At 65.1% G+C, this 55,998-nt stretch carries 56 protein-coding genes (1 of these 56 cut by a window edge); 35 read left to right on the forward strand and 21 right to left on the reverse strand.

From position 1 onward, the window contains the following. Window positions 1-119: 119 nt before the first annotated feature. Entirely contained in the window at window positions 120-806 is a 687-nt protein-coding gene (locus FVP60_RS09835; RefSeq protein WP_147826116.1) for a response regulator, read from the reverse strand. Next, a complete protein-coding gene (locus FVP60_RS09840) occupies window positions 803-2,092 on the reverse strand; it encodes a sensor histidine kinase (protein ID WP_147826117.1) in 1,290 nt (429 codons plus the stop codon). The genes FVP60_RS09835 and FVP60_RS09840 overlap by 4 nt, the downstream gene beginning before the upstream one ends. A gap of 22 nt (window positions 2,093-2,114) precedes the next feature. Here FVP60_RS09840 and FVP60_RS09845 point away from each other — a divergent pair, with 22 nt between their 5' ends. Beyond that, complete coding sequence (locus FVP60_RS09845) at window positions 2,115-2,306, forward strand: hypothetical protein (protein WP_147826118.1); 192 nt, start codon at window positions 2,115-2,117, stop codon at window positions 2,304-2,306. Window positions 2,307-2,374: 68 nt separating this feature from the next. Beyond that, window positions 2,375-2,806: a VOC family protein gene (locus tag FVP60_RS09850; protein WP_147826119.1), complete on the forward strand. Its 432-nt coding sequence runs from the start codon at window positions 2,375-2,377 to the stop codon at window positions 2,804-2,806. A 3-nt stretch (window positions 2,807-2,809) separates the two neighbouring features. Here the strand turns inward: FVP60_RS09850 and FVP60_RS09855 are convergent, their stop codons facing one another. Both FVP60_RS09855 and FVP60_RS09860 read right to left on the reverse strand, forming a co-directional pair. Then, window positions 2,810-3,652 carry an exodeoxyribonuclease III gene (locus FVP60_RS09855; RefSeq protein WP_147826120.1) on the reverse strand — a complete coding sequence of 281 codons (843 nt, stop codon included), beginning with the start codon at window positions 3,650-3,652 and terminating at the stop codon, window positions 2,810-2,812. 628 nt (window positions 3,653-4,280) lie between these two features. Further along, the gene (locus FVP60_RS09860) at window positions 4,281-4,814 is read right to left on the reverse strand and encodes a YbhB/YbcL family Raf kinase inhibitor-like protein (protein ID WP_147826121.1); all 534 of its coding nucleotides are present in this window, start codon (window positions 4,812-4,814) and stop codon (window positions 4,281-4,283) included. Window positions 4,815-4,896: 82 nt separating this feature from the next. Here FVP60_RS09860 and pyrE point away from each other — a divergent pair, with 82 nt between their 5' ends. Beyond that, the gene (pyrE, locus tag FVP60_RS09865; RefSeq protein WP_147826122.1) at window positions 4,897-5,475 is read left to right on the forward strand and encodes an orotate phosphoribosyltransferase; all 579 of its coding nucleotides are present in this window, start codon (window positions 4,897-4,899) and stop codon (window positions 5,473-5,475) included. A 264-nt stretch (window positions 5,476-5,739) separates the two neighbouring features. On the opposite strand, the gene FVP60_RS09870 is transcribed toward pyrE, so the two are convergent. Continuing rightward, on the reverse strand, window positions 5,740-6,306 hold the full coding sequence (locus FVP60_RS09870) for a YdeI/OmpD-associated family protein (RefSeq protein WP_147826123.1): 567 nt from the start codon (window positions 6,304-6,306) through the stop codon (window positions 5,740-5,742). Window positions 6,307-6,422: 116 nt separating this feature from the next. Between FVP60_RS09870 and FVP60_RS09875 the strand changes: the two genes are divergently transcribed. Together FVP60_RS09875 and FVP60_RS09880 are read left to right on the forward strand one after the other, a co-directional pair. Further along, window positions 6,423-7,409, forward strand: coding sequence for an SDR family NAD(P)-dependent oxidoreductase (locus tag FVP60_RS09875; protein WP_147826124.1), 987 nt, complete (start codon window positions 6,423-6,425; stop codon window positions 7,407-7,409). Window positions 7,410-7,468: 59 nt separating this feature from the next. Beyond that, window positions 7,469-8,404, forward strand: coding sequence for a nucleoside hydrolase (locus FVP60_RS09880; protein WP_147826125.1), 936 nt, complete (start codon window positions 7,469-7,471; stop codon window positions 8,402-8,404). 102 nt (window positions 8,405-8,506) lie between these two features. Here FVP60_RS09880 and FVP60_RS09885 read toward each other — a convergent pair whose 3' ends face one another. Continuing rightward, window positions 8,507-9,139, reverse strand: a complete 633-nt coding sequence (locus FVP60_RS09885; protein WP_147826126.1) for a metal-dependent transcriptional regulator — start codon at window positions 9,137-9,139, stop codon at window positions 8,507-8,509. Window positions 9,140-9,741: 602 nt separating this feature from the next. On the opposite strand from FVP60_RS09885, the gene FVP60_RS09890 reads away from it, so the two are divergent. Then, complete coding sequence (locus FVP60_RS09890) at window positions 9,742-10,146, forward strand: four-helix bundle copper-binding protein (RefSeq protein WP_246132573.1); 405 nt, start codon at window positions 9,742-9,744, stop codon at window positions 10,144-10,146. A 123-nt stretch (window positions 10,147-10,269) separates the two neighbouring features. Here FVP60_RS09890 and FVP60_RS09895 read toward each other — a convergent pair whose 3' ends face one another. Next, the gene (locus FVP60_RS09895) at window positions 10,270-10,593 is read right to left on the reverse strand and encodes a hypothetical protein (protein WP_147826127.1); all 324 of its coding nucleotides are present in this window, start codon (window positions 10,591-10,593) and stop codon (window positions 10,270-10,272) included. Between the two features lie 184 nt (window positions 10,594-10,777). Here FVP60_RS09895 and FVP60_RS09900 point away from each other — a divergent pair, with 184 nt between their 5' ends. After that, the gene (locus FVP60_RS09900) at window positions 10,778-11,398 is read left to right on the forward strand and encodes a TrmH family RNA methyltransferase (protein ID WP_147826128.1); all 621 of its coding nucleotides are present in this window, start codon (window positions 10,778-10,780) and stop codon (window positions 11,396-11,398) included. A gap of 50 nt (window positions 11,399-11,448) precedes the next feature. On the opposite strand, the gene FVP60_RS09905 is transcribed toward FVP60_RS09900, so the two are convergent. Both FVP60_RS09905 and FVP60_RS09910 read right to left on the reverse strand, forming a co-directional pair. Further along, window positions 11,449-11,934 carry a hypothetical protein gene (locus FVP60_RS09905; protein WP_147826129.1) on the reverse strand — a complete coding sequence of 162 codons (486 nt, stop codon included), beginning with the start codon at window positions 11,932-11,934 and terminating at the stop codon, window positions 11,449-11,451. A gap of 59 nt (window positions 11,935-11,993) precedes the next feature. Further along, window positions 11,994-13,316 (reverse strand): MATE family efflux transporter, encoded by a 1,323-nt coding sequence (locus tag FVP60_RS09910; RefSeq protein WP_147826130.1) that lies wholly within the window; start codon window positions 13,314-13,316, stop codon window positions 11,994-11,996. A 78-nt stretch (window positions 13,317-13,394) separates the two neighbouring features. Here FVP60_RS09910 and FVP60_RS09915 point away from each other — a divergent pair, with 78 nt between their 5' ends. Beyond that, on the forward strand, window positions 13,395-15,359 hold the full coding sequence (locus FVP60_RS09915) for a M13 family metallopeptidase (protein WP_147826131.1): 1,965 nt from the start codon (window positions 13,395-13,397) through the stop codon (window positions 15,357-15,359). Window position 15,360: 1 nt separating this feature from the next. After that, window positions 15,361-16,287, forward strand: coding sequence for a serine hydrolase (locus tag FVP60_RS09920; RefSeq protein ID WP_147826132.1), 927 nt, complete (start codon window positions 15,361-15,363; stop codon window positions 16,285-16,287). Between the two features lie 58 nt (window positions 16,288-16,345). Here FVP60_RS09920 and FVP60_RS09925 read toward each other — a convergent pair whose 3' ends face one another. Then, a complete protein-coding gene (locus FVP60_RS09925) occupies window positions 16,346-17,374 on the reverse strand; it encodes a LacI family DNA-binding transcriptional regulator (protein ID WP_147826133.1) in 1,029 nt (342 codons plus the stop codon). A gap of 206 nt (window positions 17,375-17,580) precedes the next feature. On the opposite strand from FVP60_RS09925, the gene FVP60_RS09930 reads away from it, so the two are divergent. The 3 genes from FVP60_RS09930 to FVP60_RS09940 all read left to right on the forward strand — a co-directional run bounded on the left by FVP60_RS09930 (window position 17,581) and on the right by FVP60_RS09940 (window position 21,357). Continuing rightward, window positions 17,581-18,909, forward strand: coding sequence for a glycoside hydrolase family 35 protein (locus tag FVP60_RS09930; RefSeq protein ID WP_147826134.1), 1,329 nt, complete (start codon window positions 17,581-17,583; stop codon window positions 18,907-18,909). Window positions 18,910-19,486: 577 nt separating this feature from the next. Beyond that, complete coding sequence (locus FVP60_RS09935) at window positions 19,487-19,861, forward strand: hypothetical protein (protein WP_147826135.1); 375 nt, start codon at window positions 19,487-19,489, stop codon at window positions 19,859-19,861. 110 nt (window positions 19,862-19,971) lie between these two features. Continuing rightward, window positions 19,972-21,357 carry a glycine--tRNA ligase gene (locus FVP60_RS09940; protein ID WP_147826136.1) on the forward strand — a complete coding sequence of 462 codons (1,386 nt, stop codon included), beginning with the start codon at window positions 19,972-19,974 and terminating at the stop codon, window positions 21,355-21,357. A gap of 67 nt (window positions 21,358-21,424) precedes the next feature. Here the strand turns inward: FVP60_RS09940 and FVP60_RS09945 are convergent, their stop codons facing one another. After that, on the reverse strand, window positions 21,425-21,913 hold the full coding sequence (locus FVP60_RS09945) for a hypothetical protein (RefSeq protein WP_147826137.1): 489 nt from the start codon (window positions 21,911-21,913) through the stop codon (window positions 21,425-21,427). A 153-nt stretch (window positions 21,914-22,066) separates the two neighbouring features. On the opposite strand from FVP60_RS09945, the gene FVP60_RS09950 reads away from it, so the two are divergent. From FVP60_RS09950 to FVP60_RS09970, 5 genes are all read left to right on the forward strand, one after another. Continuing rightward, on the forward strand, window positions 22,067-22,825 hold the full coding sequence (locus FVP60_RS09950) for a hypothetical protein (RefSeq protein WP_147826138.1): 759 nt from the start codon (window positions 22,067-22,069) through the stop codon (window positions 22,823-22,825). Window positions 22,826-22,872: 47 nt separating this feature from the next. Then, window positions 22,873-23,487 carry a hypothetical protein gene (locus FVP60_RS09955; protein WP_147826139.1) on the forward strand — a complete coding sequence of 205 codons (615 nt, stop codon included), beginning with the start codon at window positions 22,873-22,875 and terminating at the stop codon, window positions 23,485-23,487. Window positions 23,488-23,591: 104 nt separating this feature from the next. Beyond that, window positions 23,592-24,209 carry a copper resistance CopC family protein gene (locus tag FVP60_RS09960; protein ID WP_147826140.1) on the forward strand — a complete coding sequence of 206 codons (618 nt, stop codon included), beginning with the start codon at window positions 23,592-23,594 and terminating at the stop codon, window positions 24,207-24,209. 31 nt (window positions 24,210-24,240) lie between these two features. Beyond that, window positions 24,241-24,819: a copper chaperone PCu(A)C gene (locus FVP60_RS09965; RefSeq protein WP_147826141.1), complete on the forward strand. Its 579-nt coding sequence runs from the start codon at window positions 24,241-24,243 to the stop codon at window positions 24,817-24,819. Beyond that, entirely contained in the window at window positions 24,819-26,039 is a 1,221-nt protein-coding gene (locus FVP60_RS09970; protein ID WP_147826142.1) for a Dyp-type peroxidase, read from the forward strand. Before FVP60_RS09965 ends, FVP60_RS09970 begins: the two co-directional genes overlap by 1 nt. 60 nt (window positions 26,040-26,099) lie before the next feature. Here the strand turns inward: FVP60_RS09970 and FVP60_RS09975 are convergent, their stop codons facing one another. Beyond that, window positions 26,100-27,368: a BaiN/RdsA family NAD(P)/FAD-dependent oxidoreductase gene (locus FVP60_RS09975; RefSeq protein WP_147826143.1), complete on the reverse strand. Its 1,269-nt coding sequence runs from the start codon at window positions 27,366-27,368 to the stop codon at window positions 26,100-26,102. Window positions 27,369-27,656: 288 nt separating this feature from the next. On the opposite strand from FVP60_RS09975, the gene FVP60_RS09980 reads away from it, so the two are divergent. The 4 genes from FVP60_RS09980 (at window position 27,657) to FVP60_RS09995 (ending at window position 31,716) form a co-directional block, all read left to right on the forward strand. Then, entirely contained in the window at window positions 27,657-28,946 is a 1,290-nt protein-coding gene (locus tag FVP60_RS09980) for a M18 family aminopeptidase (RefSeq protein WP_147826144.1), read from the forward strand. 227 nt (window positions 28,947-29,173) lie between these two features. Continuing rightward, window positions 29,174-30,616: a purine-cytosine permease family protein gene (locus FVP60_RS09985; RefSeq protein WP_147826268.1), complete on the forward strand. Its 1,443-nt coding sequence runs from the start codon at window positions 29,174-29,176 to the stop codon at window positions 30,614-30,616. Beyond that, a complete protein-coding gene (locus FVP60_RS09990) occupies window positions 30,613-31,179 on the forward strand; it encodes a cysteine hydrolase family protein (protein ID WP_147826145.1) in 567 nt (188 codons plus the stop codon). Before FVP60_RS09985 ends, FVP60_RS09990 begins: the two co-directional genes overlap by 4 nt. Before the next feature lie 9 nt (window positions 31,180-31,188). Further along, on the forward strand, window positions 31,189-31,716 hold the full coding sequence (locus FVP60_RS09995; RefSeq protein ID WP_147826146.1) for a hypothetical protein: 528 nt from the start codon (window positions 31,189-31,191) through the stop codon (window positions 31,714-31,716). A gap of 24 nt (window positions 31,717-31,740) precedes the next feature. On the opposite strand, the gene FVP60_RS10000 is transcribed toward FVP60_RS09995, so the two are convergent. After that, complete coding sequence (locus tag FVP60_RS10000) at window positions 31,741-32,163, reverse strand: DUF1801 domain-containing protein (protein WP_147826147.1); 423 nt, start codon at window positions 32,161-32,163, stop codon at window positions 31,741-31,743. After that, window positions 32,160-32,735, reverse strand: a complete 576-nt coding sequence (locus FVP60_RS10005) for an HhH-GPD-type base excision DNA repair protein (RefSeq protein WP_147826269.1) — start codon at window positions 32,733-32,735, stop codon at window positions 32,160-32,162. The genes FVP60_RS10000 and FVP60_RS10005 overlap by 4 nt, the downstream gene beginning before the upstream one ends. An 817-nt stretch (window positions 32,736-33,552) precedes the next feature. Here FVP60_RS10005 and FVP60_RS10010 point away from each other — a divergent pair. From FVP60_RS10010 to FVP60_RS10050, 9 genes are all read left to right on the forward strand, one after another. Beyond that, window positions 33,553-36,264, forward strand: coding sequence for an FtsX-like permease family protein (locus tag FVP60_RS10010; RefSeq protein WP_147826148.1), 2,712 nt, complete (start codon window positions 33,553-33,555; stop codon window positions 36,262-36,264). Then, complete coding sequence (locus tag FVP60_RS10015) at window positions 36,261-38,999, forward strand: ABC transporter permease (protein WP_147826149.1); 2,739 nt, start codon at window positions 36,261-36,263, stop codon at window positions 38,997-38,999. The genes FVP60_RS10010 and FVP60_RS10015 overlap by 4 nt, the downstream gene beginning before the upstream one ends. Beyond that, the gene (locus FVP60_RS10020; protein ID WP_246132556.1) at window positions 38,996-39,946 is read left to right on the forward strand and encodes an ABC transporter ATP-binding protein; all 951 of its coding nucleotides are present in this window, start codon (window positions 38,996-38,998) and stop codon (window positions 39,944-39,946) included. The genes FVP60_RS10015 and FVP60_RS10020 overlap by 4 nt, the downstream gene beginning before the upstream one ends. Next, window positions 39,943-40,803, forward strand: coding sequence for an ABC transporter ATP-binding protein (locus tag FVP60_RS10025; protein ID WP_147826150.1), 861 nt, complete (start codon window positions 39,943-39,945; stop codon window positions 40,801-40,803). The genes FVP60_RS10020 and FVP60_RS10025 overlap by 4 nt, the downstream gene beginning before the upstream one ends. Before the next feature lie 50 nt (window positions 40,804-40,853). Beyond that, window positions 40,854-42,269, forward strand: a complete 1,416-nt coding sequence (locus FVP60_RS10030; RefSeq protein ID WP_147826151.1) for a protoporphyrinogen/coproporphyrinogen oxidase — start codon at window positions 40,854-40,856, stop codon at window positions 42,267-42,269. A gap of 76 nt (window positions 42,270-42,345) precedes the next feature. After that, complete coding sequence (locus FVP60_RS10035; protein WP_147826152.1) at window positions 42,346-42,783, forward strand: hypothetical protein; 438 nt, start codon at window positions 42,346-42,348, stop codon at window positions 42,781-42,783. Window positions 42,784-42,785: 2 nt separating this feature from the next. After that, entirely contained in the window at window positions 42,786-43,196 is a 411-nt protein-coding gene (locus tag FVP60_RS10040; RefSeq protein WP_147826153.1) for a phage holin family protein, read from the forward strand. Continuing rightward, the gene (locus tag FVP60_RS10045) at window positions 43,186-43,446 is read left to right on the forward strand and encodes a DUF3618 domain-containing protein (protein ID WP_147826154.1); all 261 of its coding nucleotides are present in this window, start codon (window positions 43,186-43,188) and stop codon (window positions 43,444-43,446) included. Before FVP60_RS10040 ends, FVP60_RS10045 begins: the two co-directional genes overlap by 11 nt. A gap of 197 nt (window positions 43,447-43,643) precedes the next feature. Beyond that, window positions 43,644-44,444: a uroporphyrinogen-III synthase gene (locus FVP60_RS10050; RefSeq protein ID WP_147826155.1), complete on the forward strand. Its 801-nt coding sequence runs from the start codon at window positions 43,644-43,646 to the stop codon at window positions 44,442-44,444. A 1-nt stretch (window position 44,445) separates the two neighbouring features. Here FVP60_RS10050 and FVP60_RS10055 read toward each other — a convergent pair whose 3' ends face one another. Beyond that, a complete protein-coding gene (locus FVP60_RS10055; protein WP_147826156.1) occupies window positions 44,446-45,126 on the reverse strand; it encodes a hypothetical protein in 681 nt (226 codons plus the stop codon). A gap of 104 nt (window positions 45,127-45,230) precedes the next feature. Between FVP60_RS10055 and FVP60_RS10060 the strand changes: the two genes are divergently transcribed. Beyond that, the gene (locus FVP60_RS10060; protein WP_147826157.1) at window positions 45,231-45,671 is read left to right on the forward strand and encodes a hypothetical protein; all 441 of its coding nucleotides are present in this window, start codon (window positions 45,231-45,233) and stop codon (window positions 45,669-45,671) included. A 54-nt stretch (window positions 45,672-45,725) separates the two neighbouring features. Here FVP60_RS10060 and FVP60_RS10065 read toward each other — a convergent pair whose 3' ends face one another. Both FVP60_RS10065 and FVP60_RS13155 read right to left on the reverse strand, forming a co-directional pair. Further along, complete coding sequence (locus FVP60_RS10065) at window positions 45,726-46,541, reverse strand: ABC transporter permease (RefSeq protein ID WP_147826158.1); 816 nt, start codon at window positions 46,539-46,541, stop codon at window positions 45,726-45,728. Next, complete coding sequence (locus FVP60_RS13155; RefSeq protein ID WP_222705919.1) at window positions 46,538-49,306, reverse strand: ATP-binding cassette domain-containing protein; 2,769 nt, start codon at window positions 49,304-49,306, stop codon at window positions 46,538-46,540. The genes FVP60_RS10065 and FVP60_RS13155 overlap by 4 nt, the downstream gene beginning before the upstream one ends. A gap of 109 nt (window positions 49,307-49,415) precedes the next feature. Here FVP60_RS13155 and FVP60_RS10075 point away from each other — a divergent pair, with 109 nt between their 5' ends. After that, window positions 49,416-50,498 carry an enoyl-CoA hydratase/isomerase family protein gene (locus FVP60_RS10075; protein WP_246132557.1) on the forward strand — a complete coding sequence of 361 codons (1,083 nt, stop codon included), beginning with the start codon at window positions 49,416-49,418 and terminating at the stop codon, window positions 50,496-50,498. 5 nt (window positions 50,499-50,503) lie between these two features. After that, window positions 50,504-51,433: a J domain-containing protein gene (locus FVP60_RS10080; protein WP_147826160.1), complete on the forward strand. Its 930-nt coding sequence runs from the start codon at window positions 50,504-50,506 to the stop codon at window positions 51,431-51,433. A gap of 80 nt (window positions 51,434-51,513) precedes the next feature. Here the strand turns inward: FVP60_RS10080 and FVP60_RS10085 are convergent, their stop codons facing one another. Beyond that, on the reverse strand, window positions 51,514-52,206 hold the full coding sequence (locus tag FVP60_RS10085; RefSeq protein ID WP_147826161.1) for a FadR/GntR family transcriptional regulator: 693 nt from the start codon (window positions 52,204-52,206) through the stop codon (window positions 51,514-51,516). 135 nt (window positions 52,207-52,341) lie between these two features. On the opposite strand from FVP60_RS10085, the gene FVP60_RS10090 reads away from it, so the two are divergent. Both FVP60_RS10090 and FVP60_RS10095 read left to right on the forward strand, forming a co-directional pair. Further along, on the forward strand, window positions 52,342-52,905 hold the full coding sequence (locus FVP60_RS10090; protein ID WP_147826162.1) for a nucleosidase: 564 nt from the start codon (window positions 52,342-52,344) through the stop codon (window positions 52,903-52,905). Window positions 52,906-53,205: 300 nt separating this feature from the next. Further along, window positions 53,206-54,606 carry a CoA transferase gene (locus FVP60_RS10095; RefSeq protein WP_187240636.1) on the forward strand — a complete coding sequence of 467 codons (1,401 nt, stop codon included), beginning with the start codon at window positions 53,206-53,208 and terminating at the stop codon, window positions 54,604-54,606. Window positions 54,607-54,669: 63 nt separating this feature from the next. On the opposite strand, the gene FVP60_RS10100 is transcribed toward FVP60_RS10095, so the two are convergent. From FVP60_RS10100 to FVP60_RS10110, 3 genes are all read right to left on the reverse strand, one after another. After that, on the reverse strand, window positions 54,670-54,873 hold the full coding sequence (locus FVP60_RS10100) for a cold-shock protein (protein ID WP_147826164.1): 204 nt from the start codon (window positions 54,871-54,873) through the stop codon (window positions 54,670-54,672). A 42-nt stretch (window positions 54,874-54,915) separates the two neighbouring features. Next, on the reverse strand, window positions 54,916-55,182 hold the full coding sequence (locus FVP60_RS10105; RefSeq protein WP_147826165.1) for a hypothetical protein: 267 nt from the start codon (window positions 55,180-55,182) through the stop codon (window positions 54,916-54,918). Window positions 55,183-55,682: 500 nt separating this feature from the next. Further along, window positions 55,683-55,998, reverse strand: partial view of a hypothetical protein gene (locus FVP60_RS10110; RefSeq protein ID WP_147826166.1) — the 3' portion only. The gene runs 155 nt beyond the window's last position; 316 of the gene's 471 nt are visible here — the last part of the coding sequence; the start codon falls outside the window, past its right edge; it ends in the stop codon at window positions 55,683-55,685.

Raw genomic sequence — 55,998 nt, forward strand, 5'->3', positions numbered from 1 at the left:
GCGCGCGGTTCCCCCAAAACCCCCGCGTCCGGGGGGGGCCCCCCCCACCCCGGGGGCGCCCCCCCACTCATTTTCTGACGCACCGTCTGTGGTGCCGTGGTTGTGGAACCAGTGATGCGCTAGGCCAGGCCGTTGCGGTGTGCGAAGACGACCGCCGCAACCCGGTCGCGGGCGCCGAGCTTGGCGAGCACGTTGGAGACGTGCGATTTCACGGTGGCCTCGCCGATGAAGAGCGCGCTTGCGATCTCGGCATTGGAGAGCGCTTGAGCCAACAGGCGCAGCACCTCCTGCTCGCGCTCGGTGAGGTCAACGGCAATGTGTGGCGCGGGCGCGGAAGCCGCGTTGTGCGCCTCGGCCGATGGCGCGGATTCGTGCGCGTGCGCCTCGGCGGCAAACCGCTCAATCACGCGTTTGGTGACTTCTGGCGCCAGGAGGGCGTCTCCCGCGGCGGCCACCCGCACGGCCGAGATCAACTCGTCGGCGCCGGCATTTTTCAGCAAGAATCCGCTCGCCCCGGCCTCCAGCGCTTGAAACACATAGTCGTCGCGGTCAAACGTTGTCACGACCACAATTGCAGAGCGAACGGCGGGGTCGGCCACGATCTGGCGGGTGGCTTCGAGGCCATCCATGTCGGGCATTTGCACGTCCATGCAGATGACATCGGGGTGCACGTCGCGGGCAACGGTGATGGCTTCTCGCCCGGTGGAGGCTTCGGCTACGACCTCGATGTCATCGGTCGAGGCGAGAATCATCCGAAAGCCCGCGCGCATCACGGCATGATCGTCAACCAGCATCACCCGAATCATGCGCTCGCCTCCGCGAGATCAGCGTCGGTCGGCGCCGCCGGGGCCAGCGGCACCTGAACGCGCACCAGCAAACCGCCGCGTGCGCGCGGGATCATCTCAATGGTTCCGCCCGATGCTGCCGCGCGCTCGCGCATGCCCAACTGGCCAAGCCCTGGCCGAACCTGCAGCATGGACCGCCCCGTGTTAGTCACCTCAAGCTCGACGAAGTAGGGGTCGTAGCGCAGTCGAACATCGGCCGTCGCGTCGGCCCCGCCGTGGCGGCGAGCGTTGGTGAGGCTCTCCTGGGCAATGCGGTACAGGTTCGCCTGCACCACATTGGGCACGACGCGTTCGTCGCCCAGCACCGTGAAGGCGGTGGGCATTCCGGCCTCGTTGACGTGATCGATCAGATCGCGCAACCCCTCAAGTCGAAGCGTCGACGCAAAGCCCGCGTCGGCGCCATCGTCGGGAGTGCGCAGGGTCTCAAGCAGGAGGCGAAGCTCGGCGATCGCAGTGCGGGCCGAGGTTTCGATGGTGGTCAGCGCCTCGGCGGTGGCCTGCGGGTTCTTCGTCATCATGAGGCGCGCGGCCGAGGCTTGCACGCCCATCGCCGAAACGTGGTGCGCCACCACATCGTGCAGTTCGCGGGCGATCGCCACGCGGTCAAGCGCGACGGCCTGCGCGGCGGTACGTTCGCGTTCCGCCTCCAGTTCGCGCGTGCGTTGGCGAAGCCTTTCGTGCTCGATGGCGGCGTGCCAGGCGCGGTCGCCCATAAACCACGCGCCACCGAAGAACCCAATGTTGATCAGCACGTTGAGCAGCATCCACGCCACGTACGGCGAGAACAACCCGACGCGCGACAGGCCGTCTTCGATCTCGACGTCGGCGGTGGCCGAGATGTACATGTTGATGAACAGCCAGAGCATCATCAGCGAGGTGATGATCGTGCGGCTCCAAAACGCCCGGCGACGATCATTCACCCAGGCGCCGACGGTGAACAGTGCGATAAACATCGCGATATTACCGACATGCACTTCAGGAACCTGAAAGGTCACGCCCACGAAGTAGGTGGCGCACACGATGGCTGCCACGGCGATCGGATATCGGCGCCGAAACGCGAGCGCGCCACACACGACCGTTGTGGTGAGCAGGGCCCATTCGATGCCGACCTGCGTTTCGCCGTAGAAGCTGACGACGCTCATGAGCCCCGAGCTGATCACGCCAGCAACAAAGAGTCCGAGCGCGATCCACAGATCGGCGCGGTAGTTCTGCTCGGTCGGGGCCGGGCGGGCAACAACATCAGCCATGCTCCCACCGTAGGCGGATGTTGTGAATCGCGCCTCCGCCACACGACGGAGATTTGTCGCGCCCGGAACCATGGGGTTTCGTGGGTCGCGCTGGGTTGCGCTGCGCGAGTGGGTTGCGCTGGGCGGGCGGGTTGCGCTGATTGCGTGGTCACGTATCGCGCTCCGCAGCGGTAACGCTCCCACCTGCGCCGACGAAGTCGCGCCAAGCTCTTGACGGTGCCCCCAGGGTTCGGCAGTATTCACTGCGGGTCCGCGGGGATTCGCTTCTCAGAGAGGCACGCCATGACCATGATTTTCGTCAACCTGCCCACGTCAGATCTTGACCGCAGCAAGGAGTTCTACACGGCCCTCGGGTGCGAGATCAACCCGCTGTTCACCGACGAAAACGCGGCCTCTGTGGTGTGGAGCGAAAACGTGCACTTCATGGTGCTCACCCGCGAATACTTCGCGACCTTCACCACCAAGACTGTCGTTGACCCTCGCGACAGCGCCCAGGTGCTGATCGCCCTCACGCGCGACTCCCGCGAGCACGTCGACGAGACGCTTGCCGCTGGCCTCGCAGCCGGTGGTTCCGAGCCCCGCGAACCGCAAGACTACGGCTTCATGTACTCCCGCTCCTTGGAAGACCTCGACGGCAACATTCTCGAGTTCTTGTATATGGAGCCGGGTGCGGCAGAGGCCGGACCGGAGGCGTACCTCGCTGACGTCGAGTAGGGGTTAGCCGAAAATCATCGGCACATCGTCGTCGTCGACCGGGTCAAGGTCGAGATCGACGACCACGGGTACGTGGTCGCTGGGGATCTCGCCCTTGCGCTCGTCGCGCGCGATGAAAGCACCGGAGACGGCATCGGCGAATGCCGAAGAGCCGAGGATGAAGTCGATGCGCAGGCCCTCGTTGCGCGGAAAACGCAGCTGCTTGTAGTCCCAATAGGTGTAGCCGGTGGGAACCAGCGGGCGAACCACATCGGTCAGCCCGGCCGACTGCAGCGCGCCGAACGCCGCGCGCTCGGCGGGGGAGACGTGCGTGGAGACGCCCTCGACAATCGTGGGGTCGCCGTTGTCTTCGTCAAGCGGCGCAACATTGAAGTCGCCGACGAGGGCGAGTTTGAGCTCGGGGTTAGCGGCAAGCTCGGTCTCGGTGTAGCGGGCCAGCGCGTCGAGCCAGTGCAGCTTGTAGGTCATGTGCGGGTCATCGAGCGCGCGCCCATTGGGGGTGTAGAGGCTCCACACCCGCACGCCGTTGATGGTCGCGCCGATCGCTCGCGCTTCAAGCGGCGCATCGGGGCCGTCGTAACCCTTCTGAAATCCGGGCATGCCGGCAAACGAAAGCTCGACGTCTTCGATCGGCTCGCGGCTCGCGATGGCGACACCGTTCCACTGGTTGAGGCCGTGAGCGACCACGTGATAGCCGGCCGCCTCAAACTCCGCGTAGGGAAACTGCTCGGGCTTGCACTTGATCTCTTGCATGGCGAGCACGTCGATGTTCTCGCGCACGGCAAATTCCACGGTGCGCACCACGCGCGCGCGAATCGAGTTGACGTTCCAAGTGGCAAGTCGCATGCCACCAGCCTACGATCCCGCACCGACACCCAGCGACAGGGGTGAGGTTCCACTACGCACGGCATGCCGACGTGTGTTTGTGCGTGCCCGCGTTCCCACATGTCGGAGGGTTCGTGGCGACACGCCGGTCGATCACGCCGGGAGCCGGGTGCGGCGAGCATCCTTCCGACATTTGGGACGCGCCCGCGCGCGGAACCAGGGGGGCGGAACCCAGGGTGCGGGTTCGCGGAACGAGGGGCGACGCCCGCAGGTTCCGCGCGTTCCGCGAGCCGCTGATTCCGCAGCTGGCCGCTCGCGACGGGGTTGCGGTTCCGCAGCCGAGGACGAGGGAATGAAAGTGGCGGTTGAAGCTGAGGGCCGCGGGGGCTGGCCAGGGCATGCCGATGTGTGTTTGTGTCGGCATGCGTTCCCAAATGTCGGAGGGTTCGTGGCGACACGCCGGTCGATCACGCTGAGGGCTGGCCGCGGCGAGCATCCTTCCGACATTTGGGACAGACGCGAGCCCGGAACCAGGGGCGCGCACGGAACCAGGAGCTTGCGCCCGGAATCACGGTGCGGGTTCTCGGAACCAATCGCGGCACCCGCAGGCTTCGCGCGTTCCGCGAGCCGCCACCCCGCAGGCGGCCCGCTACGGGGTGGCGGTTCCGATGAGCACGCCGCGGGCGAGCGAATGAAAGTGACGGTTGAAGCCGAGGATCGCGGGGGTTGAGCCGGGCGCGAGATCGAGCGTTTCGACGTCGAGCGCGTCGATCACGAAGAAGTAGCGGTGCGTGCCGGTACCTGCGGGCGGGGCGGAGCCGGAGTACTGCTCAACGCGGGCCTCGTTCGGCAGCGTGATCGCGCCAGGGGGCAACAGGTCGGAGCCAGGGTCGCCAGCGCCTTCGAGGAGGGAGGTGGTAGACGCCGGAATATTGAAGACCGCCCAGTGCCAGTAGCCGGATCCGGTGGGCGCGTCCGGGTCGAACACCGACAGCGCGAACGATTTGGTGCCTTCGGGCGCGCCAGACCACGATAGCTGCGGTGATACATCGGCGCCGCCGCGCTCAGCGCTCCAGGCGGTGAGGGGCAGGGCGGAACCATCGGCAAAGTTCGCGCTGGTGAGCGTCATCGGGGCAAATTCGCGCAGTTCGGCAAGCGCGGCGTACGGATCGTATGACAGCATGAGCAACCTCCTTGTGGCTTGTGTCCAGGCTAGCCGCACCGGGCCGCAGGGGCAGGGTGCGCACCCCGCATAGAATCGAAGCATGACCGCGTTTTCGTCGCCTGCCCTCGAAGCTGACCGCCAGATGCTCATTGAGCTGATCAAGAGTGAGGCCGTGTTTCACGGTGACTTCACGCTGTCGAGCGGGAAGAAGGCGTCGTATTACGTCGACATGCGCCGCCTCACGCTCGATCACCGGGCGGCCCCAGCCATCGGACGCCTGACGGCAGAGCTTGCCAGCGAGTTTGATGGCGTCGTTGCTGTCGGCGGGCTGACGCTGGGCGCGGACCCCATCGCCAACGCTGCGATGCACGCAGCCGCTGGGTCCGACCGCCCGCTCGACGCTTTCGTCGTGCGCAAGGAGCCGAAGGATCACGGCCGCGGACGCCAGATCGAGGGCGCAGAAGTTGAAGGCAAGCGCGTCATCGTCGTGGAAGACACCTCCACCACAGGGCAGTCGGCGCTGAAGGCCGTTGAGGTATTGCGCGCCGCCGGCGCTGAGGTTGTTGCCGTCATCGTGATTGTCGACCGCAAGACCGGCGCCCAGGCTGCGATTGAAGCCGCTGGCCTGGAGTGGCGAGCCGCGATTGACCTCGACGACCTGGGTCTCGCGCCTCAGTAACACCCAGCGGCGCGCCTCGCGGAACCACGGAGCGGCTCAGTCGCGCGCCGCATAAGCCTCAAAATAGGCGCCGCCGACCGGCGCTAAGCCAAATAGTCGCCACCGACCGGCGCTCAGCGTAAGCGCCGCAGCCTCCGCTCGTCGTCGCTTATTCGTTGTTGTCGTCTTTCTCGTTTTTGCGGTTGCGGAAGTACTGCCACGCGAACACGACAAGGGTGGACGCGACGATGATGGTCGATATCAAAAACAGGATGTCGCGTTCACTCATGGGCGTTTTCCTTCGGCAGCAGTTTGAACGATGGTGGCGATGCGTTTGGTCACGGTCTGCGCAGATACCGCCATCGCGATCTGCGTGAGCTGATACTTGCGCACGCTTGCCGGATAAGAATCCCACGTTTTCTGGGCCGCGTCATTCGCCTCTAGCGCCGCCTGGAGCTCGGGCGGAACAACGCCCGCCTCGGGGCCGTCAAGAATGCTCCACCAGCCGGAGGCTTGAGCGTCATCAATCACGCGTTGCCCGGCGGGCATCATGAGACCCTCGTCAATGAGCCGCGCGACGCGCACCTTGTTGGTGGCCGCCCACGGGCTACGGTTGCGGCGCGGCGAATACCACTGCATGCGCCGCTCATCGTCGAGCGGACGGTTGGTCGCGTCGATCCACCCGAAGCACAGCGCCTCTTCGACGAGATCGTCATAGCTCGGGCGCGGCCGATCGTCACGCCATACCACGATCCACGCGCCGTCGGAGGTGGCGTGATTTTGCTGCAACCACGCGCGCCACTGCGCTCGCGACTCTACGTGAACCTGCTCCGCATCGGCCATCCGTCCCATGGCAAAAGCGTACGGGGCAGCACCGACATCGGCACGAAGATCACGATTCGGGCAAGGGCGGGTTTTGCCACGCCGCCGGGGTCGCCGGGCCAGGAAAACCCGGATAAGGTTGCCACGTGGTTGGTTCCCGAGATTCGTGGGATGCGGGTGCGCTCCCGAGTCTTGCTGGGCGCACCTATCTGGTCACCGGAGCCACCTCAGGGCTGGGGTACTTCTCAGCGGAACAGCTGGCTGGCGCCGGCGCGCACGTCATTTTGAGTGGGCGCAACGTCAACCGGCTGACGGCGGCTCGCGCAGCGATCGGACGCCGCGTTCCTGGCGCCTCACTGGAGTCGATGATTATCGACGTGACCAAAGGTTCCGTTGTTCGCTCGGCGGCCGCCAGCCTCTCGTCTCACGAGCGTCTCGATGGCGTCATTTTCAACGCCGGCATCGTGCACCCACCGCGCAAGCGCGAAGAGGTTGACGGTCACGAAGTCGTACTCACCACCAACGTTCTCGGCCACTTTGCGCTCGCTGCCGGTCTGCTGCCGACGCTCGCAAAATCGGGCCGTGACTACGGCACCGGGCGCATGGTGTGGCTCGGATCGGTCTCGACCGTGTCGTGGAAGACAAACGCGATTGATCCGGAGCTGAAAGAGAACTACAGCGGTCCGCGTGCCTACGTGCAATCGAAGTTCATGGTTCAAGCGCTCGCTTCCGAGGCGCAGAGGCGCCTCGATGAGGCCGACGTCGCCGTCGAAAGTGTCATCGCGCACCCCGGATACTCGCTGAGCGGTCGCACGAATGCGGTTGCTGGCGTCAACGAGGTGCGCAGGCTCAAGCGATTCTTCGCCAACCTGCAGGCACCCGTCACGCAATCCAAAGAGGCCGGTGCGGCATCTCAGGTGCGCGCCCTCATCGACCCGCTCGTCAAGGGCGGTGACCTCGTTGGCCCGTCGCGCACCTTTACCGGCCCGCCGCGCATCTACCCGGCAGACAAAGTCACGAAGCTGACAGAACGCTCACGCCTGCCTGAAGTAGGGCGCGAAGTCTGGCAGTTCTGCGAATCGGCAACGCGGACCACGTGGCCGTTTGCCGCCTCTCGCGCGCCGCGCGTCTAACCCACACCTGAAAACCCCGCGTCGATCATCTCGCCGCACATTCATCTGAGAGGTCTCACGTGAGCGCCATTCCCGTCGTTATTGATTGCGATCCCGGCCACGATGACGTGGTGGCGCTGTGGCTGGCGTTGGGAAACCCGGCCCTCGATGTGCGCGCCGTCACGACCGTCGGCGGCAATGTTCCGCTGCCCCTCACCACGATGAATGCGCGCGTCGCGCTGACCGTCGCCGGCGTCAACGATGTTCCGATCGCCGCGGGCGCTGCTGGCCCCTTGGTGCGGGAGCTCGAGACCGCCGAGTTCATTCACGGCGAGAACGGCCTGGGCGGGCCCGAGCTGCCAACGCCCACGATGCCGCTTGACGACCGCACGGCTCAGCAGCTGATGATCGACGTGATTGAGAGTGCGACGGAACCTGTCGCCATCATCGCAACCGGCCCCATCACGAACGTCGCGATTCTGTTGCGCGACCGCCCACAGCTGCTGCCGCGCATTCGCGAAGTGGTGTGGATGGGCGGCTCAACTGAGCGCGGCAACGCGACGCCGTACGCCGAGTTCAACGCGCTGGTCGACCCGGAGGCGCTGACCATCGTGCTTGATTCTGGCGTGCGCTTCACGATGGTGGGTCTTAACGTCACGCACCAGGCACTGCTGACTGCCGAGGTGCGCGAGCGCATCATCGCCATTGGCAACAACACCAGCCGATTCAGCGACGACCTGATGCGCTTCTTCTGCGACACGAACGAGGAGATCTACGGCATGCTGGACGGCCCACTGCACGACCCGGTTGCGGTGGCCGTGTTGGCAGCGCCCGAAACCGTCGAACTCGTGCACACCCGCCTCGATGTGGAGACCACCGGAACCCACACCAGCGGGGTGACGAGCGTAGACCTGCACGGCATGCTGGGTCGCGAACCCAATGCCTACGTCGCGATGGGGCTCGATGCTGACGCGTTTTGGAACCACGTCATCGCTGCGATTGCGACGCTCGATTAGGGCGAATTGCTTTAGGCGGAGCGCGTTTGGCTCGTCGCGACAGAGCTAGTCTGAACGCGCTCGGCTAGTTGCGACGCGCGTGGTTAGTCGAGGCGCGTTTGGTTAAGCGGTGAGCCAAACGGATCGCGCCGCGCCGGGCGGAAGTCTGCGTGGTTCGCCGTCGAGAACGACGCCTCTGTCGGCGACGGTCACCGTGGTTCCGATCTGCAATCCCGCGTCTTCAACTGCACGCAACAGGTCAGGATCGTGGTCGCTGACGCGCAGAATATTGCCGGTGTGGCCGACTGGAGCGTCGGCGAGCAGCACGAAGGCCGTGAATGCGACGGCGAGGTTTTCGTCGGGAATCGCATCGCCGTGCGGGTCAAACCGCGGACGCCCCAGCTGCTCATCAATCTTCGACAGCAAGCGGTCGCTGAGTGCGTGTTCCAGGATCTCGGCCTCGTCGTGAACTTCGTCCCACGAGTAGTCGAACGTCTTCACGAGCCAGGTTTCAATCAGCCGGTGCCGGCGCACCATGGCCAGGGCGCGGCGTTGGCCCGTCTCGGTGAGCGTGACTGCACCATACGGCACGTGCGAGACGAGGTCGGCGGCGGCAAGCTTCTTCACCATTTCGGTGACGCTTGACGGTGCAATACCCAGCTTGCCCGCCAAGACCGATGGCGTGATGGCCTCGTCTTGCCACTCCGTGTGGGCATAGACGGTCTTGAGGTAGTCGTCGGCCGCGGGTGATCTCACCACACCAGGCTACCGAACCCGCGGCCCGGTGCGGAATGCTTCATGCACCGACGTCACAAACCGCCCCCGCGCTGCGCCTGACTCTTCGGCGCGCTGTGCCTGTCTTTCCCGCGGGGTTGTGCCTGTCTTGCCACCCTCCGCGCTCCTGGCCCGTGCTCTGCCTGAGTGGTTCCGCAGTTCTGCCTGCATGGTTCCGCTGTTCTGCCTGCATGGTTCCGCTGTTCTGCCTGCACGGTTCCGCTGTTCTGCACGAGTGGTTCCCTGTTCTGCACGAGTGGTTGCCCCGTTTGGCCGCGACACGCCGCAAAAACCGGCTATCTGGCGTGTTCCATCGTGCATAACAGGGTCGTGGTCGTGCATAACAGGGTGGTGATCGTGCATAACACCGAAAGAAGGGGCGGAACCACGACAGGAGTGCCGAAACCAGGGCGCGAGGGGCGGAACCACGACAGGAGCCCGGAAACTCCGCACGCCCCAGAAACTCCACCCCGCCTGAAACAAACTGTTTACCGGGCGGCTCTGGTCGCGGTCGTGGCGCGGACGTAGCATGGGCACACGTGGGCGTACTCCTCGCGTCCACCCGGATGAAGGAGCTCGCCGTGATGAACATGACCGAAATGATGAAGTCCATGCCGATGGACGACACCGCCATGGCCTCGATGGATATGGCCGTCATGCAGGAGTGTATGGAGGCGTGCAACGCCTGTATGCAGGCTTGCACGATGTGCGCCGGAACCATGGCTGGCATGGAGGGCATGGGCAAGTGTGTCTCGCTGAGCGCCATGTGCGCCGAAATGTGCCAGACGATGATGAAGATGATGATGCATCCGATGGCGATGTCGGCCGACACCATGATGCCGATGCTTCAGGCCACGATGGCCATGTGCAAGGCGTGCATGGACGAATGCATGCTGCACGCAGACATGAGCGAAACCTGCCGCATGTGCGCGATGGCGTGCGAAGCCGCCATGATGGCCTGCGAAAAGATGACGGCGTCAATGAGCTAACGCCGCACGCCAATCACACCGAGCACGCAGGCACCGGCCGCGCCCCGCTAAAGCCGCGCCCCGCGAAAGTCGAGAACCCGCGGAACCACAGAACCCGCGGAACCACAGAACCCCCGAAACGCCTCAGCGCGCGACGTTGAGGTGCAACTCGCCCGCGACCAGCACCGCGTAGCGGTCGTGCACCGACACCGGCTCGCCAACTCGTAGCGTGGTGGTCAGGTCGGCGTGGTTCCACACGCGCTCGGTCGCGCCATCGAGCGTTGCAACGGTGACCCAACCGTCGACGTCAACCGCCGACACGATGCCGTCCACCCATCCGCTGGGCGTTGCCGTTGCCAGGCGCCACTGAATCGCGCCCAGTTGGTGACCCGCACGGTCGTGCACGCACATCATGCCCTGCTCGCAGGCGGTCGCAAGGGACTGCTGGAGACGGGCGGTGATAAGCATGATGAACCTTTCGATGGGGTGACATTACGGTACGTCGCCCCCACCCGAACTCCGAAACCCCTCGTCACACGACGAAACAGAAGAGCGCTGCTGCCGCGAAACCACGTTACGCGGCACGGAACCACGCGGCGCGGCACGGAACCACGCGGCTGGGTGCCAGAACGCCAGCGATTAGGCTGGATGGGTGAGTGAAGAAACCCCGGAGCGGTCAACCCACGGCGTCGGCCCCTGGCAGGGGGAGTGGCCCGAGGGTGACTGGTACGACCCCGAGCTGCTGCGCGAGGGTGACACTCGCAATGTGATCGACCGGTACCGCTACTGGACGATGGAAGCCATCGTCGCCGATCTCGATACCCACCGGCACGCCTTCCACGTCGCGATTGAAAACTGGCAGCACGACATGAACATTGGTTCTATCGTGCGAAGCGCCAACGCATTTCTTGCCGACACCGTTCACATCATTGGCCGTCGCCGCTGGAACCGTCGCGGCGCCATGGTCACCGACCGCTACCAGCACGTCGTGCACCACGAAACTGTCGAGGCGTTTGCCGCGTGGGCTGCCAGCGAAAACCTGCCCATCCTCGCCGTCGACAACGTTGGCGACGCGAAGCCCGTCGACAAAGCCGAGTTGCCGAAGCGCTGCGTCATGCTGTTCGGCCAGGAGGGGCCCGGGCTTTCTCCCGAAGCGCTCGCGGCAGCCGACGCCTTCATCGAAATTACGCAGTACGGCTCAACGCGCTCGATCAATGCCTCCGCCGCCGGCGCCATCGTGATGTACGAATGGTGCCGCCGCCACGCCAGCTAGCCAGCACGCCAGCTAGCCGCCACGCCAGCTAAGGCCGCCGTCACGACAACTTAGACGGCGCCATCCTTAGTGAGCTGAGACACGTAGATGCCCTCGCCCTCACCCGTGATGCGCAGTGTGATGGTTCCGCCACCGCTGAACTTCAATGATTCGGGCATGGCCACTTCGCACTCGATGGTCGTCGACTCAACGACCACCTCATCATTGACCAGAACTTCGGCCGTGACGGCGCCATCTGAAGCGCAAGCGAACTGCGCGATCCAGCCCCCTTCGGCCGCCTCGGCCGCCGTCGCATCGACGGGTTCGCCGGGTGTGAGTACGCCCTCCGAGCGCAGCGCCACCGAGGCACCGGTCGAGTTGCGCGGCAGGATCGTCTCAAACGTCGGGCCGTCTGCCAGGTCGGCTGACGACGGCGAAACGGTGATCTGTGGTTCTGAGCTGGAGTCAACCGGCGTGGTTCCGGCGGTGCATCCGGCCAGCGTGAGCACGGCCGCCACGGCGATGGCCGGGGTGATCAACCACATTCGCTTCGTCATGTCACCAGAGTAGGCCGCCTGCTGTCAGACGCAACCCCATGCTCGCTGGCAATCAGCGGTTAAATGTTGTTCTCGATCCAAGCGTCCGTGCGAATGCGCGCCCCGAGCGTAACCAACCGCACCACCATGTAGAGCCCGAAGAAGCAGATCGCCACCCACACCAGCCCCCAAGCACCCGTGGGGTGCAGCACCGCGACGAGCCAGAGCGCCGGGAGAGTTGGAACCAGGTTGAGCAAGCCGACGATGGCAAGATATTTCGCGTCGCCGGCCCCCATCAGCACGCCATCGAGCACGAACACCATGCCACAAATGGGCTGCGCGACGGCGAGCACGATGAGCGCAGGCATGACAAGAGCGGCGAGGTCGGCGCTACCCGTGAACATCAGCCCGATAACGCCGCTGAGTCCGCCGATCAGCGCGCCAACGATGACGCCAAACCACGCGCCCCACGCGAGCGTTCGCCGCAGCACCAGGCGGGCAGCGCGCGGGTCATCTCGCCCGAGCGCCAAACCGATCAACGCTTGCGCGGCGATCGCGAGCGCATCCAGCGCAAACGCCGCGAACGAGAACATCGTGAACGCGATCTGCCAGCCGGCAAGCTCTTCGGTGCCGAGAGAGGTGGCAACGGCAACCGTCAACAGCAGTGTGAGGCGCAGGCTCACCGTGCGAAGCAACAGCCAGCCGCCGCTGCGGGCATTGCCCGCGACCCCGTCGCGCTGCGGCCGCAGCCGCGCATCATGGCGGCGGGCCAATCGCGCAACGATCAATACGTAGGCGCCGACCATTCCCCATTGCGCCACCACGGTTCCGGCGGCAGAACCGCCAATGCCCCAACCGAAGCCGTAGATAAAGATGTAGTTGAGCAGCGCGTTCGCGCCGAAGCCCGCGCCCGCAATCCACAGTGGCGTGACCGTATTCTGTAGGCCGCGAAGGAGCCCCGTCGCCGCGAACACGATGAGCATCGCGGGCAGTCCGCCCATCGAGATGCCGAGGTAGATCGTGGCCTGTGCCGCCACATCGGCTGGCGCGTTGAACCACGAAACGAGCCAGGGGGTGGCGAGATAGCCTGCGGTGGCTAGAACGGCGCCAAGGCCGAGCGCCAACCACATGCCGTCAATGCCGACAGAGACCGCCGAGCGGGCATCGCCAGCCCCAAATTTGCGTGCAACGGCGGGAGTGGTCGAATAGGCGAGAAACACCATCAGACCGACGATGGTCTGCAATACTGCCGACGCGATGCCGAGACCGGCGAGCGGAACCGTGCCGAGATGACCGATCATGACCGAGTCGAGCATGAGAAACAGCGGCTCGGCGATGAGAGCACCGAGCGCCGGAAGTGCGAGCTTGAGGATGTCGCGATTCAGGGTCGAGGGTGCCGTCACCGCTCCAGCCTATTGGTGTGCTGAAAAATCCCCCGGAATCGGCTCCGGCGCCTGCACGGATCGGCATAGGCTGGGGGCATGAGTGCTCCTGCGCCTTCCGGCCTGAAAACCGAAGAATTCAACGACGAAATCCGCCCGCAAGACGACCTGTACCGTCACGTCAACGGTGACTGGATCGCACGCACCGATATTCCCGACGACAAGGCCCGCTGGGGGTCGTTCAACGAGCTGGCGGAACAAGCCGAAAAGCACGTTCACGAGATCATCGAAGAGGTCGTCACGGCAGAACCCGGAACCGATGCTCGCAAGGCGGGCGACATCTACGCCAGTTTCATGGACACCGACGCGATCGCCGCGCGCGGCACCGCACCGCTTCAGCCGCTGCTTGATCGCGTCAACGCCATCACCGATGTTCCGACTCTGCTGACCGTGCTTGGCGTGTTTGATCGCGAAGGCATCGCAAGCATCATCGGCATGTTCGTCGAGCCTGACCCCGGCAACCCGGAGCGTTACGTTCCGTTTTTGCTGCAGGGCGGCATCACACTGCCCGACGAGAGCTACTTTCGTCTCGACAACTTCGCAACGGTGCGCGAGCAGTACGTCGCCCACATTGAGACCATGCTGACCCTCGCGGGCGTTGAGAACGCGGCCGAGCAGTCGCAGCGCATCTTCGAGCTCGAAAAAGAGCTGGCCAGCCACCACTGGGACAACGTGCGAAGCCGCGACTCCGTCGCCACGTACAACCTGCGCACCTGGGGCGAGATGCAGGAGGCGATGGGCGTTGACATGACGCCGTGGCGCGAGGCCGTCACGCCGAACGCACCGACGGCTCTCGATGAGGTTGTGCTGTACCAGCCCAGCTACTTTGAGGGGCTCGGAACCATGCTGACGCCGGAGCGCGTCGCCGACTTCGTCTCGTGGTTGCGCTTCAAAGTTGTGCACGCGGCGGCCCCGTACCTGACCGATGAGCTGGTCGACGCCAACTTTGCCTTCTACGGCACGGCGCTCACGGGTGTTCCGGTGATCCGCGAACGGTGGAAGCGCGGTGTCTCGCTCACCGAGGGCGCAATGGGTGAGGCGATCGGCAAGGTGTACGTTGACCGGCACTTCCCGCCGGCGGCGAAAGACGCGATGGATGACCTCGTCGCCAACGTCGTCGAGGCGTACCGCCAGAGCATCGTGACGTTGGATTGGATGGGAGACGAGACGCGCGAGCGTGCCCTCGACAAGCTGTCCAAGTTCACGCCCAAAATCGGCTACCCGGTGAAGTGGCGGGACTACTCCACGCTGGACATTTCGGCAGACGATCTGCTCGGCAACGTGCGCGCCACGAACGTGCACGAACATGACCGCCAGTTTGCTCGTGTTGGCGAACCCATCGACCGCGACGAATGGCTGATGACGCCGCAGACGGTCAACGCGTATTACAACCCGCTGATGAACGAGATCGTCTTTCCTGCCGCGATCTTGCAGTACCCGTTCTTTGACGCCGACCGCGATGCAGCCGCCAACTACGGCGGTATTGCCGCGGTCATTGGCCACGAAATCGGGCACGGGTTCGACGACCAGGGCGCCACGTTCAATGGCGACGGCAAGCTCGAAGACTGGTGGACCGAAGCCGACAAGAAGGCGTTTGAAGAGCGCACCGCGTCGCTCATCGCGCAATACGACGCCCTGGTTCCGGTTGGCCTTGATGCCTCGCACACCGTCAATGGTGCGCTCACGATCGGCGAGAACATCGGTGACCTCGGTGGCCTCGGCATTGCGCTCAAGGCCTATGAACTGTCGCTTGCCGGTGCAGAAGCACCCGTGATTGACGGCTACACCGGCGTTCAGCGGCTGCTACTCAGCTGGGCTCAGGTCTGGCAGCAGAAGTCTCGCGAGGCCGAGACAATTCGCCTTCTCACCATCGACCCGCACTCGCCGGCCGAATTCCGCTGCAACCAGATTGTGCGCAACATTGATGCGTTCTACGAGGCGTTCAACGTCACCGAATCCGACGATCTCTGGCTTGACGCTGACCAGCGCGTCACCATCTGGTGAGATGACCGCGCGAACACGACGGGAACAGGCCGCGGCCCAACAGGGTCTGCTGCCTTCCCGTCGTGGGGCGCGGCACCAATCGACGCGTATTGACGCGTCGCGGCGAGGGTTCGCCACGACGCTGCGCGCGCTGGAACAACTGGCTGATACCGGCGCGCAGGTGTCGCTTCACGTGCGTGATCTGGACCGCGGGCACGTCGTGGTGGCCGGAGACGACTTCGTCGCGCAGCCCATCGGTGGCGTCGGCGTTGTGGCGGTGTTGCTCGAGGTGGCGGTGCAGTTTGACGCCGGAACCCTCGATGCGAACGAGCTTGTCGACCGCAGCACCGTGGCGCCGGCACCGGTTGCGGGGTTGTGGAACCATTTGGCCGCGACAAATTTCACGCTCGCTGATGTCGCGGTGCTGGCGGCAGCGACGGGAGACCCGGTTGCGACCAACGCGCTTCTTGCGCGCGTTGGCACGGAGGCGGTGCGGGCGCGGCTCGAGAGTCTGGGCCTGACGAGCCTCGCCGTGCTCGATGGTTTTCGCGACGATCGTGGCCCCGATCACGCCCCCGATCACGCCGTCGGTTCGACCCGTGAAACGGCCGGCCTGTTCGCGGCCCTCGTCAACAGCAAGGTGGTGGCGCCGGCGATCAGCGCGCAGGTAGCCGAATGGTTGAGCCTCAACCAAGACCTCAGCCTGGTGGCCTCAGCGACCGGTCTTGACCCGTTCGACCACGAGAACGACAAGCATCGCATTCTGTTTATCAATAAGACGGGGCGTGCCGACGGGGTGCGGGCCGAAGCGGGCGTGCTCGCTGGCCCTCGCGCCGGCGTTGCCTACGCCATCACGGTGTGCTTTGACGATCTCTCGATCGGCCACCGTCTGCGGGTGCACGACGCGATGCGCACCTTCGGCATCGAACTCATGGAGTACGTGTTCTGAGGTTCCGTCTCGCTGCGCTCGCTCAGCGGGCGGCGCGGGCTCAGCGGGCTGCGCTCGCTCAGCGGGCTGGGGGTGCGGTGGAGGCGCGGACGATGAGTTCGCTGTGTACCGGGCGGATCGCAGCCTCGGCATCGGTGCCCTCGATGGTCGCGATCACGCGGTGTGCGGCCGCCGCGCCGACCTCTTCGAACGGCTGGCGCACGGTCGTCAGTGCGGGGGAGGCGTAGGCGGCGAGGGCGATGTCGTCAACACTCACAACGGAGACGTCGTCGGGAACAACGCGACCCGCTTCGTGCAGCGCGCGGATCACGCCAAACGCCATTTCGTCTGAGGCGACAAACACCGCCGTTGCGCCGGGAATGAGGGCGAGGGTTCGACCGGCACGGTAGCCAGATTCTGGTGTCCAGTCGGCGGGGATTACGGGGGGTGCCTCGATGCCGCGCTCGCGCAGCACCGCCTCCCACTCCTCGCGGCGCACGATCGCCTCTTCCCAATACTCATCGCCCGCCACATGCCAGACGGTCTTGTGCCCCAGCTCAAGCAGGTGCTCGACAGCCAGCCGGGCGACGTGGCGCTGGTCGATGATGATGCCATCGCCTGAGCTGGTACGACTCTTCGTCGGCAGCGTGGATGGCGTTCGCTGCGTGCGCAGGCGCATCTCGGGGCTGTCGAAGTCGGTGGGAACCCCCAGAATGATGCCTTCGGCCCCCTGGCCTTCAAGGCGGTCGAAGGCGGCAAGCACGGTCTCGCGAGGCGCGTGATCGGGCACCGTCGCGGTCGTAACCGTATAGCCCTTTTCTTCCGCGACGCGCTCGATACCCACCGTCAGGGCGCCGGATGAGAATCGGTCGGTCGCCAAGATAATGAGGCCGAGAATGTGCGTGCGGCCAGAGGCTAGCGACGCCGCCGCGGCGTGGACGCGGTAGCCCAGTTGCTCGACGGCGGCCAGCACGCGCTGTTTCGTTGCCTCTTTGACATTGTCTTGGCCACTCATCACGCGTGACACGGTTTGCGTTGAAACGCCGGCAATGCGAGCAACGTCTACCTGGCTGGGGGCGTGATTGGACGACGGGCGGCGCGGTGACATATCGCCATCGTAGTGGCTTTCATAAAGAAGTCCGAGCACTTCTTGTCGGTTTCCCGTAGGATAAATGTGAGCGCAAACACTTCTGGCGTGAGCGCGAAATTCAGCGGTTCTCAACCTGTTGCTGCGCTAGCAGCCGCAGGTAAATGGTTCCGTTCACACAAACGACATTGACGTCAACGCCGACGCAACGATACGCAGGAGCACACATGACACCGAACAGTTCTGTCGAGACCGAGGTCACGGCGGCACTGACCGTTCGCGACGGCGAGCTGTTGCGCGACGGCAAAACGCACCGCATTCTCTCCGGTGCGCTGCACTACTTTCGGGTGCACCCCGATCAGTGGGAAGACCGCCTGCGCCGGCTTGCCGCGATGGGCGCGAACACCGTTGACACCTACGTTGAGTGGAACTTTCACGAGCGCACCGAGGGCGAGATTTCGTTTGAGGGCTGGCGCGATCTCGAACGATTCATCACCCTGGCTGGCGAGATTGGCCTCGACGTCTTCTTGCGACCCAGCCCCTACATTTGCGCCGAATGGTCAAACGGCGGTATTCCGCACTGGCTGAGCGCGCGGGTGCATGCCCTGCGCACCTCTGACCCCGAATTTCTTCGCGCGGTATCTGCCTGGTACGACGAACTCATGCCGCGCATGGTTCCGCTTCAGGCAGCATTCGGCGGCCCGATTGTGGCGATCCAGCTGGAGAACGAATACGGCTCCTTCGGCACCGACCGTACCTACCTCGAATTCTTGCGCGATGACCTCATCGCCCGCGGCTTCGTCGAACTGCTCACCACCGCCGATGGCATCACCACCGACATGATCGAAAACGGCTCGGTCGATGGGGTAATGGGCACCTTCACCTTCGGCACCGGCGTCGCACGTGCGGTCGAGCTCAAGGCGCCAGAGGCGCACCTCATGTGCAGCGAAATGTGGGGCGGCTGGTTTGACCACTGGACAGAGAAGCATCACGTGCGCTCGGCTGCGAGCATGATCGGAACCATCGATGAGCTGCTGGCTGCGGGTGGTTCCGTCTCGCTCTACATGGCTCACGGCGGCACGAACTTTGGGCTGTGGAACGGCGCCAATTTTGATGGCGCGCTGCAACCCACGGTGACGAGTTACGACTCGGACGCGCCAATTGGCGAGGATGGGCGCATCAATGCCAAATTCCTCGCGCTGCGCGAGGCGTTCGCGCCTTACAAAGTGGGTGGGCGTGCGGGTGCGGGTGTGCGGTGTGCGGGTGCGGTGCGGGTGCGGGTGCGTTGCGTTGCGAGGCGGGGTTGCGTTGCGGGGTTGGGTGCGGTGCGGGGCGGAACAGGGGATGGCTACGACGATATCTCCGGGCCACCCTGCGGGTGGCCTGCCAGACCCGCCAATATCGTCTCCGCCATCCCCTGCTCCTTCGGAGGCAGGTGCGGGTGGCGAGGGGCACAGCGACCGAGTCGAGGCGGGCGGGTTGCGAGGGCCGCCGATGAGCGAAGGGGTAGGGCGACCGAGACGAAGCGGCGCGGGTTGCGGGGGTGCGCCCGTTGAGCGAAGGGGGCACGGCGACCGAAACGAGGTGGGCGGGTTGCGAGGGTACGCCCGTTGAGTGAAGGGGCACGGGGATCGAGACGAGGTGGGCGGGTTGCGAGGGGCACAGCGACCGAGATGAGGCGGGCGGGTTGCGGGGGTTGCGGGGTAGCGCAGCGCGCCAGTTGTGTTGCGGTGTCGTCGCGCGTCGGAGATGTTGTTAGATGTTCCCCGACGCGCCGCGCATTCGTCCCACCAGACACGTGGCTTCCGACGTGCGGCGGCGATGGTGTTCGCAAGGCGGCCGACCCGGGGTCGCAGTTGAAACAGCGTAGGTGAGCCTGCGAGGCCGCCCCGAAACCTTGAGTTTCGTGGTTCCGTTGTCCCTGGTCGGAACCTCTGAGACTGGTGTGGCATGACTGCGGCGTGTCTCGGGTCGGGTGGCGACATCTCCGACGCGGTGCAAGTTGGTGAGCGGAACCACGGTGCGGCTACGGGCGGGCCCAGCGTTGAGCGGAACCACGGTGCGGCTCCGCGAGGGGGTGGGCGTTGAGCCGCTCAACGCGGGAGTCGAAGCGGACCGGCGTAGGGTTTGAGTATGCTCCCCACCGACGCGACGCCCCACCGCCGTGAGTCTGACCGCGAGGTGGTTGGCTACATTCTGCCCGCGGGAGAGCTGTGGCAAGGCATTGACGTGCTGGGCCGCGCAGTTGGCGACCCGGCCGAGTGGCTGGAGGTCGAAGAACGTCTCGAGGTGTGGGGTCTGTCGTTTCTGGCCGACCCGTGGACGCTCGAATTGCCAGAAGGCCCGGTGCGCGTGCGTCTCGTTGAGGTGACGCCCGACGGCATCGTCGCGAAGAGCGAAGACTTCGGCGCCATCGATGCGCCGTCAACGCGCTACGAGCTGCCGTGGCCGGCGCCAGTGACCCTGCGACCAACGCGACCAGACGACCCCAATCCCTTCTTCTCGTAGCCGCAGCCCGTGGTTCCGTCGCCCGTTGACGGTGCCCGCGCTCGCGTAGACTTGACACATCACGCGGCCTATGCCGCGAAGCCCCACCCCTCACGACCATTGGAGCCACCATGGCCGAGCAGTCCCGTCTCGACAAAGTCATTGCCCTCGCCCGTCACCGCGGGTTCGTGTTTCAAGCGGGTGAGATTTACGGCGGTTCGCGTTCGGCGTGGGACTACGGCCCCCTCGGTACCGAGCTGAAGGAGAACATCCGTCGGCAGTGGTGGCAGACGTTCGTTCGCGGCCGCGGCGACATGGTGGGCCTGGACTCATCGATCATTCTGCCCAAGCGCGTGTGGGAAGCCTCCGGTCACGTCGCGACGTTCTCTGACCCGCTGATCGAGTGCCTGCAGTGCCACAAGCGTCACCGCGAAGACCACCTGATCGAGGCCTACGTCGCGAAGAAGGGTCGGGAGCCGGAGAACGGTCTTGCCGACATCGTGTGCCCCGACTGCGGAACCCGCGGCAAGTGGACCGAGCCGAAGGCGTTCTCTGGCCTGGTCAAGACCTACCTCGGTGTCGTCGACGACGAGTCTGGTCTGCACTACCTGCGCCCGGAGACCGCGCAGGGCATTTTCGTGAACTTCACCAACGTGCTCACCGCGTCACGCAAGAAGCCGCCGTTTGGTATCGGCCAGGTTGGTAAGGCGTTCCGCAACGAAATCACCCCCGGAAACTTCATTTTCCGCACGCGTGAGTTCGAGCAGATGGAGATCGAATACTTCACCCCGCCCACCGAGGCGCAGCAGTGGTTTGAGCACTGGGTGCAGGTGTGCTGGGACTGGTTTGTTGACCTCGGCATCAACCCGGAGAACATGCGCCAGTTCGACGTGCCGGAGGACGAGCGCGCGCACTACTCCGCCGGAACCATCGACTTCGAGTACCGCTTCGGGTTCCAGGGCTCCGAGTGGGGCGAGCTCATGGGTGTCGCGAACCGCACCGATTACGACCTCAGCAGCCACTCCGAAGCGTCGGGTCAGAGCCTGACGTTCTTCGACCAGGCATCGGGCGACCGCTACACGCCATACGTGATTGAGCCGTCGTTTGGTCTGACGCGCTCGATGATGGCCTTCCTCGTTGACTCTTACGTTGAAGAAGAGGTGCCCAACGCGAAGGGCGGCGTCGATACTCGCACCGTGCTGAAGCTTGACCCGCGTCTGGCTCCCATCAAGGTGGCCGTGCTGCCGCTCAGCCGCAACGAAAAGCTCTCGCCGCTCGCGCGCCAGGTTGCCGACGACCTCCGCGGTGTGTGGAACATCGACTTCGACGACGCCGGCGCCATCGGCCGCCGCTACCGTCGCCAAGACGAAATCGGCACCCCGTTCTGCGTCACCGTTGACTTCGAGTCGCTCGAAGACAACGCCGTCACCGTGCGTGACCGCGACACCATGGAACAGCAGCGCGTCTCGATCGACGAGTTGCACGCCTTCCTCGCGGAGCGCCTGCGCGGCGCCTAAGCCCTCATCGCCAAAACGGAACCTCTCCTCAAGACCTGAGGAGAGGTTCCGTTTTTCGCATCCTCGCTCACCCGGCTCGAGCGACCTCAGCCACCCATGAAATCGTGCTCCGTCCCGGTTCTCCGTCGACGAGGACCAAGTACGTCGCCGACACCACGATCACATTCGCCGTCGCATCTGGCGACATCGACAGGATGAGTGAAATTGACTGGGTAGCCCCGTCTTCAACCATCGAGCCATCACCCGTCTTGCCGTCGTACGTCAGGGGCGGGGGCGACATCGGATCGATCGCGTCTAGGCCTTGCGGGTAGAGGCCAATGGTGAGCGTCGATGGGCTCGCAGTATTGCTGATCGTCACCCGGATGTCGTGCGTCGTTGGCACTCGCCCCACTCGGTCGAAGTTCTCGCCCGGTGCGACATTTTCGGTCTCGTCCGTTCGCCACTCGATCGCAAACGGAGCGACGACGACGCCATTGACGCGCAGAACCGGCGGAGTGTCCGGAAGCTCGTCAGGCTCCATGAATCCCTGGTCGTTCCCTAGTGTCTGGTCGTTCATTCGCCCTCGATTGGGTCGTGGCCTTGGTGGCCCGCGACGGTTGGCGCCGATTATGGCATTCACCCTGGGGCGCCAGTGTAGCCATGGTTGCCAGGATGATCACGAGAAGCGAGAATTCGAGACTCGACGTGCCGACTGTGAAAGAGTGACCTGGTGGTTGCACCGAATCCAGGTCCCAGCGAGGAGTCCGCTCAGCGGCCCTCGCTGGTGGGCGTCGCGGCTGTCGGCAGCCTGGTCTCCATCGGTCTGTGCGTGCTCGGTTGGTGGTGGCACGACCTACCTGACGAGGAGTCACGGCGGTTCCTAATGCTCGCGTTCGGCGGGCCTGCGATCACCGGGTTTGTCGGAACCGGTTTCGCGTACGTGCGCGGGTATCGGCCACGGGAATTGGGGTGGTTGATCCCGGCGACATGGCTGGTGGCAACGCTGGCGGCGGCTCCGCTGGCTTTTGCGACGGAACCATCGGCTGGCTCGGTTGGCATGGCTGCGCTGGGTGCCGCGATCGCGCTTGCGACCGGTGGGCTCGCCTTCGGCTTCGTTGGTGTTCCGGTGACCATCCTGCTGCGAGCCGCATTCGCCCGCTCGAAACCCGCGGCGTCAGCGGCGTGGTGGAGCGTTGCCGCACTGCTGTTTGCGGCCAGCATGCCGGCGGTCGTCATGGCGATTGACCCTGGTGACTCCCCGAGTTCGCGCGGCCGCGGAGTGCTGATCTGGCTGCGCATCTTCGGCGTGCCCATTGGCGAGGTGCGAAGCGACGCGACGCTATGGGTCGCACGCGGACTACTCGCGCTCGCGGCGGGCATCACGTATGTCGGCCACCGTGCGCACAAGCGCGAAAACCCGCGACCAGTGCGCCGCCAGTCGGGGCAGGGGAGGCGCCCTCGCCGCAATCGGTACCGGGCTCCGCAGTAGCTCTCCCAGGCGTCGGGGGAGCGGGGGAACTCTGGCAAACTAGAGGTATGCGTTCGCCTCGTGTCACCCGCGTTCTTCGCGGTTCGATGGCAGCGGCGTTCGCAACCTTCATCGCGCTGATGTCGCACATCGCAGGCGGCGGCGCGCTGCCCGGCTGGGTCGGCATCGTGGTTCCGCTCGCCCTGTCGATGATCGTGTGCATTCTGCTCATGGGCCGCAAACTCTCCGCCATCCGCACCGCGGGAGGCGTCGCGGTCAGCCAGTTCTTGTTCCACTCGCTCTTCATCTTTGGCACGGCGCCACACGCATCTGCGGGGGAGGGGACGAGCTATCACCATCACGGTGCTGCCGCCGCGCCCGCCTGGGAGTCGACCGCGACCCTGATCACCGCCGATGCCACGATGTGGGGCTGGCACGCCGCCGCTGCCGTCGTCACCGCCGCGGTGTTGTACCGCGCTGAACGTGCGGCGGCCATCATGCATGCCCTCGCGCACGCGATTCGCGCCTGGATGCGCCGCGTCATCGTCGCGCTTGTTGGCATTCTGGTTGAACCGGCGCGCGCCACGCGCAGCGCGGTTGACACCACCATTCTTCCGGCGCTCAGCCGCCTCTTCGTCGCGACCGCCCGGCGGCGCGGCCCCCCTGCGTTCCGTGTGCTCTGACTCCCTCCGCTGAATAGCGGATTCCTTCACCTCGCCGCCTGTCACGGCGGGGTATCAACGCGCTGCCTGATGCCTAAGGCATCGGCGCGCAGATGGGTCACATCATGCGTATTTCACGTATTTCGAGCGCGGCGGCAATTGTCGCGCTTCTGGTTCTCGCGCCGGCGACGGCGGCCTCCGCTCACGACGAGTTGGTCTCCAGCTCGCCCGCTGCAGGCGAGCAATTGAGCACCGCGCCTGAGTCGATCACGCTCGCGTTCTCGGCCGAGGTGCTCACCATGGGCGCCGCCATCATGGTGGTTGACGCCGACGGCACCGACTGGGTGGCAAGCGAGCCCGTCGTTGACTACGGCGAGGTCACCGCGACGCTCGAATCGGGCATGCCCGACGCCGGCTACGAGGTGCGTTGGCGTGTGGTTTCGAGCGACGGCCACCCCATTAGCGGTGTCATTCCGTTCACCGTTGGCGATGCCGAGCCGCTCGTGGCCGAGAGTGCGGCGCCGGCACAGTCGCAGGCGGCGGAACCAGGGGCTGCGGAACCAGGGGCTGCGGAACCAGGCAACCCGGAGGAAGAAGAGCAGGGCACGACAGCAGAAGGAGGGGTGCCGCGCGCACTCCTCGTAGGAGGCGCGACGGCCATCATGGCCGGCGCCGTCTTCGCCCTTGTTTCTGTCATTCGTCGGCGCGCACGTCGTGCCGACACCGAGACGACCGATGCGTGACATCGCGTCTCACAACGAAAGGCCTCTTGCCATGACTATCAACGCAAAACCAGCAACACGTCGCGCCGCACGCCTCGTCGCGCTGATCGCCCTCGGCGCTCTCGCGCTCACCGGATGCACCACCGCATCAACCGCCCCTGCCGACCGGCCGAGCGCCGCTGCGCCGGCCGCAACGGCCGCGGCTGATTCCGTTGCGGTGCACGACGCGTGGATCAAGGCGGTCGACTCCGGAATGACCGGTGCCTTCGGGCAGCTGGAGAACACCGGCACGGCCGATGTGACCGTGGTTTCGGTTTCAACCGAGATCTCCCACATGGTTGAGCTTCACGAGACCGTCGAAAACGAGGCGGGCGAAATGACCATGCGCGAGGTCGAGGACGGCTTCAACATCGCCGCGGGTGACACGCTTCTGCTCGAACCGGGCGCCAACCACATCATGCTGATGGGCATCGAGCAACCGCTCGTTGCCGGCGATGTGGTGAGCTTCACCGTGCTGTTCTCCGACGACTCCACGCTGACCTTCGAAGCACCGGTCAAGGACTACTCCGGCGCCAACGAGAACTACGAGGGCGCGGAGCACGGCGACGAGCACGGCGAGATGGATCACTAATGACGCGCTCCGATTCGGGTACCCAACGGCCTGGATCGACCCGGCGGCAGTTTCTCCTCGGAGGAGCTGTCGCCGGCGTCGCGGCAGCCGCAGCCGTCGGCATCGACCACGCCCTTGGTTCCGCCGCCACGCCATCGCCGCCGAAAGCAGGCGAGCCGGTCATTCATGGTGGCGAAACGGTCGCGTTTCACGGCAAACATCAGGCCGGTATCGCGACCGACGCGCAGGCGCACGGCACGTTCGTCGCGCTCGATCTGCGGCCAGAAACCGATCGTGATGGCCTGCGTCGCATGATGCGCATCCTCACCGATGACGCCGCCCGGCTCACGGCGGGGGAGTCTGCGCTGGCCGATTCCGAACCCGAGATGGCGACGACTCCGGCGCGGCTCACCATCACCTTTGGTTTCGGCCCCGGCCTCATCAGCCGTGCTGGTGGTTCCGGTGTCTCGCAGCTGCCCGCGTTTACCATCGACCGCTTACAGCCCGAGTTCAGCGAGGGCGATCTGCTGCTGCAAATCGCGGGCGATGACCCCACAACGGTCGCTCACGCCGCGCGCATGCTGCTCAAAGACACCCGCAGTTTCGCTACCGTTCGCTGGACTCAGCAGGGGTTTCGCCGCGCGTATGGCACCGAGGCGCCCGGAACCACTATGCGCAACCTGTTTGGGCAGGTGGACGGAACCGCAAACCCGCGCCCCGGCACCGTCGACTTTGATGAGGTGGTGTGGCGCACGGACGGTTGGTTGGCTGGCGGAACCACGATGGTGATTCGCCGCATTCAGATGGATCTGGAGGGCTGGGATCGCGTTGATCGGGTGGGGCGCGACCAGTCGGTGGGTCGCAAGCTCAGCAACGGCGCGCCGCTGACCGGGGTCAACGAGCATGATGAGCCCGACTTCGCGGCGAAGAACGCGATCGGGTTTTCGGTGATTCCGGAGTTCTCGCACATGCGACGCTCGCGCTCTGACAACCCGCGCGAGCGCATCTTCCGACGCGCGTACAACTACGACGTACCGCCGGCGGCCGGCGAGATTTCTAACTCCGGGCTGATTTTCGCGGCGTTTCAGGCCGATGTTGAGGCGCAATACGTTCCGCTGCAGCGCCGGCTCGACGAGCTTGACCTGCTCAACGAGTGGACGGTTCCGATCGGGTCGGCGGTGTTCGCGATTCCGCCGGGGTGTCAACCCGGCGGCTACATCGGCGAGACTCTGCTCGGCTGATCTGGCTCTCGCTGCGTGAGCGTCAGTTGACCGTCTCTGAGGCGGTCAACTGACGCGACGTTACGTGGCTGCTACAGCGCGACCAGCTACATATCCCGTCGTCCAACAAATCTGTAATGAATAGCCGCCGGAAGGGCGGTTAATGTCCAGCAGGTCACCGACGACGAACAGGTTGTCGATCAATTTCGACCGCATGGACTTCGTGTCGATGTCTCGGAGATCGACACCGCCATCGGCTACCACAGCGCGGTCGAAACCCATCAGGTGGCTAATGGTCAAGGGGATGGCCTTCACGAGTTTGACCAGCTTCTTGCGATCCTCTTTGCGCAAGCTATGGACTTTCATGTCTGTGTCCAGCGTGGGCAATAGCATTTTTGGCACGTGCCACACTCCGTTCGGCAACCACTCCTTCAACACCGTCTTCAGCGCCTTGTTCTTGTGGAGTTCCAGCAGCGCCATGAGCTCCTTATCGCAGGAGCCTTCGTCCAACTGCGGAAAGAGATCGATTTCAGCCGTCACTGCGCCCGATTCCAACAACTCTCCTACGCGGGCTGCGCTATTGAGAATGGTGGGGCCGGAGATGCCAAAGTGGGTAAACAGGATTCGACCCTGAGTCTTAAATTGACGCTTGCCGTCAAGCAGAAAGGTGACTCGGCCTTCGACCGTTTTTCCGCCGAGTTGCGCTACCCACTTCTCCTTGGTTGCCAAGGGTACGATGCCCGGGCTCGGTTGCCGAACGGTGTGCCCCAGTGATCGTAGCCAGCCGAATCCGGCGCCGGTCGAGCCGGTTTCTGGTCTGGATAACCCGCCCGTCGCGAGGATGTACGATTCGGCTCGAAAATCGCCGCGCGTCGTACTAACGGAGGCGATCCGGTTGTCTTTGCGGTTGAGTGAGGTGACTCCACAATCGAAGACAACGTCTACCCGAGCGCGCTTGAGCGCCCGCGAAAGTACGGCCGTGACGTCACTGGCTTTCTGGCTCACCGGGAACGCTCGGTTGCGCGCTTCGACCTGCAGCGGGAGCCGCCTGTTTTCAAAGAAGGCAAATGTATCGCTCACATCGAACTGGGAAAACGGGCTGTACAAGAAGTTCGCCGCTTTGCCGTAATGCGCCAAAAGAGTCCGTGTGTCGTACTCGGCATTGGTGATGTTGCATCGACCACCGCCACTGATGTTCAGCTTGTTTCCCAACGAGCTGTTCTTTTCGAGAAGTCGTACCTTTTTGCCGCCGTCTGCTGCGACAACTGCTGCCATCATTCCGGCGGGTCCGCCACCGATAACCAGGACGTCATAGTGATCCGTTGGTGGATCGATCTCAAACGTGTTCATAAGTCAGAAACACTCCGGCGCAGCTGATGGGATTCTCGGTGTCACGGTGTCACGGTGGCGCATGGCTCGACGGCCGAAGGCGCAAGATGGGGCAAACGGCCCCCCTCAGGATAGATGAAAGCGCGAGTGGAGCGAGACGGAACGGTCGAGCCGCCCTCAGTGCCGGACATCGCCGTCCTCAGCGCCGGACGTCTCCGTCCTCAGCGCCGGACGTCTCGGCATATGAGAGGCGGGGGCGTTGGCTACAGAGCCCGGACTACGATGGAAATGACGACCCGGAGGTTGAATTTGTCTGTCACCGCTGATGCGATTTCACATGCCGAAGATCTTGCCGACTTTGTTGCGGCTTCACCCTCGAGCTACCACGCCGCCGAAGAGGTAGCGCGCCGGCTCGAAGCCGATGGCTTCACTCGCCTGGCTGAAGAAGATGTCTGGCCAGACCAGCGCGGAGGGCGCTTTGTCATCGTGCGCGATGGCGCGGCCATTGCGTGGGCCGTGCCAGCAAACGCCACGCCGGCAACGGCGAACCGCGTGTTCGGTGCTCACACCGATTCGCCCGGCTTCAAGCTCAAGCCCAAGCCGACCACCGGATCGCAGGGCTGGCTGCAGGCCGGAGTCGAGATTTACGGTGGCCCGTTGCTTGCCTCGTGGCTTGACCGCGAGCTGCGTCTGGCCGGTCGCCTCGCGATGAAAGACGGCTCGGTCGTGCTCGCCGCGACGGGCCCGTTGCTGCGGCTGCCGCAGCTGGCTATCCACCTGAACCGCGAGGTGAACGACCACCTGGCGCTAGAAAAGCAGGTCGAAACGCAGCCGGTGTGGGGTCTCGGCGACCCGACAGAAGCTGATTTGCTGGCCGAACTTGCTGATGCCGCGGGCGTCGACGCGGCCGATATTCGCGGGTTTGACGCCGTGGTCGCCGACAGTGCACGCGGCCAGGTGTTTGGCAAAGACAATGCCTTCTTCGCGAGTGGTCGCCTCGACGACCTCGCCTCGGTACACGCCGGTGTCGTTGCACTCGGCAACGCCGCGCGCGACGGGTTTGACGGTGACCACATCGCCGTACTTGCCGCTTTCGATCACGAAGAGATTGGTTCCGCCTCGCGCTCGGGAGCTGCCGGCCCGATTCTCGAAGACGTGCTCGTGCGCATCTACGCGTCGCTCGGCGCCGATGACGCCCAGCGGCGCCAGGCGTTTGTGTCGTCGTGGTGCTTGTCGAGTGACGTTGGCCACTCGGTGCACCCCAACTTCGCTGGCAAGCACGATCCCGTCGTGAAGCCGCTGCTTGGTTCCGGCCCCATCCTTAAGATCAACGCCAACCAGCGGTACGCGACCGATGCGGTGGGTGCTGCGGCGTGGATCGCATGGTGCGAGAGTGTCGACGTGGCGCAGCAGGAGTTTGTTTCAAACAACTCGGTGCCGTGCGGCTCGACGATCGGCCCGATCACGGCGACGCGCCTCGGATTGCGCACGGTCGATGTTGGCATTCCGATTCTGTCGATGCATTCGGCCCGCGAGCTGGCAGGAGTCAGTGACCTCTACGACCTCTCGCGGGTCGCGGGAGCATTCTTCACCGACTAGGCAAACCGCGAGGTTCGCCGACTGAGCGGAGTGGAACGGGGTGTGTGCTCTGATGCGCACACCCCGTTTTCGCGCGCCGCGGCGGAACATCACATTTTTATATATTTGAGAAATATTCCGGGTTGGGGTGTTCCCTCGGCCCGCGTGCAGTGCCAAACTGAGCGTCATACCCTTTCAGTCACCGAGCCGATGGAGGCACCGTGTCTACTCAGAGCAGCGACGGCATCATGACAACGTCGACCCTGATCGAGCGCAATGGCATCGAGATCATCCCCGAGTCCGAGCGCACCGCGAAGCCGTCTGACCTGTTCTGGCCCTGGTTTGCCGCCAACGTTTCGGTGTTTGGCATGTCTTATGGCTCATTCGTGCTGGGCTTTGGCATCTCGTTCTGGCAGGCGACCATCGTGTCGATCGTCGGCATTGTGCTCTCGTTCGTGCTCTGCGGTTTCATTGCGATCGCGGGCAAGCGCGGATCGGCGCCCACCATGGTGCTCTCGCGTGCGGCTTTCGGTGTTGAAGGCCAGAAGGTTCCCGGCATCATGAGCTGGATCGTGTCGATCGGCTGGGAGACCCTTCTCGCGATTCTCGCCGTTCTCGCCACTTCCACCGTGCTCACGCAACTCGGCATCGCCAACGAGTCCAACGACACCTTCATCAAGATTCTGGCGACGGTCATCGTTGCCGCCCTCATCGTCACCGCGTCGGTGCTCGGCTATCACACCATCATGAAGCTGCAGGCGGTGCTCACCTGGGTGACCGGCATCATCACCGTGATCTACATCTTCTTGACGGTCGGCAAGATCGACTTCGAAGCCGTGATGGCGGTGCCAGCGGGAAGCATGACCGCCGTCATCGGTGCGCTCGTGATGGTGATGACCGGGTTCGGTCTCGGCTGGATCAACATTGCCGCCGACTGGTCGCGCTACCAGCGCCGCGACGCCAAAGACTCCAGCATCGTGTTCTGGAACACCATCGGTGGTTCCGTCGCCAACATCATTCTGGTGACCTTTGGTCTGTTGCTTGCGGCCTCCGACCCCACACTCAACGCCGCAATTGCCGCCGACCCGGTCGGCGCACTCGCCACAATTCTTCCGATCTGGGCGCTGATTCCGTTCTTGCTGACGGCCATCCTCGCGCTGGTCTCGGGTGCCGTGCTGGGCATCTACTCGTCTGGCCTCACGCTGCTGAGCCTCGGAATCAAGATCTCCCGGCCGAAGGCGGCCGCCATTGATGGCGTGATTCTGACCCTCGGAACCATTTACGTCGTCTTCTTCGCGACGGACTTTCTCGGGCCGTTCCAGTCGTTCCTCATCACCCTGGGTGTTCCGCTCGCCGCATGGGCAGGCATCCTCATTGCCGACATCTTTACCCGTCGTGCCGTGTACGACGAAGATGCGCTGTTCGATAAGAAGGGCATCTACGGCGCGTGGGACTGGGTTTCAGTTGGAACCCTCATCGGCGCCACGATCATCGGCTGGGGTTTTGTGCAGAACAACTTCGCCGCAGACGCCGCGTGGAACAACTGGCAGGGCTATTTGCTCGGGCTGGTTGGTGGCAAGGAGGGCGAGTGGGGTTACGCCAACCTCGGCGTGCTGTTCGCCCTGGTGATTGGCTTCGTGGTGACCTTCATCTTCCGTCGCGGCGTGATTCGCCGGCAGGAGGCGGCATGACGGTGCGGGTCGATCACGACGCGTGGCTCGTTGTGATCGACCCGCAGGTCATTTTCGCGGCGCCGGAGTCGGAGTGGGCATCGCCCTTCTTTGACGAGGCTTTCGTGAACATTCGCGCGCTTGCCGAGCGGTTTGGGGAGCGCGTGATCGTGACGCGGTGGCTGCCGACCGCTGATCGATCCACCTCGTGGGGTGAATACTTCGCGGCGTGGCCGTTTGCCGACAAACCGGCCGATGACCACCTCTACGACCTGGTGCCGGAGGCCGTGGGGTTAAGCGCGCTGCCAACCGTTGACCTGCCCACCTTTGGCAAGTGGGCCGAAGCGCTGACCGACATTACCGGCCCGGCGCCGCACTTGTTTGTGACCGGCGTTTCGACAGATTGTTGCGTGCTCTGCACCGTGCTTCCGGCTGCGGATGCCGGCGCGTGGGTCACGGTCGTCACCGACGCGTGTGCTGGTTCCACTGCCGAAAACCAGGCGGCCGCGCTTCACGTGATGGGGCTGTATCCGCCGCAAATCTCCCTAGCGACGACGGCTGAGATTGTCGGCGCGACTTCGTAGAATGTCGGCATGGCTGTGAACGCTGCGCTCACGGCGGCCGACGCCGCGCTCGATGAGCTGCGCGCCGACGCCGACTTTGCCTACGCTCAACACGGCGACGTGTACGCCGACAGCCTCATGCACTACCACCAGCGACTGTCTGAGCTTCTCGCGACGGCATTTTCACTGGTTGCCGCGGGGCGTGATGTCACGATGAAAAAGCGTGACCGTGCCGCTCACGAGTTGCACGCTTCAGACATCGCCGACCACATCGTGCGGGATGTGGCTGCCGTTCGCGCCAACTTCGCTACCGTGCTCTCTCGTGGTTCCGTCTCCAAACCCGGTGCGCGCGGCGTTGTCGAGGCAGCGATCGGGCAGAGCCTGAATCGTGCGGAGATTTGGTGGGATGGCCGCGTGCGGTTGGGCAAGCTCACCACACCGGCCGTCGTCGCGCGTGACACCATCACGTATCGCCCGTTTCCGAAGTGGGTACCGTGGACCGCCGGCGGCGTCGCGGCCGGCGCAGTCGGGATTCAGGCGATTTCGATGTTTCTGTGAGGGCGTCGCGCGTGCTGAGGGCGCCTACGACTCGACGCGGATGGTTCCGTAGCTCGTGTCTTCTGCCATCACCTGGTTAAACGAATCGGTGATGATGGTGCGCAGCACGTCGAGGTTGTTCTTGTCGAGGTTTTTCAGGTACAGGCACGACTTGCCGATCGTGTGCGGGCCAACCTGCGCGAGCTCGGCAACATGGTCGGCGGTGTCGAGCAGGTAGACGCTCATTGAGGCCGCGCGCGGGGAGAACGCGATGAGTGGCATGTCGCCCGAGGTACCCGTTGGGTACTCGTAGTGGCATGAGCCGAACCCCACGATGGTGCCCCACATTTGCGGCTCGCGCCCCGAGATTTCGCGCATCATGTCGAGCAGGGTGAGCGCGTCACGCTGGCGAATTGCCGACGGAACGGCCGCGATGAACTCCTCGACGGAACCACCGGTGGGGTTCATGACTTCTGCTCCTTCGCGGCGGCCTTCATGGCACGCTTGTGCTCGCGCACCAAGGTGAGGGATTCGGGGCTGACGATGTCGGCAACGCTGCGGTAGGAGCCTTCGTCACCGTAGACGCCGGCGGCTTCGCGCCAGCCTGCGCCGGTGAACCCGTACTGCTTGCCGAGCAGCGCGAGAAAGATTTTTGCCTTCTGGTCGCCGAAGCCGGGGAGTGCCTTCAGGCGCTTGAGTACCTCGGCGCCGGTGGGGTTGCCGCGGGTCCAGATGGCGGCGGCGTCGCCGTCCCAGTCGGTGACGATGGTGTGACACAGCGCCTGCACGCGCGCGGCCATTGAACCGGGAAAGCGGTGAACCGCGGGCGTTTCACTGAATGCCGCGGCGAACTTCTCGGGATCGTATGACGCGATGTGCTCGGCGGTGAGGGCGCCGGTGCGCTGCTCGATCTTCAGCGGACCGGTGAACGCCTGCTCCATCGCGATCTGCTGATCGAGCAGCATGCCGATCATCAGCGCGAGCGGGTTGTCTGACAGAAGTCGGTCGGCTGCCGCGTCGTCTGTGATGTGCAGGTCCATGCGCACCAGTATCGCACCCGTCGCGTGCCATGGTTCCGCAACCCGCGCTCGCGGGTGCTGCGTGGTTCCGGTGTCTGTGCTGGTGCGGTGCTCGCGGGTGCTGCGTGGTTCCGTGACCTGCGCTCGAGGGTGCTGCGTGGTTCCGTGCGCGGGTATTGCGGCGAGTTTTTGCCCAAATGTCGGAGAACTTTGGGTGAGATGCGCGTGGGAGCGGTGCCATGCGGCGTGTCGGCACGATGCCTCCGACATTCGGCAACGGCCGGCGGGATCACGGCGCGCGCGGAACCACGGCATGTGTTCCGGAGCCGGGCGCGTGGAACCAGGGCCCGGGGTGCGGAACCAGGCCGCGGAATCGAGGCGCGTGGAACCAGGGCCCGGGGCGCGGAACCGCGGCGCGCCAGGGAAGGAGATTGCGCCGGGGGAAGGAGATTGTGGGGCTGGAGTCCTGCTGTGGGCGTAATCTCCTGCTGCCGCGTGCGGAACCATGGCATGTGTTCCGGAGCCGGGCGCGTGGAACCAGGGCCCGGGGCGCGGAACGAGGGCGCGGAATCGAGGTGCGCGGAACCACGCCCGGGCGCGGAGCCGCGGCGCGCCAGGGAAGGAGATTGCGCCGGGGGAAGGAGATTGTGGGGCCGGAGTCCTGCTGTGGGCGCAATCTCCTACTCTCGCGTTGGCGGGGGAGGGGAGTCGGCGGGGGCAAGGGATTCAGTGCAGGCCGCCGCGGCTCTGGTGGCTTCGGCGCGGGGCACAATAGGGTGAAAGACGACGGGGGCTCACGAGGCGCTCGTTGTTTTGCCACTCGACGAAGAATGGATTCATGAGTACGACGCGCCCGATCCGATTGCTCCGGCTGACGCGTGCCCGCACTTTTGCGCACGGTGCGCTCGCGGCGGGCGTCGGGCTGCTGATCGCATTCGTCGTGTTTTTGGTCGCGACGCTTGGCGCATGGATCACCGTTGACACGCATCGCGCGCTGGTGACGGCGATCGGAACCAGTGACTCGGCTGAGCTGGTGTTGGAGACTCGCGTCGGTAGCGACTCCGCGGCGCAAGACGAGGCTGCCGCATCTGTCATTCATGGCGCTCTCGGGCCGAACGTTCTCGTCACGCGGGAGCCGGTGGGCAGCGACGGTGAACTCGTGCAATACGTCGTCACGCCTGACGCCGCTACCCTCACCCCGGCCGCGGTAACCCGCATTGCCGCAGGCATCACGTCGCTTGAAGATCGCTTTCGCACCTCAACTGCCGCGGTCGGTGGCCTGACCGTCAGCGGCGGACTCGCGGCCACCATGGCAGACGCGGGCGCAGGCGCCGTCTCAAGTGCCGCGATTTCACCGATTCCGCTCGCCATCATCGCGGTGCTGGGTTGGTTCGCGGTGATGGAACTCAGCCGGGCATGGGGGCGGGCGCGTGCGCGTGAGACCTCGCTGCTCACCGCGCGTGGAATGTCGCGGGGTCAGAAGGCCGCGCTGACGACGGGCGAGATGCTGCTCATCACGCTGGCCGCAAGCGTCATCGGATTTGCCGCAGCCTTCACGGTGACCTGGTTGCGCGCGGGCACGGCAGCACCCGCCGCCATTGCCAGCGGCCTCCCGCTCACCATCACCGCTGTCGTGGTGCTCGCGGTGACGGCCGGAACCAGCGTCGCGCGCGCTGCGGAGAGCGAAGCGCAAGTATCGGCTCGCGCCGCGCGATTCACCCAGGTGGCCTCCGTTGGCGCGCTCGCCCTCATTGTCTTTTCAGCCGTACTCGCGGTGTGGCAGCTGTTTGCCACCCGAGACACCCCGGTCGATGCGCCGTGGCGGGTGGCGTTGTCTTCGCTCGCGCCGATCCTGTCGTTGATTGCCGCGGCCCTGATCGCGGTATTGATCTCCGCGCCGCTCGCTCGCGCCGTCGCCGCCGTCGCAGGCACACGCCCCGGCTTGTCGCCGACGCTGCCCGCGCGCAACGTCGCTCGACGGCTGCCGGCCTACGCGACCGCCGTAGCCCTCGTTGTCATCACGGTTTCTGGCGCGGTTTTTGCGGGTAGCTATGTCGCAACGTGGGAGAAGGCCTCGGGCTCTGCCGCCGCGTTGAGCGCGGGCGCCGAGGTGCGCGTGCAGAGTGGTTTTGTCTCGCCGGCAGACCTGCGCGAGGCCAACGAGTTGGGTACGGCTGCCGCGGTCTACGCCGTTGACGTGGTGGTCGGCGAGATTGATGCCGGCCTCGTCGCCATTTCACAAGACCGTCTGGCTGACGTCGTGATCGGCATTCCCGGCCTTGTCGCCCCCGCAGCGCTGGCGCAAACCGTCGCAACCGACTCAGTCGCCCTCGAACTTCCGCCCAACGCGACCGAGCTCGAATTCACCGTCACGGCCGAGGGTGTCGAACAGCCCGTGTACACGTCGAGCGCGCAGATTTGGGTGGCTGATGACAGCGGCGTCGCGTCGCTCGTGACAGTCACCTTCTCCGATGCCGAAGAAACCTCGCGCCAACCCGACCCCAACGATGGGTTCTACGGCGACCTCGTGGTCACCACCTTGACGGGCACAGCCACCCTCCCGGCCGGGGTGACGAGCATTCTCAGCGTCGGACTCACGGCGGTTGATGGCGGGCGGTACGACGGAACCATTGTGACGTTCACCGCACCCAAGCTCTCCGCCATCGCTGACGACGAGACCGTTCCGATTGACTTTCAACCCGCCACGCCCAGCATGATTCTCGGTGGATCGGTGCGGGCAGGCACCAGCAGCCCGTACGGCGTGCTGTGGAGCACGCGAGCCGCTGCTCCCGTGGTTCCGATCGTCGTTTCTCAGTCATTCGCGACAGAGCTGAGCCTTACCGTTGGCGACACCGTCGACCTGCGGGTCGATGGAACCGGGAGATCCTTTTCAGCACAGGTTGCCGCCATTGTTGAGGCGATTCCGGGCGTCGCATCGGCGCGCGGCGTGCTGCTGTCGTTGGACGCCGCCGTGCAGGCGGCCGTGCCGGTCGGAACCTTCCGCGACGCGCCGACGACGCCGCCCGCGCCCAACGAGATCTGGCTCGCCGGCGTCGACCCGGCGGAGGCGGCCGACGCACTCGGCGCAGACGTTTCGGTGCCGACCGATGTGGCCGCCGTGATCACGGGCGGCCTCATCACAACGTGGTGGATCGCGCCGGTGGGTGCTGCCCTGCTGGCGAGCATCGCGCTCATCGCGATGCTCGCCTCGCTAACGGCGACGCGAGCGGGCGAGGTGCTGATCTTGCGTGCGGTCGGGGTCGCTCCGCGTGCCCAGGCGCGGATGCGCATTGTCGAGGCCGCGACCGTCGTGACCACCGCGACCCTGCTCGGGGCGCTTGCCGGGTGGGGCATGAGCGCGCTGACGGTTCCGCTTCTCGTGAGCGCCGCCGTACCCGGATCCCGCCAACTCACCCTCGCGATGAATCCGGTCATCATCGGCGCCGTCATCGGCATTATCGCCGTGGCCTTCGTGATCTCGGCCGTCGTGATTGCCGGCATGGTTCGCAAGCACGCCACTTCCACACGAATCGCGGAGGCAGCCGAATGAGCCTTTCGCGCCCTCGTCTGATTGCGACGCATTGGCGCCACGCCCCCGGCGCCAGCCTCGTGGTTGCGCTGATCGTGGCGCTTCTCGCCGTCGCGATTACGGTGTTGCCGCACGCGCTGTCATCAATCCGCGAAGACACGCTCAGCGAACGCCTCGACCAGACATCGGTGACGAGCCGCGACCTCACGGCCAAAGCTGCCGACGTCTCGCTCGTTGGTTCCGGAACCAGTGAGCGGGTTCCTGCGGAGTATCGCCCGCAATGGGGTGCGATCGAAGACCGACTGCAAACGATTCGGGCGGAGGCGCCCGCCCATCTGGCCGCGGCGCTGCAAGACCCGTATTACGTCAGCATCGCGGGCGGCATGGATCCGGCACTGGATGGGCGCATTTTCATGGCGATGGATCCGCTCTATGACACGCATCTCACGCTGGTTGAGGGGCGACTCCCGGAGCTGATCGAACCCGACGGCGACACGTTTAATTTCGAGCTCGTTGCCTCCGTCGCAACCGCCGAGGGGTTCGATTGGAAGGTCGGGGAGACGCGCGAGGTTCCGCTCGGCGAACTCTTCAAGATCGATGGCGATACCGGTCAGGTCATTGCGGCGCCAACGCCGAGATTTACTCTCGTCGGAACGTATGAGCCTGACGAACCGTCATCGTCGTACTGGGCTGCGCTGACCCCGCTGATGCAGCCAACGACCTACTACGACCCCTACGGCCAGCCCTCTATCACCGGCTACTTCTTCACGAACCCCGCGGTGATTGAACAGGTGCACTTTCAGGTGCCGACGCCAACCACGTTCTGGTTTCCGGTCGACGAGTCCCAACTCTCGGAGGCAGACACGTCGGTTCTCGTGGGAGAGCTGGCGACGTTTACCTCGGCCGTGCACCCGCTGACCCCAAACCCCGGCGCCGGATTGCAGTTTGAAACCGGCCTCGGCGATGCCCTCAGTCGCGTCGCCGCCACCAACCACGCATTCACCGCGCTCGCGCTGATCTTCGTCGCCGGCCCCGTCGGCGTTGGCGCCGCGGTGCTGATTCTTGGCGCCCGCATGATCTCCCAGCATCGACGCAGCGCCTTCGCCCTGCTGGATGCCCGTGGTGCCAGCCCCGCTCAGCGCCGACTGTTGATGGCGGGCGAAGGTCTGCTCGCTGGGCTTCCCGCCGCGATTGTCGGTGCTGGAGTGGGCATCACGCTCGTGTTGACGCTGCTCACCCGCTCGAGCGCACCACTGTTTTCACCGCTCACCGTCGTGATTCTCGTCGCTCTGGCGCTCTTCCCCGCGGCTGCTCTTGCGGCGACCGCGCCGGGGGCGGAACGCGCGGTGCGCGTCGATGATGCCGCGCCGTCGCGCGTGCGCCTGTTTGTTGAACTCGGCGTGCTGATTCTCACGGCCGCTGCCACCATCACGTTCGTCGGTCGCGGCGCGGGCAGCCCCGAAACCGGGATCGACCCGCTGGCCACGCTCACGCCGCTCCTACTCACCATTGCCGCGGCTCTGGTGACCCTGCGTCTGTACCCGCTCGTGCTCCGAGCCATTCATGCCCGCTTGCGTGCCGGGCGCGGCTTTGTCGACTTTGTTGGTTCCGCGCGCGCCGTTCGTGAGGCATCAGCCGGTGCCGCGGCGCTACTGGCATTGCTGGTCGGCGTATCCATCGCCGTCTCATCGACTGTCGTGCTCTCGACCATCGACGCAAGCGCGCAACGCATGGCGGAGATTCGTGCCGGTGCTGACCTCACCCTGAGCGTGCCGCGCTTTGCCGACGACGCTGCCGAGCGGGTTGCCGCCCTCGACGGCGTCGATGAGGTCGTGGCCGTGCGATCCGTGCCCAATATCGCCGTGGTCGTCGGCACCCGCACCACACGCCTGCCGATGTACGCGCTCGATTCTGCGGCGTTCGCTCGCATCTCGCCGCACCCTGACGCGCTCCTGCCCGGTGGCGTCTCGCTCGTGGCTGATGGTTCCATCCCCGTCATCGTGTCCAAATCCGCCTCTGAGCGTCTCGGCATTGGGCTGGGTGATCTCACCATCGGCGGCACGCAGCAAAAGGTCACTGCGACCGTCGTCGCGATTGTTGAAGGCACCGCGGGGTTCGCGGCCATGGACACCTGGATTCTGATTGATGAGTCACACCTGGCCGATGTTGTGCCGGTGGCCGGAACCGTCACCACGTTGCTGGTGGATGTCGCCGCAGGCGCCGAGCCGGCTGACGTGATCGCTGAGGTGACCGCAGACGTCGAACCGCTGGTCACCGCGATCACGGCGGAGTCGGCCAGCGCCGACGCTTCATCGGCGTCGACCACGGCCGGGCTTCGTGGCACGCTGTTTGCCGCCATCGCTCTGACGGCGCTGCTGTGTGCCATTGCCGTGGTGCTGACGCTCGTGCTCAACGCGCCGGCACGGGCGCGCCTGCTGGCGCTATTGAAGACGCTCGGCGCACCACCTCGCTCCGGTGCCGGCATTGTGTCGTGGGAGCTGGTTCCGCTGTGCATTGCGGCGGTCGTCGCCGGAACCGCTTTCGGGCTGGCGCTGCCCGTGCTGTTGTTTCAGGTGCTGGATCTGCGCTCCTTCTCGGGGGCAGATTCTGCGCCCGCGTACAGCGTTGATCCGCTGCTGCTCGCCGTCTCATTGGGTGGCTTCTTGCTGGTCGCCGCCCTGTTTACCCTGTTGTCGCTGTTCTTCGCACGCCGCGTGAAGGTGTCGAGCGTGCTGCGAACCGTGGAGGAATCATGACCGATGTGATGACCGACCCCGCCGCGACGGGCGAGCCAGACATTGTCTGCTCAGACCTGGTGCGCATCTTCGCGGTGAAGGGGCGTGACGGCAAGGCTGTGGAGGTGCAGGCCCTGCAGGGCCTCAACCTGCGCGTGGATCAGGGTGAGCTGGTGGCCGTTGTGGGCGCATCGGGGTCGGGCAAGAGCACGCTGCTGTCGATCTTGTCGAGCCTGGACACGCCAACGGCCGGCGTTGCTCGCGTCGCCGGGCGCGACCTGCTGACGATGACTCGAAAGCAACGCGTCGCGTTTCGACGAGAAGATGTCGGATTTGTGTGGCAACAGACCTCGCGCAACCTGCTGCCGTATTTGACGGCGGCAGAAAACGTCGGCGCCGTGTTGGCGATCGTGGGCGAACCCAAGGGTGCTCAGGCTCGCGCTAACCGCGTGAACGAGCTCTTGGACCTGCTGGAGATTTCGCATCTGGCCGACCGCAAGCCGACCGCGCTGTCGGGCGGCGAGCAGCAGCGCGTCGCGATCGCCTGCTCGATCGCCCACACACCGCGCGTGGTGCTGGCAGACGAGCCAACCGGTGAGCTTGACGATGAAACCAGTGTGCAGGTGCTGGAGGCGATGCGCTCGGTCAACCGCGAGCTAGGTGTGACCACGCTCATCGTGACCCACGACCCGACGGTTTCTGAGCACGTGGCACGCACCGTGCAGATTCGAGACGGACGCACGGCAACGGAGGTGCTTCGTTCCACTCGCGTCGACGAGCACGGCGCCGAGCACGCGGTCGCCGAAGAGTACGCCGTGCTCGACAAGGTGGGGCGTCTGCAGCTGCCCGACGAGTTCGTCTCATCACTCAACCTCAGAGAGCGCGTGCGGCTGGCGCTTGAGCCCGATCACGTTGGCGTCTGGCCCGGCCAAAAACAGGCCAACGACGACGAAGGTGAGTCATCATGACCGTGTTGCTCAAGGCCAGCCACCTGACCCGCACCTATTCGTCTGCCGCCGGCGATGTGCATGCCTGCGTCGATGTGTCACTTGAGGTGTCGGCGGGTGAGCTCGTGGTGGTGCGCGGGCCATCGGGCGCGGGCAAGTCCACCCTGCTCAACCTGCTGGGCACGCTCGATAAGCCAACGAGCGGAACCATTGAGATTGATGGGCAGGAGGTGACGGCACTGGGCGAAGACGCGTTGGCGGCGATCCGTCGCGACAACCTCGGCTTCATCTTTCAGTCGTTCGGTCTGGTGTCGATTCTCTCGGCCGCAGAAAATGTGGAGCTTCCGTTGCGGATCGCCGGCATCGCGGCCGACGAGAGGACGGAGCGCGTCGATGAAGCGCTGGTTCGGGTGGGCTTGGAAAAGCATGCCGAGCAGCGCCCCAGCGAGCTTTCCGGCGGTCAGCAGCAACGCGTCGGCATCGCCCGCGCCATTGTCTCGCGCCCGCAGATTCTGATTGCCGACGAGCCGACCGGTCAGCTGGACTCGCGCACCGCGGCAAGCATCATGGACCTCCTGTCGGTGCTGGCGCACGAGCAGGGGCTCGCCGCGATCGTGTCAACGCACGACCCGCTGCTGGTGGCCCGCGCCGACCGCGTCATCGACATTCATGATGGTCGTATCACGGCGGTCACGGAGAGCGAGGCTGTCGCTACCGCGCACGAGGCGCAACCTGACGTGCAGCCCGCGGTGGAGGTTCCGACTCCACCGCTGACGCGCAAGGCGCTCAAGGTGCAGCGCGCCATGACCGGGGAGATTCCCATCATCCAGTTCTCGGACGAGCGTGAGGCCGCGGCGAAGCCGTCGGACGAGGAGTAAACGAGCGGCTAACTCTCAGACTCACGGTGAGCCAATGGGATCATGGATGCATGCCTGATACTCGCGATCTCGTTGATGCGGCCCGCTCTCACACCGTGGGCATTGTCGGCGGAGGTATCGCCGGCCTGATCGTCGCGTGGGAGTGCGCCAAGGTCGGTATGACAGTGACGCTGTGGGAGGCGGCAGATGTGGGCGGCATGACCCGCCTTGATACGGTCGGTGACACCACGGTTGATGTGGCTGCTGGTGCCCTCACGCGCAACGCCGCCGTCGATGGGGTGCTTGATGCCTTTGGAATGACCGGTGAGCTGGTGCCGGCTGCCACGACGGCGCGCTGGCTGTTGCAGAAGACGCCGCTCGCGCTGCCTGAATCGCCCGCCCTCGGCGTGCCAGCGAACCCGTTTGCCTCCGAGGTGACGAGCATCATCGGGTGGGGTGGCGTCTGGCGTGCCTACCTTGACCGCCTCAAGCCCGTGCTCACCATTGGCAATGCGGAGAACCTCGGTGAACTGGTGCGCGAACGCATGGGCGCGAAGGTGCGAGACCGACTGGTGGCACCGCACACGCGTGCTGAGCTGCGCCTTGACCCAGACGGCGTCGTGATTGATGTCGCGCTGCCCGAACTCAACGGGGCGCTGACGCGCGCCGGAAGTCTCTCGGGCGGAGTTGGGTTGCTTGAGCAACCGGCACCGCCGCTTGGTCTCAGCGGTGGCGTGGGGCGGATCGCCGCGGCCCTGCGTGCGCGCATTGGTGAGCTCGGCGGCACGGTTTACGACCACGCACGCGTCACCAGCGCCCGCCAAACGGGCGACGAGTGGACGCTGCAGATCGCGACCGCAGACGCGGAACCGGGCGAACCCGCTCAGCGCGAAGCGACGCAGGGCGATGCCGCGCACAGCGAAGCCACCGTGCAGCATCTCGTGATCGCGTCCGACGAGCGCGGGGCGCGCGAGCTGTTGGCCGCACACGTCGTCGCACTGCCCGCCGAGACGGCAACCGAGCAGACCGTCGTGACGCTCGCCGTTGGCGGCGTGCCCGCGCAGTCAATTCGGGGCGCGGGACTGTACGCGGCTGAGGGCGACGCCGCGGTGGCGCGTGTCGATCACGTGACGGCGCAGTGGCCGAATATGCCTCGCGGTTCCGGGCAAGAGATTTTTCGCGTCACCATTCCAGGGCACACGATGGCCGATGATCGAGCCATCGAGGCAAGCATTTCTGCGATTGCGGCGGCGTACGCGGCGGATGCTCGCGTTCTTGACGCGCGAGTGGAACGCTTCCTGCGCGCGCAGGATCGTGCAGCCAGCGGTCATGCCGACCGGGTCGCGACGATTCGCGCCTCGATCGCCAAGCTGCCTCAGCTGGATGTGGTGGGCGCGTGGGTGGCGGGCGATGGCGTGGCTGAGGTCGTCGCGGACGCCATCCAAACCGCAGAAACAATTCGACGCCGGGCACTGTTTGCTGGGTGAGACATGGATGCCAGAAATGGCATATAGGGCTACGCTGAATCACGTACCTGCAATTTTTCGCCACAAAGGGGGACCTATGAAGGGCAAAATCGGACTCGTCATTGGGCTGACAGCCGGATACGTGCTCGGGGCACGTGCTGGCCGCGAGCGGTACAACCAGATCGCCAAGTTTGCCTCATCGGTGTGGAACACCGCCCCGGTGCAGAAGCAGGTTGGCAAGGCGAAGGAGTTCGCTAAGTCGTCGGCCATGGCCCTGCCTGGCGCGGTTTGGGACACGGCGGTCAAGGTGACCAAGGCCGCCTCGTCGCAGAAGACGCCCGGTGAGAAGCTGGACGCCGCGATCTCCGAAACGAAGAAGGCTGGCCCCGCCGTCTCCAGCGCTGCCGAGAAGTCGGCCGATGCGCTGAGCGATGCCGCCGAAGACCTCGTCGAAAAGGTCACCGCGGCGAAGCCTGCGCCGAAGTCCGCTAAGCCCGCGCCTAAGAAGACGACGCGCACGAGCAAGAAAGACTAATCGTGACGAATCCCTCTGGCTTCCGCGACCGTTCGAAAGACGGTCTCCTCACCCTCGTCGGCGAGGTTCCGGAGCTCGTTAAGAACCTCGTCATCGCCGAGGTCAACTCTGCAAAGCAGTGGGTTGCCAAGGTGTCGAAAGACGCCGGCATCGGTGCGGTGTGGTTTATCGTCGCGCTCTTCTTCCTGTTTTGGGCGGTTCCGGCGTTTGCCGCGTTTGTCATTGTGGGCCTGTCCAGCTGGTGGCCGTGGTGGGTATCTACCCTGGTCGTCTTTGCCCTGCTGTTGGTGCTCGTTGCGGTGTTTGCCTTCCTCGGCATCATGCGCATGAAGAAACTGACCGCGATTGAAGACCCCGTGACGGCCGCGAAGACGAACATCGCGATGGTGAAGGAAATTGCAGATGAGCTCTGACACGAACATTCCCCGTACGGCGGTTCCTTACGGCATCACCGACCCGGTTGAGGCTGCGCGCGCCGAGCTTAAGGCGGCGCTGAGCGCAATCGAAGAGAAGGTCAACGTGCCCAAGCAGGTGGGCAAGGCAACCACCAAGGCAAAGGCATACGCTGAGCGCAAGCCAGCGGTCGCTTTTGCGGCGGTCGTGGGGATTGCCGTCGCGACCGGCGCCATTGTGTGGGGCATCGCTCGCTCGCTGTCACGATAGCTCGCCACCTGGTTCCGCAAGCGCTTGCATAAGCGCGAGGCGACCAAGAATCCCGAAACAGGGGTATATTCGAGGGAACAGGCAGTGGCAATGGAGCGGATACTGCCAGCGGTGAGGTTCGCGAAAATCCCAGCGGACGGCCGCTTTTCCTTGGGAATGTTGCGTTCGCAACCACCCACCGATGCCTGAGAGTTGCCATGAATTATCCGAGTGAAGAGAACCACAAGCCGTTAGCTGGCTGGCGCGTTCTGGTTCCGCGTGGTGGCCCCTGGGGCGATGGCGTTGCCGCCTCATTGCGTGAGCAGGGCGCCGTTCCCGTTGTCGCACCCCTCATCAACTTTGCCGCGACCACCGATCAAGACGCCCTCGATGACGCACTGGAGCGTCTCGGCAATGGCGAATTTGACTGGCTGACCGTGACCAGCGCCACTACCGTCGACGTGCTCTACTCGCAGCGGGCCGTGATTCCGGCCGGAACCAAGGTTGCCGCCGTTGGTGAGACCACCGCCGCGGCGTTGCAGGCGGCAGGATTTCGCGTTGACCTGGTGCCGGAAAAAGACAACTCTGCCGCAGGCATGGCGGAAGAAATGATTGCGCTGGAGCAGGGGGAGCCGCGTCGCGTGCTTTCACTGCGAAGCGAAATCGCGAAGCCCGTGCTGAGCAAGGCGCTTCAAGCCGCCGGGCACGATGTTTCGAGCGTCGTCGCCTATCGCACCGTGGGTGTTCCGGTGACCGAGCGCATCATGCGCGATGTCAACAGCGGCCGCATCAACGCGATCTTGGTGACCAGTGGTTCCGTTGCCGCCCAGGTGCACGAGCAGTTCACCACGATTCCGGCCAGCACGATTGTCGCAGCCATTGGCCCGCGCACCGCAAAAGATGCGCGCAAGGTTGGGCTCGATGTTGACGTGATCGCCGACCGGCAGACGGTGACCGCCCTCATTGAGGCCGTTTCACGCTTTCCGCTGCCGCACGCAGCAGACGAGCTTCAGCCGTAACTTAGTCTCGCGCCGGTGGCGGGTCGGGCAGGTAACGCCGGTCTGAGGTGGGGCTGATGGATGGCACAACGTGCCAGCCCCGCGTGATCTCCCGCGTTCGCGCACCGAGGGTTGCGCAGTCGAGGCTCTGCGTAAGGCTCTGAGCCGACGTCAGTTCGCGGCGGAGGGTGGAACCAGCGGGCAGCATCGTCGCCGCGGTGCCGCCGGCGAGGTGCGAAGCGTTGGCAGTGATGAGCGCGGCTACATCGGCGGGTTCTCGAGCCGTCAGCACGGTTGTTTTGGTTGACTGCTCGTTGAGAACAACCCCGATCGGAACGTCTGCGGCGGCGTCGAGAAGCGCGGTGAGTTGCGTGGGATCGAGGGTTGCGAGCGTTGCCCGCACAACGGCGACGTTCCTGGAGTGGCCCGTGGCGGCCGCCGCGACGGCCGCGTTCGCGCTTTCTTCGTCGCCCGCCGGCGGCACGATCAGCACCGATAGGTGCGGGCCCATCGCCTCGATCTCGGCGGCGTAGGCGTCGCTGTCGGCCACGACGATGACCTGCTTGACGGCTTCACTGCGCGCGATGGCGGCGACCGTGTCGAGACCGACGGCATGCACGACCCGCGCCGTGTCTTTACCCAGGCGGCAGGCGCCTTCCGTGAGGCGCAGAAACGGAACCACGACGATCCAGCGAGCTGTCATGCAACCCAGTTTGTCATCGGGGTGGCTGAGAAAGGCGTGATGGATCGGGGGATTGTTGCCGAGCCGTGAACTTTGGTGGGGGAGGTGCGTGGCAGACTGGTGCCATGGTGACGCTGTTGCTGGATTCTGCGAACCTTGAGGTTGGGTTGTCAGCCTCGGAGCGTCTGGTGAGCCTGCAGAAGAAAAACGTGCGGGTTCGTCGCAGCGATATCACCAAGGTGCAGCTAACCGACGACCTGTGGACGTGGTTGCGTGGCGTGCGAAGCCCGGGCACGTTTGTGCCGGGCGTTCTGGCAGCCGGAACCTGGCGTTCGGTTGCCGGGGCAGATTTCGTGATGGTGCGCGGGCGCAACAAGCCCGGCGTTGTCATCGACCTCACTCATGACGCGCCGTTTCAGCGTCTGGTGCTGACGACGCAGCACGGGCTGGCGCTCGTTAAGGCCCTCCGCCTGGACGGCGAGGTCGAATTCAACGATGTGGTGACCCTGACGTCGCCTATTCCGACGATCAAGCCGCAGCGCACGCCAAAGCCCGCCACAGCGTAGCCGGGCGGGCTGTGATCAGCGCCGCGGTTGCGGGCTTTCGGGTATCTGTGGTGCTCAGTCGACGTCGCGGCGCCACGTGGTGAGCGCACCGATCACGGTGAGCACCGCGGCGTAAATGGCGAGCACGATCGCGCCAACCCACCACGCCTGCGACTCAGCGGCGCCGCCGAGCATGACGTAGAAGTTTGAGCCGGTGAGGGTGTCAGACGCGGCGCTCGGCAGGTACTTGGCGATCGGCTCGATCTCGGGCGCAAAGACGGCCGCCGTGCGAATCAGCTGTTCAACCAGCTGGGTGAATACCAACGCGATGACGATAGCCGCCACCTGGTTGCGCACAATGGTTCCGAGCCCCAGGCCAATCCAAGTCCACAGCACGAAGCTGAGCACCATGCGCGCCATCATGGTGAGGTTGTCGGTTGCGGTGAGCTCTGGATCTTGACCGGTGGCGGCGAAGATTGCAGCAGCCGTGCCGACGGTGACGGCAACGGAAATGACGCCGAGAGCCGCGCCAAGAACTGCGCTGGTGATGAGCTTGGCCAGCAGCACCGTTCCGCGCCGCGGGGTGGCAAGGAACGTCGGGATGAGGGTGCCGTGACGAAACTCGCCCGTCACGAGCAGCACGCCGAGCAGAATCGGGAAGATGTAGCCGATGTTGACCGCGAGCCCGTAGACCAGCGACGGCGATGCCGCGCCCAGCAGTGCGGCATCCGGAACCTCGTCAAGGGCGCCAGACTGCGCGAGTCCGATGGCGGCCGCGAAGCCACCCGCGAGCAGCATCAGCGATACGGCGGTGATAAGGGTGAGTACCCACCAGGTGGAGGTGGTGAAGTACTTGGTGAATTCTGAACGGGTCGCAGAACCGATGCTCATTCCGCGGTACCGCCTTCCTGTGGCGAGTCGGAGTCTGCAGACTCAGAGTCGGGTGTCTGGTGCAGCCCGACCGAACGGAAGAACTCGTCGGCGGCGTCATCTGCGGGGGTGCGGTCGGTGCGTCGTTCCCATGCGCCGCGGTCATCAAACGACGACAACGCAGGGTCATCGGTGTCGTCGGTCGACTCGTCAGAGTCGTTTGCTGGCTGCTCGTCGGAGTCGGAGTCGGAGTCGGTTGGTTCGGGTGATGCGAAGACCGGAATCGAAGCCGTGAAGGTGCGAGGCTCGGAGACACTCACCGTGATCACGCTGGTGGCGACGGTATCGGCGGCGCCCTCGTCAACAAACGCATCGGGGTCTTCGTCGGGGTTCTGCGAGACCGGAATCTCCGTCACGCCCTCACGCTCAAGGAGCGCCGCGAACGGGTTCTCCGTCGTCCACGACTCCGGATCCATCGCCTCCGCAATAGCGTCGGCGACGGCGGGGTCTACCGGTGCGGCCTCGGCGGCGGGTGGTGCCCACTGCGACTGGTGGCCGTTGTCGCCTTCGTCTGAGGTGCCCTCATGGGGTGAGGCTTCGTCGTTGGGTGCGTCGTCGTTGGAGGGGATTTCGTCGTTGGGCGCGGCTTCGTTCGCTGCGCCCTGGGAATCGTGCTGGTCGGCGTGCTCGTGCTCTGCTTGCTGGTGCTCGTCGTGCTCTGCGTGGTGCTCGTGCTCGTGCTCTGCTTCGGACGGCGCGGCCCACTCCGGCTGGTGCCCGGCCTCCGGTGCCTGCTCTGCGTCTGAAGATTCGGACGCTTCGGCGACCTCGGCAACGCTGATGGGCTCGGTGCGGGGAGCCCAGGGCGACAGAATCGGCGCCCACGCCGACGCCGGTAGCTCATCGGAATCGTCTGCGGCGTGAGCCGGGCCTCCGAGGGTGTCGTGGAGCGACTCATCGCCCTGCAACAGGTCGTCGAACGACGTGTACTCGCCCGCATCGTGGTGAGCGGGCTCGTCGACGGTGGACTCGTCTGCGTCGCTATCTTCCGCCTCGCTGGTTTCGTCAGCGGCGCCTTGGGCGTTGCTGTCGTCGCCGACGTTGTCTTCGTGAGCGGAGCCTTCGCGGCCGCCTTCTTCGTCAGTTTCGTCGACGCGGTCTTCTTCAGTGCCTGCCTCTTCAGTGCCGCCTTCGTCGGTGGTGTCCTGTTCGGAGGACGTCTCCGGCGTTTCATCACCGGCGGCGGGCTCGTCGAGCGATTCCGCGGCCGCGACCCAAGCCGATGCCGGACTTTCTACCGGAGCCGCATCCTCGTGCTCCGGGTTGTCATCATCTTCCCCCGACTCGCCGTCTGACTCGTCGTCATCGTCGTCGTCCGACTCGTCGTCCTCGTCGTCATCGTCGTCATCCGACTCATCGTCATCGTCATCGTCGTCTGACTCGTCGTCATCGTCGTCTGACTCGTCGTCGTCGTCGTCCGACTCGTCGTCGTCGTGCGACTCGTCCTCTGACTCGCTGCCTGCCGCCTCGTCGGAGAGCGAATCGCTCTCCGACTCGTCATCCTCGCCGTTCGCTTCGTCAAGCGCGTCAGCCACGACCTCGGCATCGCTCGCCACGGTCGGCATGGCCTCAGTGTCCTTTCCGGTGTCGGCGATGGCGCTGTCAATGACAGCCTCGTCTGCCGAGTCAAGCTCGGCCGCGTCGGTGGCAACCACAGCCGCCGCAACACCGGCAAGGCCAGCGGCCTCGGCATCCGCCACCGCTGGTTCCGCCGCCGCATCAAGAACTGCATCCGCCTCAGCGGCACCCTCGACAGCCTCAGCCGCACCCTCGACAACCTCAGCCTCGGCAACCTCCGCAGCCACTGGTTCCGCCAGCGCCTGCTGCACGCGGGCGCCGCTGACCAGATCGAGGAAGATCTCTTCGATCGAAGGCCCGCGCTTGCCGAGCGACGACAGCACAACTCCGGCTGCGGCCGCGGCGGCACCAATTTCGGCGGTCGTGGCGCCGCGCACGGTCAGGCCGGAGCGCAGTACGTCTGCCTGCAGTCCGGCATCGCGCAGGGCGCGGGCGAGAGCTGCGCGGTCGGGGGAGTCGACGGTCACCGTTTCGGTGGCATCGATTTCAATGAGGTCGCTGAAGTCGCCGTCGAAGACCTTCTTGCCCTGAGCAATGATGATGACGGCATCCGCCATCTGCTGAATTTCGCCCAACAGGTGGCTAGAGACGAAGACGGTGCGGCCCTCGCGGGCACGGTCGCGCAAGAAGGAGCGCATCCACTTGATGCCCTCGGGGTCTAGGCCGTTAGCGGGCTCGTCGAGCACCAGCACGCCGGGGTCGCCGAGAAGCGCGGTCGCGAGGCCGAGGCGCTGCCGCATGCCGAGCGAGAAGCCGCCGACCTTGCGGTGCGCGGCGTGCGTCAGGCCAACGCCCTCCAGCACCTCGTCAATGCGGCTGAGCGGCACGCCGCCGGCAACCGCGTACACCTTCAGGTGGTTGTAGGCCGTGCGGCCCGGGTGAAACGTGTTGGCCTCGAGAGCCCCGCCCACTGTCTGCAGCGGGTGCTTGAGGTCGCGGTAGGCGGAACCACCGATGGTTGCCGTGCCGCTGGTCGCCTTCGTGAGCCCCAACAGAATGCGAAGGGTGGTCGTCTTTCCGGCGCCGTTTGGTCCGAGAAAACCGGTGATCCGGCCGGGCTCAATGCGAGCCGTGAAATCGGATACCGCAGTGACTTTGCCGTACTGCTTGGTGACGCCAGAGAACTCCAGCACCTGGCCATCAGACATGCGTGGGCCTCTCTGTCCGGGGATGATCTGTCTATCCTCTCGGAAATTGACCCCATTTGTCTCTTCGGCACCAGAAATCTCTCCAACCGTGGGAGGTAACCTGGGACGCGTGACCGAATTGAATCTCACTGACGAGCACGTTCTGGTGTCCTCCCGCGGCGGCCTCGGCCGAATCACGCTCAACCGACCGCGAGCCCTCAACGCCCTCTCGCTCGACATGATCCGCACGATTTCTGGCGTGCTTGACGATTGGCGTGAGAACACCGACGTCGAGACGATCGTCATTGACTCGACCGATCCGCGCGGCCTGTGCGCCGGTGGCGACGTTCGCGCCCTGCGTGAAGCAATCATTGCGGGGCAGATGCATGAGGCCGCTGAATTCTTCCGCGCCGAGTACGCCATGAACGCCGCGATCGCGGAGTATCCGAAGCCGATTGTTGCTATCGCCAATGGCATCACGATGGGCGGCGGCATCGGTATTGCCGGCCACGCCTCGCACCGCATTGTGACCGAAACCTCGAAGCTGGCGATGCCGGAGACGCGCATCGGCTTCACCCCCGACGTTGGCGGCACCTGGCTCCTTGCCCACGCGCCCGGACGGTTGGGCGAGTACCTCGGCCTGACCGGAACAACGATGAACGCGTCAGACGCCATCGCGACCGGCTTTGCCGACTATTTTGTTCCGTTCGAGCGCGTTTCGTCGCTGATTGAGGCGCTTGAAACTCGCGCAGACCCCAGCACCGTCACCGAGCTCATTCTGCTGTTCGACGAGACAGCGGAACCATCGACGCTGGTCGCGGAGCGGGGCTGGATTGATGACGCGTTCGGGCGCGGCAGTGTCGCCGAGATTGCCGAGCGCCTGAACGAACTCAGCACCGACGCCGAGGTTGGCGCGCATGCGGCAGCGGCGCTGCAGTTGCTGACCGAAATGTCGCCCACGTCCCTTGCGGTCACGCTCGCGTCGGTGCGTCACGCGCGCACGCTTGACGGCGTTCGCGCCGTGCTCGCCCAGGAGTTCAACCTCGCCGATTGGTTGTGGGCAGAGTCAAACGACATGGTGGAGGGCATTCGCGCCCAGCTCGTCGATAAAGACCGCAACCCGCACTTTTTGCCAGCGACGATTGCCGAGGTTCCGGCCGACACCGGTGCCCGCGCGCTCGCTCACCGCGCCACGCCGCCGCTCTGGAACTGAGCTCGGTGTTCGATAGTCCGCTGTCGGCGTCTGCGTACGACATCTTGCAGGTTGCCGCCACCGCAACAGATGACGAGCTTCGTCGCGCCTACCGGGTGCGGCTGCGCCACACGCACCCCGATACCGGCGGTGATGCCGCGCAGTTTGTATTGGTGCAGCGGGCATGGGAATTGGTGGGAACCAGCGAGGCTCGCGCCGCCTACGACCGCGGCCACGGGTTTGGCGCGGCGGCACCCTCGGTGCAGGACTTTTCCGGGTTTCGCGCGCCCGCGGCACGGCCGTCGACTCGTCCGGGGCCGCGCAGCTACGGTCACCCCGGTGGCCGCAACCGCGAGTTTTACCTCGCGGGCATCCGCGAGTGGGCGGGTCGCGGCGTGCAGGTTGCCGACCCCTATGACGCCGCGCTCGTGCGCTCGGCACCTCGCGAGCTCAAGCAAGCACTCGCGGACGCGCTCGCCGAAGAGACGACGGCACGCGTGCTGAGCGACCTCGGCATGGGGTACACCCTCTGGCACGACGTCGCGGTGCCGACCCGCAGCGGCCACCCACTCATCATCGACCACATCGTGCTCGGCCCCAGTGGCCTTTACGCGCTGGCGTCGGAAGACTACGGAACCGCGGTGCGGTTTAAGCGCTCCGAAGTCATTGGCGAGGGTGTTCCGGCCGCCCCCATCGCGACGCTCGTCGGTGCCGCTCGCGCCCTCGGGCGCGCGGCAGGGGTGCGATTTGGCGGCGCTATCTTGGTGCTGCCAGACGATGACCTGCCAGAGAAGATCACCGAACTGGGCAAGGTGAAGTCGCTGCCGGTTGCAGTGGTGTCGCCGCAGACGCTCACCACCGTGCTGCGGCGCGGCGTACACGGCGTTCCCGATATCGGGGGCAACGAGATCTTCGACGTGCGCACACGACTCAATCAGGTCGTGCGATTCGCTTAACTCGCTGCACGGGCGTGCGTTTCGGGTGAGACCGACGGTTTCCTGGTTCCGCTCGCGCGGCGCGACGCGCGGGTGCCTTGTTACAGCGTTGTGGTTCCGCTCGCTTCGCCCTGTCGCACCCAATAGTCGACGTCATCGACGTGCTGGGCCATGAGGGCTGCGGCGGCGGCGCCGTCAGCGGCGGCGATGGCGTCGACGATTGCCAGGTGTTCGGCGACGGTGCGCTCGACGATGCTGGTGTGCAGCGGGTCGAGGGTGACGTGCTCCAGCAACGGTTGCGCGATCAGGCTGGTGACCAACGCGGTGAGGTAGCGGTTGCCCGAGATGTCGCACAGCAGGCGGTGAAATCGGGTGCCGTGGGCGAGGTAGGCGGCGGGATCGGTGAGCTCGGCGACGGGCTTCAGCTCATCGCGCAGAGCCTGGACTTCTTCCGCAGTGGCGCTGCGGGCGGCTTCGGCGGCGGCGTGACTTTGGAGAACGCGGCGAATGTGAAACATCTCGCCGAGCGCTCGGTCGTCGTGCATATCGGTCACGAAGGCGAGCGAGGTCAGCAGAACGTCGGGTTCGAGGCTGGTGACGTAGGTTCCGCCGCCGTGGCGCACATCAAGCACGCCAAGAAACGCGAGCGCCTTGACGGCTTCGCGTAGCGAGTTCCGCGAGATGCCGAACTGCTCGCCCAGCTCGTGCTCGGGCGGCAACCGATCTCCCGGCCCCCATGTTCCGGAGACGATCATCGCCTTGATTTTGGCGATGGCGTCATCTGTGAGTGCCATGGCACCAGGGTACGGGGTTCGCGCATGACCACCTATTTGGCGCGGGGGCCGCTCGGGCGTGGGTTACCGTTCGGGTGTGGATTACCGTTCGACGGGTGCCAGCGCCTAGCGTTGAGGCTGACCCCGGGAGGAACCATGAAGCTGCTCGTTGCCGCCGCCGAAGCCGAACTGCAGGCATTTCCGTCGCACATTGACGGATACGAAATCTTGGTGACCGGCATCGGCAAGCTGCGCGCCGCCGTGCGGTTGACGCAGGCGCTGGAGCGCGGCACCTATGACGAGATTCTGGTCGTCGGAACCGCGGGCTGCGTTGATGAGTCGCTGATGGCTGGCGTTCACGACATTTCGCGTGCGCTGCAGCACGATGTGCAGAATTTGGCCGGCGTTGTCGGCGAGCACGTGACGCTGCCGGCCGTAATCGAGCTTGAGCGCGACGGCGTGACCATCGCTACCGGTGACAGCTTCGTGGATGACTCGACCGTGGTGGCCACCGTGCGCGGGCTTGGCGCCTCGCTCATCGACATGGAATCGTACGCTTTCGCGTGGGTGGCGCAGGAGTATGGCGTGCCCCTGCGCATCGTGCGCGTGGTGTCTGACAAGGCAGAAGACGGCGCCACCGAACTGTGGGACGAGGTCGTCGCCCGCTGCAGCGTCGAGCTATGGGCCTGGATGCAGGCCGAGTACGGCGTCTCCGCGTAGGGGCTCTGGCGCGGCGCCGGGCTCTTTGGGTGCCGCACGGGCTCTTGGGCGTCGCACGACGCAGGCGCGGCCATATTTCCGGCGTCGCTCACCGCCGCGCATCATTTTGTCGTCGCTTTTGGTTCCGCGGGGCCCGAATCGGCCAATTTTCGACCACAAAATGAAATTCTGCCTGCAAAATGATGTGCTTCTGGCCCGCGGTGCTGCCGCGAGGCCGCAGTCGGCGGGCCAACTGGGTTGAGGCGCTGTCGGGCAGACGCGCCGTTGAACGAGCGTTCATTCTCGCGTTGAATGAGGCTCATGGACGACACCTTCGCAGATCTGTTTGGCGACATCTGGGGCATGGCGGGTGTTACTGGTGACGCCGGTGTGCCCGGTGACGCCGTGTCATTCACCGGGCCGCGGGTGGTCTTGGCTTCGCCGTTCGACGTGACGGGATTGGCGACCGGCGCCGTGGCATCGGCGACGCTTGCGGTGGCGAGGTTGTTGGCGGAGCGTCGAGGTGAGCCGTTGGCGCCCGTGACCGTCGACAGCGGAATGGCGTGCGCGGCATTTCGGGGCGAGGCACTGTTCTCGCCGATCGGGTGGCAACTCGCCCCGCTGTGGGATCCGATTGCGGGCAACTATCGCGCCGCCGACGGCTGGATCAGACTGCACACCAACTACGCGCATCATCGAGCCGCCGTGCGCGACGTGCTCCGCGCCGAAGATCGAGATGGCGTGGCTACGGCAGTCGCAGCCTGGCGTACGGTCGATCTTGAAACAGCCATAGTTGCCGCCGGTGGGGCGGCCGCGGCCATGCACGCGCGCGACGAATGGTTAGCCTCGCCCGCGGGGCGCGCGACTGCCGGCGTTCCGCTTCTCGAATTTGACCAGGGTTCGTCGGGGTCTGCCCCCGCGTGGGCTGGCACCACCCCGACGTTGCCGTTGAGCGGGGTGCGCGTGCTCGATCTGACGCGCGTTATTGCCGGGCCAACCTGCACGAAGGTTCTCGCCTGGTACGGCGCTGACGTATTGCGCATCGACCCGCCAGGCTTTGAGGAGGTGGCATCTTTGCTTCCCGAGACGACCGTGGGCAAACGGTGTGCTGCGCTGGATCTGAACTCCATTGAGGGCCGCGCCCACTTCGAGGCCCTGTTGGCAGAGGCTGACGTTATCGTGCTCGGCCTGCGAGGGGACGCGCTCGCATCGCTCGGCTACACGGACGAGCGTTTGGCAGTGATCAATCCCGCCCTGATCGTCGCGCGACTGAATGCCTACGGGTGGGAAGGGCCATGGAAAAACCGACGCGGCTTCGACAGCCTCGTGCAGATGAGTTGCGGCATAGCAGCCGATGGTGCGGCCACGTTCGGGCGTGACGAGCCGACCCCGCTACCCGTGCAGGCACTCGACTACGCGACCGGATGGTTCCTGGCGGCCGCCGTCGCTCGGGCGCTCACAACGCAGCTGACGAACGGGGCTACCACGCGCATTTCTGGGTCACTCGTCGCTACCGCGAACCTGCTTTACAGCCTGCCGCGCCCACCGCGCGCACTGACCGCCGCCGCCTCTGACGCCGTCGATTTGGAGGAGACAGCGACCGCCTGGGGGCAGGCGAAACGCGTGCCCATGCCAGGGCGCATCGCAGGCGTGGTTCCGCAGTGGCAGCACAACGCCGGTCCGCTCGCACGCCGCGACGCAGTCTGGAACAGCCGAGAGTAGCCGTCTGAAGACAGCACAACGCCCCGTCGGCTGAGCCAGACGGGGCGTTGTGTTTGTTACGGATTACAGCGCGACGATGTTCGCAGCCTGCATGCCCTTGGGGCCCTGCTCAGCGTCGAATTCGACCTTCTGTCCTTCGCGCAGCTCCTTGAAGCCTGAACCGACGATTGCGCTATAGTGCGCAAAGAGGTCTGCGGATCCGTCATCGGGAGCGATGAAGCCGTAGCCCTTTTCGCCGTTGAACCATTTCACGGTGCCAGTGGCCATCGTGTCTTTCCTTTGTTATGCCGACCGCTTGTGCGGTCGCTATCATCTTCTCACCATTTTGCGGGCTTTTGCACGCAAAATTGGTCGAGTTTTTGCACGAGCGTGCTGCACGGCGTCTTGCGCGAGTGCACGTGTGCGGTACTTTCCGAGGCGTTCGCCTCGGGCACCGTGGGCAAAATAGCCCGCGGCGGGTGCGACGGCAATGAAGCCGGCGTATTCGCCTTCGTGGGTTGCCACGAAGACGTCGTCGTCGGCTTGGAGCCAACGCAAATCGAAGGGCACGGCCTCAACGCCGCTGAGAACAGACAAAATTTACAACTTTCTGACGCACGCAAACGCGCACGTAAATCAATGGTTCCGGAACCGGAACGTGAGTTGACGCGGAGCCGTCATTGGCATCTGCATCGGGAGTTGGTGGGCGGGTGCGAACCCGCGAACTCTCTACTTTAGCAGACGGCGCGGGTGGCGCCTGGGAACGGGGTGTGACCGTGTGGCTGTTCGCGGGCGCGTGGTGTGACGGGGTCGGAACCGCCGGGTTGCGTTGCGTGCGTCCGTGCGTGCGTGCGTGCGTGCGTGCGTGCGGGCGTGCGGGCGGTTGCGGGTTGGGGCGGAGCAGGGGATGGCTGCGACGATATCTCCGGGCCACCCTGCGGGTGGCCTGCCAGACCCGCCAATATCGTCTCCGCCATCCCCTGCTCCTTTGGAGGCAGGGACCGGGTTGCGCGGTTGGCTGGGTTGGGTTGCCGGGTTGCGGGGGTCGCTGGTTGAGCGTGGCCGGGTTGGGCTGGCCGGGTTGCGGGGGTGCTGGGTTAGTTGTCGTGTTCGGTTTGGATGTGGGCGATTTCTGCGTTGCTGTTGTGGCCGACGTAGATCTTGAGGCGGGCGTCGTCATTGAGCACGGCGTGGAGTGCCTCGCGGGTACTGTCGGCTTCGCGGCTGAATGCGGTGGCGATGAGATCGGCGTAAGGCGCGGTCTGCGAGTCGGCCTGCCAGACAGACGCGGGGGCAAGGGCGGTCGCAACGGCGTCGATGGAGTCAGCGGTGAGGTCGGTGCCCGAGGCCGCTGCGATCTGTTCGGCGTCGAGCTGGAAGATCGTCTTGTAGCTGTCGGAGTAAGCGATCGTG

The organism is Microbacterium mitrae, from assembly GCF_008017445.1.
GTDB lineage: Bacteria > Actinomycetota > Actinomycetes > Actinomycetales > Microbacteriaceae > Microbacterium > Microbacterium mitrae.

Coding starts and splice junctions, on each gene's coding strand:
- FVP60_RS10060 (WP_147826157.1), top strand. CDS start 45,231: ATGGTGACGCTGTTGCTGGATTCTGCGAACCTTGAGGTTGGGTTGTCA.
- FVP60_RS10085 (WP_147826161.1), bottom strand. CDS start 52,206: ATGGCACTCACAGATGACGCCATCGCCAAAATCAAGGCGATGATCGTC.
- FVP60_RS09890 (WP_246132573.1), top strand. CDS start 9,742: ATGAACATGACCGAAATGATGAAGTCCATGCCGATGGACGACACCGCC.
- FVP60_RS09905 (WP_147826129.1), bottom strand. CDS start 11,934: ATGACGAAGCGAATGTGGTTGATCACCCCGGCCATCGCCGTGGCGGCC.
- FVP60_RS09940 (WP_147826136.1), top strand. CDS start 19,972: ATGGCCGAGCAGTCCCGTCTCGACAAAGTCATTGCCCTCGCCCGTCAC.
- FVP60_RS10015 (WP_147826149.1), top strand. CDS start 36,261: ATGAGCCTTTCGCGCCCTCGTCTGATTGCGACGCATTGGCGCCACGCC.
- FVP60_RS09895 (WP_147826127.1), bottom strand. CDS start 10,593: ATGCTTATCACCGCCCGTCTCCAGCAGTCCCTTGCGACCGCCTGCGAG.
- FVP60_RS10045 (WP_147826154.1), top strand. CDS start 43,186: ATGAGCTCTGACACGAACATTCCCCGTACGGCGGTTCCTTACGGCATC.
- FVP60_RS10065 (WP_147826158.1), bottom strand. CDS start 46,541: ATGAGCATCGGTTCTGCGACCCGTTCAGAATTCACCAAGTACTTCACC.
- FVP60_RS09985 (WP_147826268.1), top strand. CDS start 29,174: ATGACAACGTCGACCCTGATCGAGCGCAATGGCATCGAGATCATCCCC.
- pyrE (WP_147826122.1), top strand. CDS start 4,897: ATGACCGCGTTTTCGTCGCCTGCCCTCGAAGCTGACCGCCAGATGCTC.
- FVP60_RS09925 (WP_147826133.1), bottom strand. CDS start 17,374: ATGTCACCGCGCCGCCCGTCGTCCAATCACGCCCCCAGCCAGGTAGAC.
- FVP60_RS09835 (WP_147826116.1), bottom strand. CDS start 806: ATGATTCGGGTGATGCTGGTTGACGATCATGCCGTGATGCGCGCGGGC.
- FVP60_RS09850 (WP_147826119.1), top strand. CDS start 2,375: ATGACCATGATTTTCGTCAACCTGCCCACGTCAGATCTTGACCGCAGC.
- FVP60_RS10000 (WP_147826147.1), bottom strand. CDS start 32,163: ATGAACCCCACCGGTGGTTCCGTCGAGGAGTTCATCGCGGCCGTTCCG.
- FVP60_RS10030 (WP_147826151.1), top strand. CDS start 40,854: ATGCCTGATACTCGCGATCTCGTTGATGCGGCCCGCTCTCACACCGTG.
- FVP60_RS09860 (WP_147826121.1), bottom strand. CDS start 4,814: ATGCTGTCATACGATCCGTACGCCGCGCTTGCCGAACTGCGCGAATTT.
- FVP60_RS09965 (WP_147826141.1), top strand. CDS start 24,241: ATGACTATCAACGCAAAACCAGCAACACGTCGCGCCGCACGCCTCGTC.
- FVP60_RS10005 (WP_147826269.1), bottom strand. CDS start 32,735: ATGGACCTGCACATCACAGACGACGCGGCAGCCGACCGACTTCTGTCA.
- FVP60_RS10020 (WP_246132556.1), top strand. CDS start 38,996: ATGACCGATGTGATGACCGACCCCGCCGCGACGGGCGAGCCAGACATT.
- FVP60_RS13155 (WP_222705919.1), bottom strand. CDS start 49,306: ATGTCTGATGGCCAGGTGCTGGAGTTCTCTGGCGTCACCAAGCAGTAC.
- FVP60_RS10010 (WP_147826148.1), top strand. CDS start 33,553: ATGAGTACGACGCGCCCGATCCGATTGCTCCGGCTGACGCGTGCCCGC.
- FVP60_RS10095 (WP_187240636.1), top strand. CDS start 53,206: ATGGACGACACCTTCGCAGATCTGTTTGGCGACATCTGGGGCATGGCG.
- FVP60_RS09960 (WP_147826140.1), top strand. CDS start 23,592: ATGCGTATTTCACGTATTTCGAGCGCGGCGGCAATTGTCGCGCTTCTG.
- FVP60_RS09990 (WP_147826145.1), top strand. CDS start 30,613: ATGACGGTGCGGGTCGATCACGACGCGTGGCTCGTTGTGATCGACCCG.
- FVP60_RS09870 (WP_147826123.1), bottom strand. CDS start 6,306: ATGGGACGGATGGCCGATGCGGAGCAGGTTCACGTAGAGTCGCGAGCG.
- FVP60_RS09995 (WP_147826146.1), top strand. CDS start 31,189: ATGGCTGTGAACGCTGCGCTCACGGCGGCCGACGCCGCGCTCGATGAG.
- FVP60_RS09975 (WP_147826143.1), bottom strand. CDS start 27,368: ATGAACACGTTTGAGATCGATCCACCAACGGATCACTATGACGTCCTG.
- FVP60_RS09920 (WP_147826132.1), top strand. CDS start 15,361: ATGACCGCGCGAACACGACGGGAACAGGCCGCGGCCCAACAGGGTCTG.
- FVP60_RS09855 (WP_147826120.1), bottom strand. CDS start 3,652: ATGCGACTTGCCACTTGGAACGTCAACTCGATTCGCGCGCGCGTGGTG.
- FVP60_RS10100 (WP_147826164.1), bottom strand. CDS start 54,873: ATGGCCACTGGCACCGTGAAATGGTTCAACGGCGAAAAGGGCTACGGC.
- FVP60_RS09945 (WP_147826137.1), bottom strand. CDS start 21,913: ATGAACGACCAGACACTAGGGAACGACCAGGGATTCATGGAGCCTGAC.
- FVP60_RS09955 (WP_147826139.1), top strand. CDS start 22,873: ATGCGTTCGCCTCGTGTCACCCGCGTTCTTCGCGGTTCGATGGCAGCG.
- FVP60_RS10025 (WP_147826150.1), top strand. CDS start 39,943: ATGACCGTGTTGCTCAAGGCCAGCCACCTGACCCGCACCTATTCGTCT.
- FVP60_RS09915 (WP_147826131.1), top strand. CDS start 13,395: ATGAGTGCTCCTGCGCCTTCCGGCCTGAAAACCGAAGAATTCAACGAC.
- FVP60_RS10090 (WP_147826162.1), top strand. CDS start 52,342: ATGAAGCTGCTCGTTGCCGCCGCCGAAGCCGAACTGCAGGCATTTCCG.
- FVP60_RS09935 (WP_147826135.1), top strand. CDS start 19,487: ATGCTCCCCACCGACGCGACGCCCCACCGCCGTGAGTCTGACCGCGAG.
- FVP60_RS10035 (WP_147826152.1), top strand. CDS start 42,346: ATGAAGGGCAAAATCGGACTCGTCATTGGGCTGACAGCCGGATACGTG.
- FVP60_RS09970 (WP_147826142.1), top strand. CDS start 24,819: ATGACGCGCTCCGATTCGGGTACCCAACGGCCTGGATCGACCCGGCGG.
- FVP60_RS10050 (WP_147826155.1), top strand. CDS start 43,644: ATGAATTATCCGAGTGAAGAGAACCACAAGCCGTTAGCTGGCTGGCGC.
- FVP60_RS10055 (WP_147826156.1), bottom strand. CDS start 45,126: ATGACAGCTCGCTGGATCGTCGTGGTTCCGTTTCTGCGCCTCACGGAA.
- FVP60_RS09840 (WP_147826117.1), bottom strand. CDS start 2,092: ATGGCTGATGTTGTTGCCCGCCCGGCCCCGACCGAGCAGAACTACCGC.
- FVP60_RS09930 (WP_147826134.1), top strand. CDS start 17,581: ATGACACCGAACAGTTCTGTCGAGACCGAGGTCACGGCGGCACTGACC.